The 57,671-nt window shown below is 70.8% G+C and carries 46 protein-coding genes (2 of these 46 only partly in view); 11 read left to right on the forward strand and 35 right to left on the reverse strand.

Annotation, left to right across the window (positions count from 1 at the left end):
* The 11 genes from AC07OH_RS10855 to AC07OH_RS10905 all read right to left on the reverse strand — a co-directional run.
* A protein-coding gene (locus tag AC07OH_RS10855; protein ID WP_495300611.1) for a filamentous hemagglutinin family protein crosses the window boundary here: on the reverse strand, window positions 1–6,805 show its 5' portion. It extends 5,807 nt beyond the left edge of the window; the window shows 6,805 of its 12,612 coding nt (coding positions 1–6,805); the start codon lies at window positions 6,803–6,805; the stop codon falls past the left edge of the window.
* Window positions 6,806–6,944: 139 nt separating this feature from the next.
* Window positions 6,945–7,910, reverse strand: coding sequence for a FecR family protein (locus AC07OH_RS10860; protein ID WP_495300612.1), 966 nt, complete (start codon window positions 7,908–7,910; stop codon window positions 6,945–6,947).
* A 73-nt stretch (window positions 7,911–7,983) separates the two neighbouring features.
* Window positions 7,984–8,529 (reverse strand): RNA polymerase sigma factor, encoded by a 546-nt coding sequence (locus tag AC07OH_RS10865; RefSeq protein ID WP_307693236.1) that lies wholly within the window; start codon window positions 8,527–8,529, stop codon window positions 7,984–7,986.
* A gap of 10 nt (window positions 8,530–8,539) precedes the next feature.
* The gene (locus AC07OH_RS10870; RefSeq protein ID WP_495300613.1) at window positions 8,540–9,262 is read right to left on the reverse strand and encodes a TonB C-terminal domain-containing protein; all 723 of its coding nucleotides are present in this window, start codon (window positions 9,260–9,262) and stop codon (window positions 8,540–8,542) included.
* A 107-nt stretch (window positions 9,263–9,369) separates the two neighbouring features.
* Window positions 9,370–10,656 carry a trypsin-like peptidase domain-containing protein gene (locus AC07OH_RS10875; RefSeq protein ID WP_495300614.1) on the reverse strand — a complete coding sequence of 429 codons (1,287 nt, stop codon included), beginning with the start codon at window positions 10,654–10,656 and terminating at the stop codon, window positions 9,370–9,372.
* A gap of 64 nt (window positions 10,657–10,720) precedes the next feature.
* Window positions 10,721–11,191, reverse strand: coding sequence for a YbaB/EbfC family DNA-binding protein (locus AC07OH_RS10880; RefSeq protein ID WP_489058537.1), 471 nt, complete (start codon window positions 11,189–11,191; stop codon window positions 10,721–10,723).
* Window positions 11,192–11,224: 33 nt separating this feature from the next.
* The gene (locus tag AC07OH_RS10885) at window positions 11,225–11,968 is read right to left on the reverse strand and encodes a S1 family peptidase (RefSeq protein WP_495300615.1); all 744 of its coding nucleotides are present in this window, start codon (window positions 11,966–11,968) and stop codon (window positions 11,225–11,227) included.
* 103 nt (window positions 11,969–12,071) lie between these two features.
* Window positions 12,072–24,581 (reverse strand): filamentous hemagglutinin family protein, encoded by a 12,510-nt coding sequence (locus tag AC07OH_RS10890; protein ID WP_495300616.1) that lies wholly within the window; start codon window positions 24,579–24,581, stop codon window positions 12,072–12,074.
* A 140-nt stretch (window positions 24,582–24,721) separates the two neighbouring features.
* Window positions 24,722–25,735 (reverse strand): FecR family protein, encoded by a 1,014-nt coding sequence (locus AC07OH_RS10895; RefSeq protein ID WP_495300617.1) that lies wholly within the window; start codon window positions 25,733–25,735, stop codon window positions 24,722–24,724.
* On the reverse strand, window positions 25,735–26,289 hold the full coding sequence (locus AC07OH_RS10900) for an RNA polymerase sigma factor (RefSeq protein WP_070061142.1): 555 nt from the start codon (window positions 26,287–26,289) through the stop codon (window positions 25,735–25,737). The genes AC07OH_RS10895 and AC07OH_RS10900 overlap by 1 nt, the downstream gene beginning before the upstream one ends.
* 7 nt (window positions 26,290–26,296) lie before the next feature.
* Entirely contained in the window at window positions 26,297–26,965 is a 669-nt protein-coding gene (locus tag AC07OH_RS10905; RefSeq protein ID WP_495300618.1) for an STN domain-containing protein, read from the reverse strand.
* 192 nt (window positions 26,966–27,157) lie between these two features.
* Between AC07OH_RS10905 and alkB the strand changes: the two genes are divergently transcribed.
* The 5 genes from alkB to AC07OH_RS10930 all read left to right on the forward strand — a co-directional run bounded on the left by alkB (window position 27,158) and on the right by AC07OH_RS10930 (window position 32,266).
* Entirely contained in the window at window positions 27,158–27,814 is a 657-nt protein-coding gene (gene alkB, locus AC07OH_RS10910; RefSeq protein ID WP_495300619.1) for a DNA oxidative demethylase AlkB, read from the forward strand.
* Between the two features lie 7 nt (window positions 27,815–27,821).
* Window positions 27,822–29,639: an ABC transporter ATP-binding protein gene (locus AC07OH_RS10915; protein ID WP_495300620.1), complete on the forward strand. Its 1,818-nt coding sequence runs from the start codon at window positions 27,822–27,824 to the stop codon at window positions 29,637–29,639.
* Window positions 29,640–29,804: 165 nt separating this feature from the next.
* Window positions 29,805–31,487 (forward strand): alpha/beta hydrolase, encoded by a 1,683-nt coding sequence (locus AC07OH_RS10920; protein WP_495300621.1) that lies wholly within the window; start codon window positions 29,805–29,807, stop codon window positions 31,485–31,487.
* Between the two features lie 28 nt (window positions 31,488–31,515).
* Entirely contained in the window at window positions 31,516–31,851 is a 336-nt protein-coding gene (locus AC07OH_RS10925; RefSeq protein WP_489058545.1) for a YnfA family protein, read from the forward strand.
* Between the two features lie 19 nt (window positions 31,852–31,870).
* The gene (locus AC07OH_RS10930; protein ID WP_307585192.1) at window positions 31,871–32,266 is read left to right on the forward strand and encodes a VOC family protein; all 396 of its coding nucleotides are present in this window, start codon (window positions 31,871–31,873) and stop codon (window positions 32,264–32,266) included.
* Window positions 32,267–32,270: 4 nt separating this feature from the next.
* Here the strand turns inward: AC07OH_RS10930 and AC07OH_RS10935 are convergent, their stop codons facing one another.
* From AC07OH_RS10935 to AC07OH_RS10970, 8 genes are all read right to left on the reverse strand, one after another.
* The gene (locus tag AC07OH_RS10935) at window positions 32,271–32,927 is read right to left on the reverse strand and encodes a DUF2894 domain-containing protein (RefSeq protein WP_495300622.1); all 657 of its coding nucleotides are present in this window, start codon (window positions 32,925–32,927) and stop codon (window positions 32,271–32,273) included.
* On the reverse strand, window positions 32,920–33,582 hold the full coding sequence (locus tag AC07OH_RS10940; protein ID WP_495300623.1) for an OmpA family protein: 663 nt from the start codon (window positions 33,580–33,582) through the stop codon (window positions 32,920–32,922). Before AC07OH_RS10940 ends, AC07OH_RS10935 begins: the two co-directional genes overlap by 8 nt.
* Window position 33,583: 1 nt before the next feature.
* A complete protein-coding gene (locus AC07OH_RS10945; RefSeq protein ID WP_495300624.1) occupies window positions 33,584–36,406 on the reverse strand; it encodes a DUF802 domain-containing protein in 2,823 nt (940 codons plus the stop codon).
* A gap of 24 nt (window positions 36,407–36,430) precedes the next feature.
* Window positions 36,431–37,135 carry a DUF3348 domain-containing protein gene (locus AC07OH_RS10950; protein WP_492677175.1) on the reverse strand — a complete coding sequence of 235 codons (705 nt, stop codon included), beginning with the start codon at window positions 37,133–37,135 and terminating at the stop codon, window positions 36,431–36,433.
* A gap of 154 nt (window positions 37,136–37,289) precedes the next feature.
* Window positions 37,290–38,147: an EamA family transporter gene (locus AC07OH_RS10955; RefSeq protein ID WP_495300625.1), complete on the reverse strand. Its 858-nt coding sequence runs from the start codon at window positions 38,145–38,147 to the stop codon at window positions 37,290–37,292.
* Entirely contained in the window at window positions 38,144–38,761 is a 618-nt protein-coding gene (locus AC07OH_RS10960) for a nitroreductase family protein (RefSeq protein ID WP_495300626.1), read from the reverse strand. The genes AC07OH_RS10955 and AC07OH_RS10960 overlap by 4 nt, the downstream gene beginning before the upstream one ends.
* 38 nt (window positions 38,762–38,799) lie before the next feature.
* A complete protein-coding gene (locus AC07OH_RS10965; protein ID WP_495300627.1) occupies window positions 38,800–39,288 on the reverse strand; it encodes an SgcJ/EcaC family oxidoreductase in 489 nt (162 codons plus the stop codon).
* A complete protein-coding gene (locus tag AC07OH_RS10970) occupies window positions 39,285–39,866 on the reverse strand; it encodes a DUF6506 family protein (protein ID WP_495300628.1) in 582 nt (193 codons plus the stop codon). Before AC07OH_RS10970 ends, AC07OH_RS10965 begins: the two co-directional genes overlap by 4 nt.
* A gap of 98 nt (window positions 39,867–39,964) precedes the next feature.
* Here AC07OH_RS10970 and AC07OH_RS10975 point away from each other — a divergent pair, with 98 nt between their 5' ends.
* From AC07OH_RS10975 to AC07OH_RS11000, 6 genes are all read left to right on the forward strand, one after another.
* Entirely contained in the window at window positions 39,965–40,897 is a 933-nt protein-coding gene (locus AC07OH_RS10975; protein ID WP_495300629.1) for a LysR family transcriptional regulator, read from the forward strand.
* 157 nt (window positions 40,898–41,054) lie between these two features.
* Window positions 41,055–41,210 carry a hypothetical protein gene (locus AC07OH_RS10980; protein WP_495300630.1) on the forward strand — a complete coding sequence of 52 codons (156 nt, stop codon included), beginning with the start codon at window positions 41,055–41,057 and terminating at the stop codon, window positions 41,208–41,210.
* A gap of 330 nt (window positions 41,211–41,540) precedes the next feature.
* Window positions 41,541–41,723, forward strand: a complete 183-nt coding sequence (locus tag AC07OH_RS10985; RefSeq protein ID WP_159276280.1) for a hypothetical protein — start codon at window positions 41,541–41,543, stop codon at window positions 41,721–41,723.
* Window positions 41,724–41,731: 8 nt separating this feature from the next.
* Window positions 41,732–42,883, forward strand: a complete 1,152-nt coding sequence (locus AC07OH_RS10990; protein WP_495300631.1) for a calcium:cation antiporter — start codon at window positions 41,732–41,734, stop codon at window positions 42,881–42,883.
* A gap of 347 nt (window positions 42,884–43,230) precedes the next feature.
* Window positions 43,231–44,916 carry a sensor histidine kinase gene (locus AC07OH_RS10995; RefSeq protein WP_495300632.1) on the forward strand — a complete coding sequence of 562 codons (1,686 nt, stop codon included), beginning with the start codon at window positions 43,231–43,233 and terminating at the stop codon, window positions 44,914–44,916.
* Between the two features lie 32 nt (window positions 44,917–44,948).
* Complete coding sequence (locus AC07OH_RS11000; RefSeq protein ID WP_495300633.1) at window positions 44,949–45,644, forward strand: response regulator; 696 nt, start codon at window positions 44,949–44,951, stop codon at window positions 45,642–45,644.
* A 45-nt stretch (window positions 45,645–45,689) separates the two neighbouring features.
* Here the strand turns inward: AC07OH_RS11000 and AC07OH_RS11005 are convergent, their stop codons facing one another.
* The 16 genes from AC07OH_RS11005 to AC07OH_RS11080 form a co-directional block, all read right to left on the reverse strand.
* A complete protein-coding gene (locus tag AC07OH_RS11005; protein ID WP_495300634.1) occupies window positions 45,690–46,607 on the reverse strand; it encodes a type II secretion system F family protein in 918 nt (305 codons plus the stop codon).
* A gap of 12 nt (window positions 46,608–46,619) precedes the next feature.
* Window positions 46,620–47,609, reverse strand: a complete 990-nt coding sequence (locus AC07OH_RS11010; RefSeq protein WP_495300635.1) for a type II secretion system F family protein — start codon at window positions 47,607–47,609, stop codon at window positions 46,620–46,622.
* Window positions 47,610–47,618: 9 nt separating this feature from the next.
* Window positions 47,619–48,989 (reverse strand): TadA family conjugal transfer-associated ATPase, encoded by a 1,371-nt coding sequence (locus AC07OH_RS11015; RefSeq protein WP_495300636.1) that lies wholly within the window; start codon window positions 48,987–48,989, stop codon window positions 47,619–47,621.
* A gap of 43 nt (window positions 48,990–49,032) precedes the next feature.
* Window positions 49,033–50,184, reverse strand: coding sequence for a CpaE/TadZ family protein (locus tag AC07OH_RS11020; protein WP_495300637.1), 1,152 nt, complete (start codon window positions 50,182–50,184; stop codon window positions 49,033–49,035).
* Window positions 50,185–50,203: 19 nt separating this feature from the next.
* Entirely contained in the window at window positions 50,204–50,632 is a 429-nt protein-coding gene (locus AC07OH_RS11025; protein ID WP_495300638.1) for a TadE/TadG family type IV pilus assembly protein, read from the reverse strand.
* Complete coding sequence (locus AC07OH_RS11030; protein ID WP_495300639.1) at window positions 50,629–51,087, reverse strand: TadE/TadG family type IV pilus assembly protein; 459 nt, start codon at window positions 51,085–51,087, stop codon at window positions 50,629–50,631. Before AC07OH_RS11030 ends, AC07OH_RS11025 begins: the two co-directional genes overlap by 4 nt.
* Before the next feature lie 5 nt (window positions 51,088–51,092).
* Window positions 51,093–52,364: a pilus assembly protein TadG-related protein gene (locus tag AC07OH_RS11035; RefSeq protein WP_495300640.1), complete on the reverse strand. Its 1,272-nt coding sequence runs from the start codon at window positions 52,362–52,364 to the stop codon at window positions 51,093–51,095.
* 41 nt (window positions 52,365–52,405) lie between these two features.
* Window positions 52,406–52,582, reverse strand: a complete 177-nt coding sequence (locus tag AC07OH_RS11040; RefSeq protein ID WP_495300641.1) for a Flp family type IVb pilin — start codon at window positions 52,580–52,582, stop codon at window positions 52,406–52,408.
* 105 nt (window positions 52,583–52,687) lie between these two features.
* Window positions 52,688–52,867 carry a Flp family type IVb pilin gene (locus AC07OH_RS11045; RefSeq protein WP_495300974.1) on the reverse strand — a complete coding sequence of 60 codons (180 nt, stop codon included), beginning with the start codon at window positions 52,865–52,867 and terminating at the stop codon, window positions 52,688–52,690.
* A gap of 106 nt (window positions 52,868–52,973) precedes the next feature.
* Window positions 52,974–53,183 carry a Flp family type IVb pilin gene (locus tag AC07OH_RS11050; protein WP_495300642.1) on the reverse strand — a complete coding sequence of 70 codons (210 nt, stop codon included), beginning with the start codon at window positions 53,181–53,183 and terminating at the stop codon, window positions 52,974–52,976.
* 138 nt (window positions 53,184–53,321) lie between these two features.
* Complete coding sequence (locus tag AC07OH_RS11055) at window positions 53,322–53,615, reverse strand: hypothetical protein (RefSeq protein WP_495300643.1); 294 nt, start codon at window positions 53,613–53,615, stop codon at window positions 53,322–53,324.
* Between the two features lie 12 nt (window positions 53,616–53,627).
* A complete protein-coding gene (locus AC07OH_RS11060; RefSeq protein ID WP_495300975.1) occupies window positions 53,628–55,082 on the reverse strand; it encodes a type II and III secretion system protein family protein in 1,455 nt (484 codons plus the stop codon).
* Window positions 55,083–55,217: 135 nt separating this feature from the next.
* Window positions 55,218–56,054 carry a Flp pilus assembly protein CpaB gene (gene cpaB, locus AC07OH_RS11065; RefSeq protein ID WP_495300644.1) on the reverse strand — a complete coding sequence of 279 codons (837 nt, stop codon included), beginning with the start codon at window positions 56,052–56,054 and terminating at the stop codon, window positions 55,218–55,220.
* Between the two features lie 33 nt (window positions 56,055–56,087).
* Window positions 56,088–56,672: an A24 family peptidase gene (locus tag AC07OH_RS11070; protein ID WP_495300645.1), complete on the reverse strand. Its 585-nt coding sequence runs from the start codon at window positions 56,670–56,672 to the stop codon at window positions 56,088–56,090.
* 16 nt (window positions 56,673–56,688) lie between these two features.
* On the reverse strand, window positions 56,689–56,835 hold the full coding sequence (locus tag AC07OH_RS11075) for a hypothetical protein (RefSeq protein ID WP_180288527.1): 147 nt from the start codon (window positions 56,833–56,835) through the stop codon (window positions 56,689–56,691).
* Window positions 56,836–57,057: 222 nt separating this feature from the next.
* Window positions 57,058–57,671 carry the 3' portion of a CaiB/BaiF CoA transferase family protein gene (locus tag AC07OH_RS11080; RefSeq protein ID WP_495300646.1) on the reverse strand. The gene runs 604 nt beyond the window's last position, so only the last 614 of its 1,218 coding nucleotides appear in the window; the start codon falls outside the window, past its right edge; its stop codon occupies window positions 57,058–57,060.

Below are 57,671 nucleotides of genomic sequence, written 5' to 3' on the forward strand. Positions count from 1 at the left end.
AGACCGAGAGGCTGCCCTTGTGGTTGGCGCTCACGCGCTCGGAGGCCTTGAGGTTCACGTCGGCAAAGCCCAACACCAGGCGACCCGCGTCTTCCAGGCCGCTCGGCTGGCTGTTGGGGCCGTAGCCGAACTCGATGTGCTCGGCCTCGATGTTCAGCGTGCCGCTGCCGGTGCCCGCGCCGTCGCGCACCACGGCAGCAGGCGCCGTGGTCGCGCCCTGCCACACCAGGCGACCGGTGCGGATGGTGGCCACGTCGTCCGCGCCGCCCTGGCCGTAGATGGCGGGCGTGGCCAGCACCAGCTGCGCCATCGTCGCCTTGCCGGTGGCGGGGTCGATGGTGTCCAGCGCCGCGGTGCCGAAGAAGTTGACGCCGCCGCTGGCGCTCAGTTCCAGCGTTTCGAGCGCGGGCGCGCCGTACTGCCGGTCGCCGCGCAGCAGGCGGTCGAGCAGGGCCTGGCTCATGGCCAGTCCCGGCGGCAGCGTGTGGTTCTGTGCGGCGGCGGCCAGCGCGGCGCTGTCGCCCACGTTGATGCCGCGCACCGCCAGCGTGAGGTGGCGCGTGCCGTAGCGCACCGCCTCGTTCATCTCGAAGCGGTCGGGCGTCACCATGGCGATGGTGCCTTCGGAATACAACTCGGTCTGCCCGCTGCACGACGCGCTGGCACACACGCCGATCTGCAGGCTGCGGTTGTCCGACGCGGCCTGGGTCTGGGGCACCGGCAGCGTGCTCACCCGGCCGTTGGAGACCATCAGCATCTGGCCGGTCGCGGCGTAGACGAAGCCGTCGCCGGCGTCGTAGGCGGCCTTGCCACGGCCGAGGGTGTTGATGCGCGCGCCCTGCTCGATTACCACGCTGAGCGGCGTGCCCTCGGTCACCGCGACTGCGGCCAGGAACACTTCGGGCGCGGACAGCACCGCCCCCTGGCGAAGCACCACGCTGTTCCCGCCGTCGCCGGTCTGGATGACGTTGCCGCTCTGCCCGTAGTCGGCGCCCTGCAAGCCGCCGATGACCAGGCGCGACGCGCCCATGCCGCTGAGTGCGCCGGCGTCGAGCGTGACGCCATGGAAGCCCGCCGTCGCCGACGCGCCGGCCGCGACGATCTCGAGGCCCCATTGCTCCTCGCTGCTCGTGGCCACCACGGAACCGCCCCGCCCGCCCGCGCCCACCTGGAAGCGTGCCGTGCCGTCGAAGCGGAAGGCCTCGGCGCCCGCGCCGGGCGCGAGCTTCAGGTGCAGGTTGCGCGCGTCCGTCGGCAGCATGGCGCGCGGCACGCCCACGCGCAACGCATCGGCGCGCACGAAGTCGGCGTAGCCCATCTCGTTGTATTGCGAGTAGCTGCGCAGCACCTCGCCCGACATCACGATCGCCTGACGGAACAGCGTGTCGCCGATGCCGGTGCGGCCCACGCGCAGCTGCGCGGCCGTGAGCCACGAGCCGTTGCGCATCGCCAGCGTGCCGGTGGGCGCGCCCAGGCCGGCCGCGCCGTTCAGCTCCACGCGGAAGGCGCCCTGCTGCAACGCATAGGTCGAGGGCATCAGCGTGTAGGTGCCCGCGGGCAGGCCCGGCACGCCGGCGCCGAGGGTGATCTGCTGGCCGAGCAGCGGATCGACCGCGCCCTTCTCCGCGCCGGTGGGCGCCACCGCCGGCTGCACGCCGGGCACGATGGCATACACCGGGTTGGTCGCGAGCCCCGGCAGCGTGAAGCCGCCGCGGGCGCCGACCTGCATCAGCGGGCTGTAGCGCGCGTCGGTCGAGCCGCCGCGCCCGCTCACGAAGCCCGCACCCGTGAGGTTGCCGCCGCCCGACAGGTCGAGCGTGGCGCCTTCCTGGCCCTGCACGCTGGCCCCCATGAACGTGAGGCCGATCGTCTGGTTGCGCTTGTAGCCGTCGCCTGCGCCCACGCCGGTGAGCTTGACCTGCTTGCCGTCGTACAGGTAGTTGATGCCGTCGACCGTGCCGCCGTAGGGCATGTTCAGCCCCTCGCCGCTCACCGAGGTGAGGCTGCCGGGCAGCAGTTCGACCTTCGTGGTGAGCGCGTCGCCGAGCGTCAGCTGGCCGAGCGGCACCCGCACCGTGCCACCCTGCTCGATGACGCCGGCGCGCAGCGACAGGTCGCCGAAGGCCGAGTACGGCACCTGCGGGGTCGCGCCCGTGCCCTCGATGCGCAGCACCGTGTCGGGCAGGTAGGTGCCGTCCGGCGTCAGGCCCGCGGACACGAGCGCCACCACGCCCGTGGCCGGGTAGATCTGCGCGGCGCGCAGGGTCAGGCTGCCGGGAACGACGAGGCTCGTGGAAACGCCGACGTCTTGCCTGCCCTGCAGGAAGCGCAGGTCGCCCGTGCTGGCCAACGTGACGTGGCCGAAGGCGGCCAGGTCGACCGTGGGCGCTTCGCTCGCGCCGTCGAGCGCCGGGACCTTGCCGTTGACGCCGAAACCCATGCCGTCGCGGATGTCGATCAGCTCACCGGCCACATCGAGGCGGGTGCCGGACGGTACGCGCACCACGCCGCCTTCGGCGACGGGCGCCCTCAGGACTTCACGCGTGAACGACGGCATCGCGCCGGCCAGCCGCACATGCGCGGCGGACAGCGCCACGTGCGCGTCGTCGGGCGCATCCTTGGCGAGCGCAAGGCCGCCGGCATGGATCTGCAGGCCCTGCCGCAGGCGCAGGTCGACGCCGTCTTCGAAGGCGAGCGTGGAGCCGGCGAACAGCGAGAGGGTGTCGAAGCCGCCGCGTCGGACCGTGTCGGTGCCCAGCCGGGCCTGGCCGTAGGCGAGCGCACCGTCGTCGACGCCGGCTTGCAGGGTGTCGGGCGCAAGCGGTGCGCCCTGTTCCACACCCAGCACCAGCACGCGGTGCCGGCGCACGCGGTCTTCCGCCTGCTGCAGCGGGTCCAGGTGCAGGCGCAGGCCCGGCGTGCCGAGCACCACGGCCAGCGTGCCGCCGGCCGCGCGCGCGCCGCCCGCGACGGCGCGCAGTGTGCCGTCCAGCTGCAACCCGTCGTACGACGCGAGCGAGATGCTGCCGCCATTGCTGCTTACATCGGTCGCGCCCATACCGTTCACATCGAGCACCGCGTGCGTGCCCGAGGCATCGAGCAGCGCGCCCGGGCGCACGACGACGAAGTTCTGCGACGCGGTGGCCTTGCTCCCCACCGCATCGATCTCGCCGCCGACCACGATGCTGCCGCCGTCGCGCACCAGGCCGTAGCGCTTGCCGGTGGTGTCGGTGGCGGTGACCGCATGTGCCGACGCATCGAGCACCGCCTGCCCGCCGATCCAGATCGAGCGGGCATGGGCCTTTGCATTGGCAATGTCCGATTCGAGGTCGGTGATGTCCACCGTCTTCAGCACGATGCGCCCGCCGTTCGCGCGCAGCGTGCCGTCCACCGTGAGCTGGCCGGCGCTGCGCACCTCGATGGCCTGGCCCGGGTCGACCTGGATCGCCGCGCCCTTGCCCACCACGGCCTGCACCGTCGGCAGCTCCTTGGCGAGCGTGGTCGTCGTGCCGGCCTGCAGCGACAGGCTCGCGCCCTTGCGCTGCGTGAGCACGGCCTGGGTCGCGTCTTCCTGGTAGAGCGGCGGCGTCCACACCTCGAGCGCGTCGGCCGGACGGCTGCCGGTGGCGATGTCCTGCGCGTGGGCGCCGAAGCGGTACACCGGCATCGTCACGTCGATCTGCGCACCGTCGGCCACCGTGAGGCCGTGGTTGCCGATAAGCGCATAGCGGCTGAAGCCCTTGTCGAAGAAGCCGGCGTCGAGCATCAGCGTGTCGGCCCGCGCCGCGCCCGAGGTGTCGCCGATGGCGACGCGCATCGTCTGCACGGTCAGCGTGCCGCCGCCGTCCACGCCGTGGCCGCGCAGCACCGCCCCGTCGAGCGCGACATGGCCGCTGCCCGTGTTGAAGCCGTCTGCCTCGAGCGTGACGCTGCCACCCTTGCCGCCTTGCGGTTTGGCCTTCGACAACAGCGCCGCGCCGGACGACACGTCGATGACGCTGCCGGTGCGCAGCACCACGTCGCCGGTGCTGCGCACGGACACGCTGCCGCCGTTGCGGTACGCCACGCCGCCCGCGTCGGCCGGGTTCGTCAGCAGGTGGGTCCACAGGCCGCGGGTGTCGAGCGTCGCACCGCCCGCGAGCACCACCGAGGTCGTGCCGCCGTCGGGCGCAGTGAGCGTGCTCGTGTCCTTCAGGTAGTTGAGGCTGATCTGTTCGAGCACGTTGCCCAGCTGGATGCCGCCGCCGCGCGCGACGAGGTCGGCGTTGACCTTCACGTTAGGGCTGTACAGCACGAGGTGGCCGCCATCGCCGACCTGCAGCGCCTTGTCGACCGCGATGCTGTCGCTGGCCGCGATGCGCACCGCGCCCAGTCGGAAGCCGCTGAGCTGCGCCGCATCGAGCACCAGCGTGTCGCGGCGTTCGGCCGGCAACGCAGTCGCGAGGTCGAGACCGGCCGCAATGCTGTCGGCCGTATCGCCCAGCACCACGTTTTTGATGCCGGCGCTGTCGAGCCGCCGGTGGATCACACCGGCCGTCTTGTCGTAGTAGGCGTCGTAGCGGCCCACGACGAGCTGCCCGCGCTGCGCCACCGCGCCGGTCGACTGCTGGTAGCCATCGAGCCCGGCCTGCCGCGCCTGTGTCTGCCGGTCGCCCTGGAAGGTCTCGCCGACGATCTCTCCTTCGAGCACCGCGGCCTGCGTGCCGACGATCAGCAGGCCGGCATCGCGGCCCACGGTGTAGCCGCTTTCCAGCCGCGTCTGCGGGCCGATCAGCGGGTTGTAGAAGAAGCCCGTGGTCTTCTTGCCCCAGCGCGCGTGTTCGTCTTCGAAGCCCTTGTAGACGCCCGTGTAGCGCAGGTCGCCCGGCGCCTTCGACACTTCGTAGAGCCGCCCGTCCGCGCCCTTGAGCCAGCTCTGGTTGAGCTTGCCCGTGAGCACGTCGAGCGTGCCGCCCGAGATGTTGATGCTCGCGCCGCGCTGCGTGACCAGCTCGCCGCCGCTGAAGCCCACCACGCCGCCCTGCGCCATCCACTCGCCCACGCCGTGCGCCTGCGTGCCCAGGTAGCCGCCCACCTCGAGCAGGCCGCCGCCGGTGTACCAGCGCTCGCCCTGGTAGCCGCCGGTGCCGCCGGGCACGAAGACCAGCGAGCGCCGGTCGATCCACAGGTCGTTGTTGTTGAGGTTCTTGCTGTCGCGGTTGAGCGGCGCATCGCGCTGCTCGTTGCCCTGCACGTTGATCTTGATGTTGTTGGACTCCATCGCGAGCTTCACGCCCACCGCGCCCGACACGTCGATGCGCGCACCCTCGCGCACGAGGCTGCGCTGCTTCGCGTCGACCACCACCTGGCCGCCAGTGGCCAGCGTGAGCGAGCCGGCCTGGAACTCGACCGTGCCGCCGCTCGCAACTTCGACGCGCGACAGGTCGCGGCGGTCGTTGCCCGCCAGCACGATGGTGCCGGTGCCCAGCTGGACCGCCGGCGCCATGAGCCCGGCGCGCTGGCTGTCGAGCGCGGTCGCGCCGCTGGTGTCGAGCACGATGGCCGTGGTGCTGCCCTCGCCGAGCGCGACCTTGCCCGTGGCGCCGATCGCGTTCAGATGCACCGTGCCCCGTGCGTTGACCGACGTGCTGGACAGGACGACGCCGCCTTGCACCACCTCGCGGCCCGCCAGCGTGACGTCGCCGGTGGGCGCCTGGATCAGGCCCGAGTTGCGGACAAGGCCGGCCTTGCTGTCCGCGGCCAGCGTGACCGCGACTTCATTGCCGCGCGTGGTCGAGGTCTGGTTGCCGTCGGTGCCCACGCCCTTGCGGATGGTGAAGTGGTCGCCCGCCGCGAGCAGCGTCTGCCCGCCGGGCGTGGCGATCTCGCCGGCGTTGTGCACCTCGGCGCCCAGCAGCAGCACATAGCCGCCGCCCTGCGTGGCCGAAGCGGGTGCGGGCGTGGAAAGCCTGGCACCGGCCTGCACCTCGACGCGGCCTTGCGCGTTCCTGACGTTGGGCGCACTGCCGTTGGCGTACACGCCGTGGGCCTGGAACTGCGCGTCGTCGATCTGCGCCGCCGCGGCCACGAGGTTGCGCGTGTCGACCTGGCTGCTGCCGCTGAACACGATGCCGTTGCGGTTGGCGACCATCACCGTGCCGTCGGCCTTGATCTGCCCCTGGATCTGCGAAGGCCGCGCCTGCGGGTCGTTCACCTTGTTGAGCACCGCCCAGTCCTTGCGCTGCGCGAAGGCCACGGTGGTGTTGCGCCCGACGTTGAAGGTCTCCCAGTTCAGGATCGCCTTGTCGGCTGTCTGCTCGACGGTGACGACCGTGCGACCGTCCACCTGCCGCTGCGAATCACCGGTCAGCGCGCGTGCATTCGACCAGCCGGCGGTCAACGAATTCGTGTCGACCTTCAGACCGCCTTCGGCCAGGCCGTCGGGCACCGAGGGGTCGTTCTGCGCGGCACGCCGCGCGGCCGCCTGTGCCGCCTGCTGCGCCGCGATGCCGCGCGCCGCCAGGTTCAGGTTGCCGATGGACTGCTGCAGCTGCTCGCTGGCGCGCTGCTGCTGCGCGAGCGGACTCGTGAGCTGCGCCGCCGGCGACCCGTTGGGCATCAAACCGGTGGCCGTGGCCGTGGCCTGCGCCGCGCCCTTGGCGTTGAACCAGGTCGGGCTGAAGGCGCGCTGCGCATGGGCCGGCGCGGCGGCCACACCGGCGGCCAGCGCCAGCGCCATGGCCTGTGCCAGCGGCGAAATCCGGAAGCTCCTCGCCTGCACGGCAGCGGCCTGACGGCGGCTGCGGTGTCCCTCGTGTGTGTTCATCTGACGCCCAGTAAAGAATGAAATGCACCGGCACGGAATCCGTGCCCCTTACTGGACAGACCGACAGACGCAAACAAAACCGCTAAGTTTCTGGACCAATCCTGAGTGCACGCGAGGGCCAATCAGGCTGTCACATTCATCAGCTAAGCAGCAGCACGCCGCCCGGCAGCGCACGCGCCTCGAGGTCGTACGAGCGCTGGATCTGCACCAGCACCGTGTCGAGCGAGGCGATGGCGAAACGCCCGCTGACTTCGCGCCCGGCCAGGCGCTGCGCCAGCAGCACCACGCGGCCTGGCCGGTAGCGGTTGATCTCCTCGATCACGTGCGCCAGCGGCGTCTGCCTGAACACCAGCACGCCGCTGCGCCAGGCCGAGGCCTCGCGGGTTGCCACAGCCGCCACCGGCCCGAGCGAACCCGCGTCGTACAGCACCTGCTCGCCGGCCTGCAGATCGCGCGTGCCCCTCGCGTGCGTGACGCGCACGCGCCCTTCGAGGCAGGTCACGCAGCCCCGGCCCGCGAGGTAGCGCACCTCGAAGCGGCCGGCCTGCGCCTCGCTGCGGGCCGCGCCCGCCACCACACCGAAGGGCTGCGGCCCGGCCACCAAGTCGACCGCCGCCTCGCCCGCGATCAGGTCGATGCCGACGAGGCGGCCCTCGACGCTGCGGCGCTGCACGCTGGTCTGCGTGTTGAGCATCAGGTCGACGCCCTCGGCCACCTGCACCGCGCGCTGCTCGCCGGTGGCCGTGCGGTAGTCGGCGTTCCATTCGCCGAACGACGGCCACAGGCCCAGCGGCGGAGAGACCACCGCCACGCCCGCGGCGCCGGCTGCGCCCACCGCCGCACCGAGGAACGCGCGGCGTGCAGCCACCGGCCGCACCGACAACACGGGAGCTCGCTGGACCTCGGCCGGCATGCCGCCGATGGCCGGGTCGAGCGCCTGCCACAGGCGCCGGGCCTGCGCCAGCGCGGGCTGGTGCAGCGGGTTGCCGTCGCGCCAGCGGCGAAAGCCCTCGACGTCGTGCTGCGTGGCCGCGCCGGACGACAGCCGGCGCAGCCAGGCCTGCGCTTCGCGCAAGGCCTGTGCGTGGGCGTCGGACGGGGTCATCGGGGCTTCAACCCGTGCACGCTGAAAGATGTCGCATACCCATGAGACGGCTCTCGACGCGGTGAACCGCACTTTATTTTTCATGCGGCTCCTTCGCGTCGGGTGCGCGGTCCGCGCGGCCCATGCGGGCGGCGATGTGGTCATGCGCCTCCTTGAGTTCCTTCTCCACCGTGCGCAGCGAGATGCCCAGCCGCGCCGCCACCTCGCGCTGCGGCAGGTGCTGCCAGCGCACCATCACCAGCACCTGCCGGCGCCGTGGCGGCAGGCGCTCGATGAGTGCGCGCAGCGCGGCCAGCTCCGCGCGGTCCTGCGCGATCTGCGCGGGCCCCGGCGCGGGGTCGGGCGTTTCGTCGAGCAGCGCCTCGATCTCGTCGGACGTGGCCAGGCGCCCCTGCTTCGCGACCTGGTCGTAGGCCAGGTTGACGGCCACGCGCAGCAGGTAGGCGGCGGGGTCGTGCACGCCGTCGATGTCGTCGCGGCTTTCCAGGCGCAGCCAGGTGTCCTGCAGCGCGTCGCCGGCACGCTCGGCGTTGCCAAGCCGCCGCGCAAGCCGCTGCTTGAGCTCGTCGTAGCGCGCGACCAGGAAGTCGCGCAACGCGGGCAGCGCGTTCTCGGGCATGGCGGTGGCGTCAGTGGCGCACCGGGCACTCGAGCCCGGGCGTCTGCGAGCGCGGCAGGATCAGCATCGTGAGCGGCTGCGCCATGTCCGGCGGCGGCGCGCGGTCGATGCGCAGCTGCCGCAGCGTGTCGAGGATGGCGTCGTCGCGCGCGCGCTCGCCGCTGGTGTGCAGCAGGAAGGCATGGGCGATGCGGCCGGTGCCGTCGATCACGAAGCGCATCGCCGCGCGGTAGCCGCCCGGTGCCGCGCGCGGGTGGGCGCACAAGGCTTCCCAGACGCGGGTCTGCACCAGCCCGTCGTAGCCGCGGTGCGCGGTGGCGGGCGCGGCCTGCACCGAATCAGCCGGTCGTGCCGGCGCCGGCATGGCCGGCGCGAGCCGGAGCACGAAGGCGGTCGTGGCCCCCGCGCCGGCGTCGTCGGCGACCAGGCCCGTGCCCGCGAGCAGCGCATCGAGGGCGGCCTGCGCATCGAACAGGCCGTGCACGGGCGCGGCGTGGCGTCCGGCCACGCGTTCGGCATCGAAGAACACCGGCAGGCCGGTGGCGCGACCGTACTGCTCCAGCGCCGCGGCCAGCGGCTGGGCCGCGATGTCGAAGGCGATGCGCGCGGCCTGCGGCCGAAGCGGCGCCGCGTCGGACTGCGCGCGAGCGCTCATCCACGGCCCGGTCATGCAGGCGACCAGCGCGATGCCGGCCAGGGAGACGAGAGGAAAGGAAAGAGGTGCATGCCGCATGAGTTCGATACGCCCGGCGAAAGCCGCCGCCCGGGGGGCATGTCGAAGCGGATGCTAGGTTCGCTCCATGACGCTCGAATGACGCGGCCGGTCAGCGCGACGCCTTCTCAGCACTTCGGCGACCCGGCCTGCGCGCAGATCGGCACGAAGATCCGCGCCCCCGCGCGCTGCACCAGCAACGCCGCCGTGCCGTCGGCCCCCTCCAGCGCCTGGGCCAGGGCTTCGGCGCTGTCGATCGGCTGGCCGTTGAGCGCCAGGATGACGTCGCCCGGCTGCACGCCCGCGCGCGACGCCGCCACGTTCACGCGCTGTACCAGCAGCCCGCCCTCCACGCGCAGGAACTGCCGCTCGGCCGGCGCCAGCGGGCGCACCGCGAATCCCAGGCGCGAAGGCACCGAGGCCGCCGTCGCCGCCTCGCCCTGCAGGCGCGGCGTGTCGTAGCCCTCCACCTTCACCTCGACCACGTGCTCGGCGCGGTCGCGCCACACCATGAGGCGTGCGCGCTGCCCCGGCACCTGCTCGGCGATGAAGCCCAGCGCGTCGGCCGCCTGCACCACCTCGCGGCCCTGCACCGACAGGATCACGTCGCCGGTCTTCAGCCCGCCCCGCGCCGCCGCACCGCGCGGCTCCACGTCGGTCACCAGTGCGCCGGCCGGGCGCGGCAGGCGGAAGGTGTCGGCCAGCGCCTGCCCCACTTCCTGCACGGACACGCCGATGCGCCCGCGCGTGACGGTGCCGGTGGCCAGCAGCTGGTCCTTGATGCGCATGGCGGCGTCGATGGGAATGGCGAACGACAGCCCCTGGTAACCGCCGCTGCGGCTGTAGATGCGCGAGTTGATGCCGATCACCTCGCCGCGCAGGTTGAACAGCGGCCCGCCCGAGTTGCCCGGGTTGATCGGCACGTCGGTCTGCAGGAACTGCATCGACTCGGCGCCCGGCAGCAGCCGCCCCTTGGCGCTGACGATGCCGGCCGTCACCGAGTTGCCGAAGCCGTAGGGCGAGCCGATGGCCGCCACGCCGTCGCCGGGCTCCACGTCCGCCGGATCGCCGATGCGCACCGTGGGCAAGCCGGTCGCGTCGATCTTCAGCAAGGCCACGTCGGCCAGTGCGTCCAGACCGATGAGCCGCGCCCGGAACTCGCGCCGGTCGGGCAGCTTCACGCGGATCTGCGTGCCGTGCGCGACCACGTGCGCGTTGGTCAGGATGAGCCCGTCGGCGCTCACGAGGAAGCCGCTGCCCAGGCTGCTCTCGTCGGCCTCGGCAGGCGGTGCGCGCAGCAGCCAGCGATCGCTGAAGCGGCGCGCCGGCACCGACGGCCGCTCCACGCCGATGTGGACCACGGCCGGCCCGAAGGCCTTCACCAGCGCCGCGAGCCCCGGCACGGGCCAGGGCATGGCGGCGTGCAGCGGTATTGCAGCCGCAAGGCCCAGCAGCGCCACGCAAAGGCGCCGTGATCGGTCAGGTGCGCGCGACAAAGCTCAGCGTGAGTTGCAGCACCATCGGCTGGCGCATGTCGCGCGGCGGCGGCTCGGCCAGCGGCTGCGCGGTGAGCAGCGCGCGCAGGTCGGTGTCGGCCTGCGCATCGCCCAGCGAATCGAAGGCCACGCGCTCGACCTTGCCGCTGCCCGCGACCCACACGCGCACCACCACCGGCGCGGGCGGCACAGGCTGGCCTTCTTTCAGCATGCGTTCCTGCATCCACGTGTGCAGGCGCACCACGGTGTCGCTGGCCGGGTCGCTGAGCGACGACTGCAGCTGGTTGCTCGCGAGGTTGGCGTAGCTGATCCAGTGCTGCGGCACCTGCGGTTGCGGCTGTGTTTGCGCCGATGCGGCCAGGGGCGCGGCGACGGCGGACAGCCCGAGGCCGAGCCCGCCGAGCGCCAGGCGCAGGCGGCGCCAGCCGCGGGTCTTGCCGAAAGAAAAGGTCATGCGAGTTCCAATGAAAAAGTCGAAGAAGGACGCTCACCCGCACAGCACGCCGACCGCCAGGGTCGAGGCCCGTGCGGCGGGCGACTGTTGGGGGCCGAGCTGCGGTTCGCGGCTGTGCGTGTAGGCGATGCCGTGGGCGTCCAGGAAGTCGCGCAGGCGCGCCGCCGGCACCGCGCGCACCCGCGTCACGCCGCCCGCCACGCCCGCGGCCGAGGCCGCGCGGCTGAGCACCATGCCCGACGCATGCGGCGCGGCGGCGACACGCTCGACCACCACGCCGAGCAGCAGGCCGTCGGCGCCCAGCACCGCGCTGCCGCTGGCGCCGGGTTGCACGCCCGACAGCAGCTGCAGGCCTTCCACGCCGGGCACGGTCATGGCGTTGCTGAGCAACGCCCCGCGATCGGGCATGCGCTGCAGCACCGCGTAGGCCTCGGTGAACACGCCCACGCTGCCCGGGGCCGGCGTGCGCGCGTCCGCCGCGAGCGTGGCGTGCAGGTACGGCGTGAGGGTGGTGCGCAGCACCGCGACGTCGAGCTCGGCGCTCTCGGCGATCACCCGGGCCTGCGCCACCTGCGCGTCCTTGAGGGCGAACAGCGAACGGCAGTCCGCCACCGCATGGCGCGCGGTCAGCACGTCGCCGGCGGCATTGAGGAACACGCCACTGGCATTGGCCTCGGGCGACGCGCCATGCGCCGCACCGGCCAGGGCGGTAAACGCCGTGGCGAGCAGGAACGACGCCCACGGGCGCAGGCGGGCGGAAGACGACAGGAGGGGCATCGGGCGGGCAGTCACAGGGCTCTCAGTCCAAGACGAAATGGCGCGCCCTCGACTGTCGTTTGTCACAAAAATTTCATGAACCGCCGTGCGCCGCCCTGCCCCGTCACTGCCCCAGCAAACGCCGCTCCTGCGCCGTGAGCTTGGTCTTCTGCGCATCGCCCAGCGGCCCGCGCCCCAGCACCTGCACCGGGCTGTGCTCGTCGTAGCCCACCGGGCGCGCCGTGGCGCGGCCCGCATCGGACGGCGCCGCGGCACCGTCGGCAGGCTCGTTGCCGAAGCCCAGCACGCGCACCGAGAACACCGACGGCAGCGCCTGGCGCGCCGCAGCGCGTTCGCGCTGCATCGCCTCCTGCGCCGCGCCCACGGCCTGCGAGGCCGCCGCGCTGGCGTTGGTCAGCGCACCCACGTTCACCGAGGCCACCACCGGCAGCCCGGCCGACTCGCCCTTGACCTGGATGTTGGCCGCGTTCACCACCTGCAGGGCCGCGAGGTTCACGTTGCCCGACACGCGGATGCCCGCCTCGCCCGCGTCGATGGTGCCCAGCGGCGCGATCAGGTCCATGTCGCCCGCCGGCACTTCGGCGATGGGCGCCAAGGTGGCCAGGCCGGCGCCCGAGCTGGGCACCTGCGACGACAGCTTCACGTTGCCGATGTTGTCGTACACGCGCTTGGGCGGCGTGTAGACCAGCGTGGTCTTGGAGCCCCGGCCGGCGTTGATGTCGCCCTGCTCCGACCAGGCCAGCACGTCGCCGCCGAAGGTGGTCATCACGCGCGACAGGCCCAGCAGCAGGCTGCCTTCGCTGAACAGCTGGATGTGGCCCATGCCCTGCGTGATCACGCCCGCGCTGCCCGGCGGCACCGCGCCCTGCACGCCCACCACGATCTGCCCGCCCGGCGCGAGCATCTGGATGTCGCCGCCGAAATCGGTGTGCACGCCCGAGGGGCCGTACAGGATGATGTCGCCGGTGCGCACGATCTCCTGCCCTGCCGCATCGAGGTCGGGGAACAGCGTGGCGATCATGCCGCGCCCGCGCAGGTAGCTGCCGTAGCGCGGACCGTCCACGTCGTTGTACTCACGCCCGCCCGCACGCAGCTCGGCGAAATACACGCCGCGCAGGAACACGCGCTGCTGCTCGGGCGCCAGCGCCTTGAAGTACGCGAGCGCGCTGCCCGGGTCCTTCGCGTCGGCGCTGGTGGCGACGAAGCCGTAGCGTTCCTTGAGCCATGCGGCCAGCTCGGCGTCGTAGGTCTTCACCACGCGGCCCGGCTGGCTGGCCAGCGACTGGCCGGGGCCCGACTCGGCGCGCTTCGCGGGGTCGAGGTAGCGATCGGCGATGGCCGAGAAGTCCGGCCCGCCCACGCCCATCGGGCCCATGCCGGCCATCATCGCGATGCTCGCGCCGGGGCGCGTGTCGCCCTCGGCCAGTGCACCGCGGCTGACCACGCTGGCGCGGTCGTCCTGCGTGATGTGGCGGCCGGCCGAGACCTCCAGCGTGCCGGGGCCCGCCACCTGCAGGTTCGCGTACAGGATGTCGCGCCCGGCCTGCACCAGCGACACGTCGCGCGGGTCGTTGTTCACGATCAGCGCCTCGGTGCCGACGATGTCGCGCCCCGCGCGGATGCGCGCCGGCGCGGCCGAGCGGTACCAGGTCTCGCGCGCGGGTTCGCCGCTGGCATCCACCTTGCGCGCCGTGCCGCTGGCCAGGCCCAGGATGTCGCCGCGCACGGCGTAGAACAGCGAGGGCGGCGCATCGGCCGGGTGCAGCGCGCGGGGGCCCAGCGTGTCCGGCCCGAAGGCGAACAGCGGATGGCGGTCGACCTCCCCGTAGTTCGGCACGCTGGGCGATCCGACCATCGAGCCCTCCGGGCTGGTGTTGTAGACCACCGGCCGCTGGAAGCGGTCATAGCCCACGAAGGCGGGTGCCCAGGGCGTGGGCAGCGGCGTGACCGCGCCCGACATCCCCACCGGATAGCCGCCGCCGAACAGCGAGTTGCCCGCCAGGAACTCGAGCGCGCCCGACGGCGACGGCGCGAGCACCAGTGCGCGGCCGGGCGCCTGCGTGGCGGGCGTGGCCGAGAAGCCGTAGTACAGGCTGCCCGAGGCCGCCGTCGCGCGCAGGATCGACGGGTAGACCGTGACGTTGTCGCTCATGTTGATGTTGCCCAGGTACTGGCCGCTGGGCTGCCGGTTCGCCAGGTCGGTGCCGGGCGTGAGGTTGCCGCCCGCGCTGAACAGGTTGATCGCGGTGCGCTCGGTCCACAGCGTGAACCAGCCCTGGCCGATGCCGTACTCGGTGCCGCCCAGCCTGAACGCCGAACTGTTCGGCACCCGCGCGCGGCCCGCGTCGGCCACGCTCGTGAGCACCAGGTCGCCCGGCGTGTCCAGGTACATCGCCGAATCGCCCGGCACGAGCACGATGCCGGCATTGCCGATGCCGATGGTCGGGGCGAAGGGGTCGATGGGGCGCGTGTCCTTCGCATCGCCCTCCTGGCCCGGCTGCGAGAACGGGGACTTGCGGTAGCGCACCTCGACGCCGCCGATGGCGGAGGCCGACACGGTGGCCGCGCCGCGCAGGTTGACCAGGGCGCCGTTGAGGTCCTGGTACTGCGCATTGGTGCCATAGCTGGCGTACTGCGCCGCGGCCAGGTTCGGATTGACCACGCCGCCGATGCGCAGCTGCAGGTCGCCGCCACCGGTGAGCGTCAGTTGCCCGTTCGCGTCGACGCGGCCCGTGCTGCCGACCGCCGCCACGATGGCCTCGCTGCGCTGCCAGACCTGGCCGTTGCCCAGCCGCGTGGTGAGGCCCGCGTCGCCGCCCGCGCGCAGCGTGAGGTTGCCGCCGCCCAGCGTGCCCATGCCGGTGAAGCCCACCAGGAAGGGCTCGGGGCTGCTGTCGGTGCTGAACTGCGCACCGGCCGGCAGCGCGTAGGTGCCGAAGTTGATCCACCACGACGTCGCGATGCGGTCGCTGCCGGCCAGGGCCGTGCCCGATCCCTGGCGCCACAGCCAGCTGCCCACCGCGGCGCTCGGCGCCTGTCCGCGCTCGCCCCCGAAATGACCCCAGACGTCGCCGACGACGTTGCCGCCCACCGTGATGTCGAGGTTGCCGCCCTGCTCGGGGTACCAGGCCTGGTAGGCCGCGAGCGCAGCGCTGTAGTCCGCCGTCTGCGGGCCGATCACCGAGCCGCCGACGGCCTTGCCGCGTGCGAGGTTGAAGGGGTCGAGACCGTTGGCGTCGAGCAGCGGCGCCGAGCGCGTGCCGGCCGTGTAGACGCCGAACGGCGACTCCATGACGAAGTTGCCGGCCGCCGCCAGGCCCAGGTCGCCGGTGCCGGTGCGCAGCACGCTGAACATCGGCGACAGCGGCGTGTACTTGGTGACGTCCTTGACGGGGTTGATGACCGTCGTGCAGACGCCCGGCCCCCACTCGCAGATCGTGACGTATTCCGGGGACACCGGCGTGCCCTCGACGAAGCTCGGGTCCCAGTCGCGGCCGTTGGGCCCCCAGAAGTAGGAAAGGCGCGCCGGGTCGACCTTGCAGGTGCCCTCGCCGCCCCAGTCGCAGTAGCCTGCCTCGAAATCCAGCGGGTCCATCGGCGTTCCCTCGTCGTGGCCCCACATGGGCCCGTTCGGACCCCACACGAAGCCGCTGCCGCCCGGCGTGAGCCTGACGTTGTACATCGCGTGGCTGTCGGCCAGGATGAGCGCGCCGTGCTTGGCCGGATCGACCGCGCGGCGGTCGGCCGAGTCCAGGTCGGCGCCGGCCGTGAGCTGCAGGCTCCAGCTCGTCGCGCCCTGCCCCAGCATCGGTGCCACGGCCCAGTTGCGGCCCTGCACGCCGTCGACTTCGGGCCGCAGGTTGACGGCCGCGTCGTTCGGCAGCTGCACATCGGTCAGCGACGGAATCACCGCGCCGCGCGCCAGCGCGATGGTGCCGTCGGCCTTCATCGCGACCGGCAGGCGCACGCCCTTGGGCCACACCATCGCCTGCACGCTGGCCTCGGCGCGCAGCGCGGTGCCCGCGCCCAGCTTCATGCCGCTGTCCAGCACCATGGCCTCGCCCAGCACCGTGCCGGCCTTCAGGCGCACGCTGCCGTCGGCGTTGTAGACGTTGGCGCGCAGCACCGTGCCGGCGGGCAGCGTGTAGGCCGCGCCCAGCGTCACGGTCACGGGCAGCACCGTGCCGGCCGGCAGCACCATGGCTTCGGCGGGCACGTCGTAGTTGAGCAGCGCGTCCTTCGGGAACACGGTGCCCTTGTCGAGCACCACGCCGTCGATCGGCACGACGATGTCGCCGCCGTCGGGCGTGAACGGCGTGCCGAACTTCGTGCGCTGCTCGGTGAGGTACCAGCCCTTGTCGTCGGGCGTGGCCGGCGGCGGCGCGAAGCCGTCGTTGATGCTGCCGTACACGTTGAGGTTGCCGCCCGCGCGGATCACCAGCACGCCGGGCTCGCCGAAGCCGCGCCGCGCCGGGTCGGTGCGGTTCGCGCCCGGGCCGTAGCGGTAGCCCGAGAGGTCGATGTCGCCGACCACGCTCAGGTCGCCCTCGCCGGTGCTGCTGACGATCTCCACGCCCGGGCGCAGGTGGTAGCTGCCCAGGCCCGCCAGGCGCGCCGACAGCGAGGTGTTGGCCAGCGCCTTGTCGATGAAGGCGACGCTGTGGCCGTCGATCTCGTCGAGGTACTTCTGCGTGATGAGCTGCGGCACGTGGCCGGTCACGTCGGGCGCGTCCGCCAGCGGTGCGTCGCTGTAGGTGCGGAAGGCGTTGACGGCGATGGTCTTCGCGCCCTGGATGGCGGGCGTGCCGGCGACGTTCACCGCCACGTCGTTGTCGCCGCGCCGCGGCGCGTTCAGCGCGAGCGTGCCGCGCGATGCGCCGTCGTTGCCTTGCGCCGCGCCCACGGCCGTGCCCGCGCGCAGGTCGATGGCCGCGCCGCCGCCCAGCGTCAGCGTGCCGTGCGTGCTCGTGAGGTCGACGATGGCGCGGTTCGGGCTGTCGATGATCTTGCCGTAGCTGTCCACGCGCAGGCCGGTGGCGTGCGCGTCGAGCGTGCCGTTCACCGTGAGGTCGCCCTTGGCCGCGAGGCGGATCGCGCCCACCTGGAAGCCGCTGGCGTCGATGCGGCCGTTCACCGTGAGGCTGCCGCCGTCGAGCGTGACCTCGACCACGCGCGCCTTCACTTCGTCGCCGATGGCGAGGTCGCCCTGCTTGATCTGGAAGCGGCGCGCGCCCGTCACGCCGCCTTCGTTGAGGCGCGTATTCAGGCCCGCGAAGTCGGCCACGGTCTGGCCGCGCACGCTGATCTCGGCCGCGTCGTAGGGCACCACCGTGCCGCCCGCGTCGTACGTGCCGCTCGCGGTGCCGAGGAGGCGTCCGCCCAGGTCGATGCGCCCCGCGCCGGCGCCCAGCGCCGTCGCCTGCAGCGAGCCGCCGCGGTTGTGCGTGGCCGACAGGTCGATCACCGAACCCGCCGCCTGCGCGATGTTGCCGGCCGTGCTCGTCACCTCCAGGTCCCCGCCGCGGCTGTAGCGCGTCTGCTCGAAGAACTTCACGGCGCGACCCCCGAGGTCGATGCGCGACGCGGCGCCCAGCGTCACGTCACCGCTGGCCGTTAGCTGCAGCTTGCCCGAGGGCAGGCCCACCGTGCCGTCGATGGTGATGTTGCGGCCGGTGAGCGCCAGCTGCGCGCCCAGCGCCGCATCGCCGGCCGGCTGCGCGCCCGCCGGAGCGCTCACCACGATGTCGCCGCCCGCCGTGATGCGGTTGTTCGAGCCGGCCTCGCCGGTGAGCAGCGGGGTGCGCAGGTTCAGCTGGCCGCCCGTGAAGTCGTAGCCCTTGCCCGTCACGTACTCGCCCTGCTGGTGGTACACGGCCAGCGTGCCCTTGCCGTTGGCGGTGATGCGCTCGCTCGCGTTCAGGTTGACCGTGCCGAAGCCCAGCGCCAGGCGGTCTGCCGAGAAGCCCGCGTCGGGTTGCGTGCTGGGCGCGTGGCCCAGCACGATGCGCGCGGCCGACACGTCGAGCGTGCCGTGGCCCAGCAGGCTGCCGATGGCGCCACCCGGCGCGTTCTCACCGGGAAAGATCTGATCGCTGCCGGGCGGGCGCGGCGTGAGGCCGGTCCAGATGAACTCGCCGGTCGTGATCTTCGCGGTGTCGCCCGCGCCGCCGTAGCCGTAGATCGCAGGCGTGCCCAGCACCAGCCGTTCGATCGACGACACGCCGGTGACGGGGTCGAGCGTGTCCAGTGACACCGCGCCGTAGATGTTCACCGACTCGCGCGCGTTCAGCACCAGCGTCTCGACCGCGGGCACGCCCTCGCCCTTGTTGCCGGCCAGGAGGCTCGCCAGGATGCCCTGGTTCATCGACAGGCCCGACGGCAGCTGGCCGTTGGCCGCGGCCTGCTGCAGCGCCGCGTCGCTGCCCAGGTTGACCGAGGACACGGCCAGCATCAGGTTCTTCGCGCCGTAGCGCACGTTGTCGGCCATCGTGAACGAGCGGTTCGTGGCCACGGCCAGCGTGCCCTCGCCGTACAGGGTGGTCTGGCCGGTGCAGGCGCCGCTCGCGCACTCGCCGATCTGGACCGTGGCGGGCACGCCCTCGCTCACGGGAGGCATCAGGTTGATCCAGCCGTTCGACAAGCCCAGCACCGCAGTGCGGCCCGCCGAGAACACCACGCCGTCGGTGGAGTCGTAGGCCGGCGCGCCGGCGCCCAACGTGTTGAGCGAAGCGCCCTGCTCCACCTGGATGCCGTCGCCGTAGCCGCCGGCCACGAGGAAGATTTCCGCGCCGCGCAAGGTCGCGCCGCTGCGCACGACGACATGGCCGGTGTTCGAATTGAAGGTCGCGAAGTTGTCCGCGTAGCGCAGGTCGACCCTGCCGCCCAGGATCATCCGGGGGGCGCCGAAGGCGTTGAGCTGGTCGGCCTGCAGCGAGGCGCCCGTGAACCCGGCCGTGCGCTGCGCGCCCGGCGCCGTCACCTCGATGCCGATGCCATTCACCGACAGCGTGCCGCCGAAGCCCGTGCTGCCGGCCGCCGGGTTGAACAGCGCCTGGCCGTCGAACTGCAGCATCGACACGCCGTCCTTCGGCTTGGAATAGAAGTAGTCCAGCAGCAGGTTGCGGGCATCGGCCGCGATCTCGCCGCGCACGCCGCCGCGGCGTGCCGCATCGGCCGCCACGAAGGCGTCGTAGCCCATCTCGTTGTAGCTGGCGTGCTGCTTCACCAGCGCCGCCGGCGTGAGGACCAGCTGGTTGGCCAGCGACGACTTCACCGCCGTGTTCGCCACGCCCAACGTGCCGCTCGCCGCGTACGAGCCGTAGCCCACCGGCAGCGGCGCCGCGGGCTGCGCGGTCGGCGCGCCCACTTCCACGCGGAAGGCGCCGGGCAGCAGCGCGTAGGTCGAAGGCAGCAGCGTGTAGGTGCCGGCCTTGAGCCCGCCCACGTCGTGCTCGAGCGTGACCTGCCGGCCGACGGCCGGCTCGCCCGCGCCCGCGTCGGGAGACACCGGCGCGTAGCCGCCCTGGAAGCCCGGCACGATGGCGTACACGCCGTTGCCTGCCTTGCTGAAGGTGTTGGCCGGGTTGGCGTTGGCCAGCGGCGTGCGCAGCACGTCCACCGAACCGCCGCGACCGCTCACGAAGCCCGCGCCCGTGAGCTCGCCGCCGCCCGACAGGTCGAGCAGCGCGCCCTGGTGCCCGACCACGCTGTCGGCGGTGAGCAGGATGCCGCTGCTGCCGACGCCGCGCTTGTCGATGGGCGTGCCCGCCACGCTGTAGCCGATGCCGTCGGTCGTTCCGCCGTAGGGCATCAACAGCCCTGCGCCGCTGACCGAGGTGATGCTGCCCGGCAGCAGCTCGAGCAGGCTGGCGCGCGCCTCGAAGGTGCTGCGCCCGTCCTGCCCCACGATCAGGTTGCCCAGCGGCGCGCGCACGATGCCGCCCTGGCGCACCGTGCCGCCGCCGAGCGCGAGCGTGCCGAACGCCGACTGCGGCATGGCCACGTCGCCCTCGACCTGGCGGCGGATGTCCAGCACGCGGCCCTCGTCGTAGCCCGCGCGGATCTGCGCGTTGGCGCCGGTGGCGGGGTAGATCTGCGCGGCGGTGAGCGTGAGGTCGCCCAGCGTCGCCAGCTCGGTCGTGGTCGCGCCCAGCAGGCCGAGCGACGGGCTGCCGCCCAGCAGGCGCAGGTCGCCGCGGCTGGTCATGTGCACGGCGTCGAAGCCGCGGCGGTCCACCACCTGCGCGGGGCCGGTCTTCCGGGCGATCTCGCCGTGCGCGCCGAAGCCCACGCGGTCGCGGATGTCGATCAGGTCGGCCTCGGCCGTGAAGGTGGCCTCGCTCGTGCGCGTCGATGCGCCGTGGCGCCAGGTGGTGGTGTAGATCACCTCGCTGTCCTGCTTGGGCACACCGGTCACGCCGGCCAGCCGCAGGTAGGACGAGGCGAGCCGCACGTTCGAATCGGTCGCCGCGCTGTCGGCCAGCGCGAAGCTGCCGGCGTACAGGCGCAGGCTCTGCGCGGTCGTGAGGTCGACGTGGCCGTCGAAGCTCAGCAGGCCGTTGACCAGCAGCGAGAGGTTGCCGAAGCCGCCGTCCCGCACCTGGTCCGCGCTCAGGCGCCCCTTGCCGTAGGCCAGTGCCGCATCGGCCTGGCCCGGCTTGAGGGTGGCCGGCAATCCGCTGGACCGATGCGCCTGCGAGATCACCAGCTCGCGCGCCTGCCGCACGGCGTCGTCGACGGTGTAGATCTTCGAGAACACCGGCGCTTCGAGCGCCACCGCGAGCGTGCCGCCCGCCGCATTCGCGCCGCCCGCGTGGGCGCGCAGCGTGCCGTCCAGGTACAGGCTGTGCGCCGACTTGAGCACGATGCTGCCGCCGTCGCTGGCCACGTCGAGTTCGCGCCACAGGCCGCCGGCCGCCGGCACGTCGATGCGCGCATGGCTGCCCGAGGCATCGAGCAGCGCGCCGGGGCGAATCACGACCGCCACGTCGGGTGCGTTGGCTGCGCCCTTGGCCTCCCAGTCGAGCGCGCCGCCGATGGAGATGGTGCCGCCGTTGCGCACGCTGCCGTAGCGGCGGCCGTCGTCGTCGATGCCGGTCTGCGCGCGCGCCGCCACGTCGAGCACCGCGCCCTCGCCGATCCACACCGAGCGGTTGTGCGGCTGCAGCGAGGTGCTCACCGGTGAGTTGAAAGCCGGCGCCTCGATGCCGATGGCGATGCGCCCGCCCCAGGCGTTGAGCCGGCCGTCCACCACGACGCTGCTCTTGCCGCCGCCGAGCAACTGGATCGAGCGGCCCGGATCGACCGTCACCACCGCGCCCGCGCCGATGGCGATGTCTGCGCCTTCGGTGACACGGCGTTGCGCGCGCAGCACGAGGTCGGCGCCCTGGCGCTGCACGACCTGGCGGTTCACCGAGTCCTGTTGCAGCAGCGGCGGCGTCCAGAGTTGCAGCGCGATGCCGCCTTCATGGTCCGCACCGGCCCCGGGCGCGATGCGGTAGACCGGCATGGCCACGTCGAGCTGCGCGCCCGGCGCGACCGTGAGGCCCGCGTGGCCGTTGAGGTCATAGGTGGAAAAGCCCGACTGCAGGCGCGACGCATCGAGCACGAGCTGCGTCGCATCCGACAGCGCCGGGTCGAGGCCGAGCACCAGCGCATGGCCCGTTTCGATCTTCAGCGTGCCGCCGCCGTTCACGCCATGGCCGCGGATCTCGCCATCCAGCGACAGGCGCCCCTGCGCGTCGATGGGCGAAGCGGCCGAGTCGGCCACCAGCGTCACGTTGCCGCCCTTGCCGCCCCTTGGCTTGCCCTTGGCCAGCAGCGCGGCGCCCGACGACACGTCGATCAGGCTGCCCTGCCCGATCGTCACGCCGTGCGTCGATTCGAGGCGCACCGTGCCGCCGTCGATGGCGGCGAGCAGGGCCGTGTCTTCGGGGGCCGTGCCGACGTCGACGCGGCGCCCGCGCAGGTCGAGCACGACGCCGTCGCGCACCCGCACCCGCGAGCCGCCCTCGTCCATGAGCGCCTGCGTCACCGCGCCGGACACCGGCGAGGTGAAGACGTTGCCGGCCTCCAGCGTGCCGCTGCGCACCGTGACGTTCGCGCCGATGTCGATGAACGCGCCCAGCAGGTTCATGCGCCCGCCGTCGGCGAGCGTGAGCGCCTTCTCGACGTTGACGCTGCCGCGCGTGCCGATGTCGAGCACCGACAGGTGCTGCGCATTCAGGTGCGCCGCGTCGAGCCACAGCGTGCCGATGCGCTCGGCGGCCAGTGCGTCGGCCGCGGCCATCTGCTGCGTGACCGGCGCCACGTCGCCGAAGCGCACGTCGGTGTCGAACAGGTCGACGCGGCCCAGCGCGCCGTAGCGCCCCACCGCCAGCACGCCGCCGCGCGCCACCGCGCTCTGCGACTGGCGGTAGCCGTCGTCCAGCGCGGCGTCGCGGGCGCGCGTCTGCTGCGCACCGTTGAACACCTCGGCCACGATGTCGCCTTCGAGCACCGCCGTGGGCGCGCTCACCACCAGCCGGCCGGCGTCGCGCCCGACCGTGTAGCCGTTCTCCAGCGAGCGTTGCGGCGCGATCAGCGGGTTGTAGAAGTAGTCGGTGTTCTTCTTGCCCCAGCGCACGTGCTCGGCCTCGAAGCCCTTGTAGACACCGTCGAAGAGCATGTCCGACGGGGCCTTGTCCAGGCTGTACAGGCGCCCGTCGCTGCCCTTGAGCCAGGTCTGGTTCAGGAAGCCGGTCTGCACGTTCAGCGAGCCGCCCGACAGGTTGACGTTCGAACCCGCCTGCGTGACGACCTCCGCGCCGCCCAGCACCACGGTGCCGCCCTGCGCAGCCCATTCGCCGATGCCGTGGCCCTGGTTGCCCAGGTAGCCTCCCACCTCCAGCAGGCCGCCCGCCGCGTACCAGCGCTCGCCCTCGTAGCCGCCCACACCGGGCGCCACGCGCACCAGCTTGCGCCGGTCGATCCACACGTCGCTGTTGAACAGCTTGCCGCTCTCGCGGTTGCGCGGGGCGTCGCGCGTCTCGTTGCCCTGCACGCTGACCTTGACGTTGTTCGACTCCATCGTCACGTTCACGCCCACCGCGCCCGACACATCGAGGCGCGCCTTGTCGGCCACGAAGCTGCGGCGCGCGGCGCTGGCCGCGATCTGCCCGCCGGTGGCCAGCGTGAGCGACTCGCCCTCGAAGCGGATGTCACCGCCCGAGACGATCTCGATGCGCGACTGGTCGCGCCGGTCCGACAGCCGCGAGAGGTTCTCGAAGAGCGCGGGCGGCACGAGCGCGCGCGCGGCGTCCTGCGCGGCCGATTCCTTGATGAGCGCATCGCGCTGGCTGTCGAGCGCGCTGGCCTTGCCGTCGTCCTCGACCAGCACGGCCGTGACCGCGCCGTTGCCGACGGCCACGTTGCCGCGCGTGTCGGCGGCCGAGTTCAGCAGGTGCACCGTGCCGCGCACGGCGACGGTGGAGGTGGCCAGCGCCACGCCGTCCTGGCGCACGTCGCGGCCGGCCAGCGTGAGGTCGCCTTCGCGCGCCACGATGAGGCCGGTGTTGCGCACCGTGCCCGCCGTGCTGTCGGCCACGAACTGCGGCGCGATCTCGTTGCCGCGCGTGGTCGAGAAGGCGTTGGCCTCGGTGCCCATGCCCTTGCGGATCACGAAGCTGTCGCCCGCCGCGAGCTGCGCCTGACCCTTGCGCGCGGCGATCTCGCCGGCGTTGGCCACTTCCTTGCCCAGCAGCAGCACGTAGCCGCCGCCCTGCGTGACGGAGGCGGGCTCCTTGGTGGTCAGCCGTGCGCCGGCCTGCACCTCGACCTTGCCCTGGTCTTCCTTGCGCGTGGTGAAGCTCGGTGCGGTGTCGTTCGAGTAGATGCCGCGCGCCTTGAACTGGTCGTCGCCGATGTGGGCGGCGGCGGCCACGAGGTTGCGCGTGTCGGTCTGGCTGGTGCCGCTGAACACGATGCCGTTGCGGTTGGCGATGAGCACCGTGCCGTCGGCCTTGATCTGCCCCTGGATCTGCGAGGGCCGCGCCTTCGGGTCGTTCACGCGGTTGAGCACGGCCCAGTCGGCCTGCTGCTTGAAATCGACCGTGGTGTTGCGCCCGACGTTGAAGGTCTCCCAGTTGAGGATGGCCTTGTCGCCGGTCTGCTCCACGGTGACGACGGTGCGGCCGTCGACCTGCTTCTGCGAATCGCGGTTGAGCGCGCGGGCGTTGAGCCAGCCGGCGCTGAGCGAGTTCGTGTCGACCTTCAGGCCGCCGTCGGCCAGGCCGTCGGGCACCGAGGGTTCGTTCAGCGCGGCGGCGCGTGCGGCGGCCTGTGCGGCCTGCTGCGCGGCAATCGCCTGCGCCGCGAGGCCCAGGTTGCCGAGCGACTGGCGCAGCTGCTCGTTGGCCTTCTGCTGCTGCGCCAGCGGGTTCGTCAGCATCGAGGCCGGCGTGCCGTTGGGCAGGTAGCCCGTCGCGGCGGCCGTGCCCTGCGTCACGTTCTTCTGCGCCATCCACGCGGCGCTGAAGGCGCGCTGCGCCTGTGCATTGCCCGCCAGGCCCGCCATGGCCAGCGCGAGGGCGGCGGCGTGCGCGACCGGCGCGCGGCGGAATGTCTTGTTGCTCATGTCATACCCCAGAGAAAAACCGTTCTGGAGAAGAGACCGGGCTCACCGGATGCGACCGACACGCGCAGCACGAAAGTTCGGGAGAATTTGCGAACGCGGACGACGCGCCGTTTTTTTCACAGCCGCGTCACACAGCGCGGCTATCCGAGCAGCACGATGCCTGCAGGCAGCGACGTGAGCTTCGCACCGTAACTCACGGCGATCAGCGTCTCGACATGCGGCAGCTCGTCCAGCCGCAGCCGCGCCTGCACCTTGCGGCGGCCAAGCTCGGCGCGCGTGACGATGAGGCGGCCCGGGCGGTAGCGATTGATCTCGTCGACCACGGCCGCCAGCGGCGTGTCGTCGAACACCAGCACGCGCTCGCGCCAGGCGGCCACCGCCGCGAGGTCGGGCGCGCGCGCCACCTCGGCCTCGCGCCGGCCGCCGTAGCGGATCTGCTGTGCCTCGCCCGCCACCAGCACACGCTCGCCGTCGCGCAGCTCGACCGAGCCCGCGAAGCAGGTCACGCACACCTCGCCGCCGGTGGCGCGCACATTGAAGCGGCTGGCCGACGCGGCCACGAGGCGCGCGCCGCCCACGGTCATGGTGAAGGGCGCGCGGCGCGCCGCGTCGAGCTGCACCTGCGCCTCGCCGCCGAGCATGTCGAGCACGGGCGGCTCACCCTCGGCGCCGCGCGCGAGGTTGAGGCTGGTCTGCGTGTTCATCTCAACCACCGCCGCCGCATCGGCCAGCACCACGCGGCGCTGCTCGCCGGTGCCGGTGCGGTAGTCGGCCGTCATGTCGGACAGCGCGGGCCACAGGCCGGCGGGCGGGCGCACCACCACGAAGGCGGCGGCACCGGCCGCGAGCGCGGCGCCGAGGAACTGGCGGCGGCCGAACATCGGCGGGCGCGACATGGCGATGGCCGCGCGCGGCGGTGTGTCCATCGCGGGCATGCGCCGCGCCACCGCTTCGGCGGCGGGCCGGGTCAGGTCCCACAGCCGCGTCGCCTCGGCCATCGCCTGCGCGTGCTGCGGGCTGCGGGCGCACCAGCGGCGGAAATCCTGCGCGTCGCCGGTGGTGGCGCGGCCGGAGGTCAGACGCACGAGCCAGTCGTGCGCCTGGGCGTCCAGGGCGGCGCGGTCGGCGTCTGGGATCGGGGTGGGTGCGGCCATCATGTCTTCTCAGACTGTTTTCCCGCCCCGGGACCGAACCGCTGGATCACATCGCGCCCCAAACGGCCGGCGCAATGCACCAGCGCGGCCTTCACTTCACGCTCGACGATGCGCACCGACACGCCGTAGCGCCGGGCCAGGTCGGCATGCGGCGTCTCGTCCACGCGCGAGGCGATGAAGATGTCGCGGCGGCGGCGCGGCAGTTCCTCGAGCGCGCGCTCCAGCGCCTGCACCTCGCTGCGCGCCTCCGAGACGCGGGCCGGGTCGTGGCTGTCGTCCGAGAAATGCAGCAGCTCCTCGACCTCCACGAAGTCGAGCAGCCGCCCGTGGGAGATGCGCCGGTCTTCCGCCACGTTCGACGCGATGCGCAGCAGGTAGGCCATGGGACTTTGCACCGGGCCGGGGTCGCTCATGCGCTGCACGCGCAGCCAGGTCTCGTGCAGCACGTCGTCGGCCTGCTCTTCCGAGCCCAGGCGACGGCGCAGCCGGTTGCGGAAGTCGATGTAGCGGCTGGTCAGCAGGCTGCGCAGGAAGCCGGGGGTGTCCTGTTCCACGGCGTGCTCAGGGAGAAACCGCTGCGTCGCAGACGTCGGGGCGGTCGCCGGTGCGCGGCAGCAGCAGCACCGTGAGCGGCTGGTCGGCCTCGCCTTCGGGCGGGCGCTCGAGCACCAGCGTGTTCATCGCGGCTTCGAGCGCGGCGTCGCGCTGCGTCAGGCCGGTGGAACTGAGCAGCCGCGTGCGCCGCACATGGCCGCCGGGCCCGACCCACAGCTGCACGAGCGCGCGGTAGGTGCCCGGTCGCGCGTGCGGCCAGCGGCACAGCGTGCGCTCCAGCGCCTGCTGCACCACGCGCGCGTCGCGCGAAGACATGGCGGGGACGGCGGGTGCGGCCGGTGTCGTCGCAACCGCGGGCGGCGCCGCCTCGGCCTCGACCAGCGTGAAGGTGCGCGCGTCGGTGTGGCGCGCGGCCAGCCGCGTGCCGGCGAGCAGGCGCTGCAGCGCTTCGCGCGGGGTGAACAGGCCGTACAACGCGGCGGATTCGAGGCCGGCGGTGAGCTGCCCGTCGAAGAACACGGACTGCCCCGTCGCCTGCGCGTAGACCTGCACGGCGGTGGCCAGCGGCTGGGCCGGCAGGTCGAAGGCGATGCGCCCCGCCGCATCGGGCGAAGGCGCGGGTTCGCCGGCATGCGACACGGCCGCGAGGGACAGAATTCCGAGGATCAGGGTCAAGACACACACCCACCGTGACCGAGCAACGCGAGACATGCCGGGTCCTGTGACGAAGGAGGAATCGCAGGCGCCGGGTCGGTGCCGGGTACTGCTTTGGTGCTCGGAATGCTAGTGACGCTTTGTGACAGCTTGAATGCATGGCACGCGCGCACACCGGTCCGAGCCGCCCCTGTCGATGGCGACAATGCCCCCATGACGTTCGACCTCTTCGACGCCCCGCCGCGCGCCGCGCGCGAACCGATCGGCCCGGCCGCCTTCGTGCTGCCAGGCTTTGCATTGCCGCGCGCCGAGGCGCTGCTCGAGGCCATCGCCGACGTGTCCGCGCGCGCGCCGTTCCGTCACCTGGTCACGCCGGGCGGCTTCACCATGTCGGTCGCGCTCACCAACTGCGGCGCGCTCGGCTGGACCAGCGACCGGCGCGGCTACCGCTACAGCGCGGTCGACCCCGACAGCGGCGCGCCCTGGCCCGCGATGCCCGAGGCCTTTGCGCAGCTCGCGCGCGACGCGGCGGCGCTGGCCGGCTTCGACGGCTTTGCGCCCGACGCCTGCCTGGTCAACCGCTACCAGCCGGGCAGCCGGCTCTCGCTGCACCAGGACCGCGACGAGTGCGACCACGGCGCGCCGATCGTGTCGGTGTCGCTGGGCATGCCGGCGGTGTTCCAGTTCGGCGGGCTCGCGCGCGCCGACAAGACCACCCGCATTCCGCTGGTGCACGGCGACGTGGTGGTGTGGGGCGGCGTGGACCGGCTGCGCTTTCATGGCGTGCTGCCGCTCAAGGACGCACCGCATCCGCTGCAGGCACGGCTCGGCGCGCAACGCATCAACCTCACCTTCCGCAAGGCGGGGTGAAGCGCGCATGACGGGTTCGACGACCTCCTCCACCGAATCCCCCGGCCGCGCGATCCGTGCGCTCTACGCCGCGCTGTGGCACTTCGCGGCCGGTGCGCGTGCACAGCTGCTGGCCGCCACCGTGCTGCTCGCGAGCTCGCAGCTGATCCGCCTCTCGCTGCCCTATCTCGCGGGCCAGGCCATCAACGCGCTGCAGCGCGGCGACCTGCCCGCGGCGGGCCGCTGGATCGCCACGCTCGCGGGGGTGTACGTCGGCGCGTGGGCGCTGCACGGGCCGGGGCGCATCCTCGAGCGCAACGTGGGCCTGAAGGTGCGCGAGACGCTGGCCGACCAGCTCTATGCACGCATCGCCGCCGCGCCGCTCGCCTGGCACGACAGTCACCACTCGGGCGAGCTGCAGCACCGCGTGCACCAGGCCAGCCGCGCGCTCGCCGACTTCGCGCAGAACCAGTTCATCTGGCTCACCAACGCCGTCAACTTCGTCGGGCCGCTGGTGGCGCTGGCGCTCCTGTCGCGCACCAGCGGCGTGACGGCGCTCGCGGGCTATGTGCTGATCGGCGTGGTGATCGTGCGCATCGACCGCGCGCTCATGAAGCTCGCGCGCGCCGAGAACGACGCCGACCGGCGCTACGTGGCCGCGCTGCTCGACTTCCTGGGCAACGCCTCCACCGTGATCGGCCTGCGGCTGCAGGGCGCGTCGCGCCTGTTGCTGCGCCGTCGCATGGCGGCCGTGTCGCTGCCGCTGAAGCGCACCGTGGTGCTCAACGAGGGCAAGTGGTTCGCGGTCGACCTGATGGGGCTGGCGCTGACCTGGGGCCTGGTCGTCATCTATGTGTGGCAGGCGCGCACGCCGGGCCAGGCCGTGATGCTGGGCGCGGTGTTCATGATCTACCAGTACGCGCAGCAGGCGGCGGGGGTGGTCACCTCGGTGGCGGCCAACTTCAGTTTCTTTGCGCGCATGCACACCGACTACAGCAGCGCCGAGCCGATCTGGCACGCACCGACGAGCCCCACGCTCGAGGCGCCGCCCGAAGCAGTGCCGGCGCACGAACGCATCGACGCGCAGGCGCCGTGGACGCAGCTGCAGGTCGCGCAGCTGCAATGGCGCTACGCCCCGCGCGGCGCCGTCGCCAACGACCCGGCGGCGCCCGCGCGCAGCGGCCTGCACGACGTGGCGCTCTCGCTGCGCCGGGGCCAGCGCGTGGCGCTCGTGGGCCCCAGCGGCGGCGGCAAGAGCACGCTGCTGCGCGTGCTGGCCGGCCTGTATGCACCGCACGGCGGCACGCTCTCGCTCGACGGCGAGCGGACCGACTGGGCCCGGCTGCGCCAGCTCGCCACGCTGATCCCGCAGGAGACCGAGCTGTTCGAGGCCAGCGTGCGCGAGAACCTGGCCTTCGGGCGTCCCTGCGACGACGAGCGCCTGCGCGCCGCGTTGCACACCAGCACCTTCGACGAGGTGCTGAAGGCCACGCACGGCGACCTGGACAGCGCGATCTCGGAACGTGGTTTCAACCTGTCGGGCGGCCAGCGCCAGCGGCTGTGCCTGGCGCGCGGCGTGCTCGCCGCCGAAGGCAGTTCGCTGCTGCTGCTCGACGAGCCGACCAGCGCGCTCGACGCCGCCACCGAGGCGCGCGTGCTCGGGCGCATCGCGGCGGCGTTTCCGCAGGCCTGCGTGATCGCCTCGGTGCACCGGCTGAGCCTGCTCGAGCGCTTCGACACCGTGATCCTCATGGAAGCCGGCCATGTGCGCGACCACGGCCCGCGCGACGAGGTGATGGCGCGCCAGCCGATGCTTCGGGAGGCCGTGTCCGGTCACAGGCAGTAGGAACCCTCCTGCGCCAGGACGCGGCGTTCACACCCGTCGCGCTGGCATGCCTTCTGCAACAGTATCGGCATCCATTTGTTCACGCTTGGCCTGCGCGGTCCCTTTTTTGCGCCCCGGCTGCGTTCCAATCACATGGTTCTTCATTCCGCGAGCGTTTCCCGCCCCATGCGTTCTTCCCGCGCCACCCTTCCGCTCGCCCTGCTCGGTGCCCTGCTGGGCCTGTCCGCCTGCACCACCGGCACCACCGCCGAACAGCGCCAGGCCGCCGCCAGCAAGCCGCCGCCCACCGACTGCACGGCCTGGGTCGGCGCCGACCGCAACGCGCGGGTGGGCGGCTACCTGCTGCCGCAGGCCGGCACCGCGGTGAACGCCGGCGGGCCGCGCGTGTGCGTGCCCGTGCTCATGAGCGCCTACCCCGTGCCCACCAACTACGCGGGCGGCGACTACCACGTGGGCGCGTTCACCGACGACCAGCTCAAGGCGCGCTGGCGCACCTGCAAGGCCGAGCCGGACTGCTTCGAGCGCGTGAACGCGCAGATGCAGCGCTGGCTGCCGCCCAACAAGGCCCGCGCCACGCGCGTGACGGGCGCGGTCGATCCGGTCGGGCGCATCGATGCCGACAGCCCGAACGTCGACCTGAAACAGATCCGCCGCCCCGCCTTCTTCGCGAAGGCGCCCTACCGCGAAGGCATTGCCGAGGCCGACGCGCGCACCCACATCGTCGAGTTCACCGTGCCGCGCGACACCTTCGAGCGGCTCGACCTGAAGCTCACCGACCCGATCAGGCTGCGCGGCTGGTACCTCGAAGGCGCGGGCGTGGACGACGGGCGTGGCCGCAAGGTGCGCGCCCTGGCCGTCATGGCGGCGGGTGGCGGCGGGCAGCTCACGGCCCTCCAGCACCCGGACGAGGTGGCCTACCGCATCGAGGGCGCCAGCGGCAAGGCCGAGCCGGTGACTTTCCCCAACGGCACCACCGAGGCCATGGGCCAGCGCTGGTGGCGCGAGAACCTGCACGCGCTGAACCAGGCCGGCTTCGACGTGCTGGCCTACGACCGGCGCGGCGAAGGCCTGTCGGGCGGCGTGAGCGACACCAACACGCTGGAGCAAGGCGAGGACGTGTTCCGCGTGCTCGCGCAGCTCGAACACGGCCAGGGCCTGCGGCTGCTCACGCCGGCGGGCCAGCTGCTCGAAGGCAACGCCGCGCGCGGCCGGCTGCTGGCGGGCCAGAAGGCCAGCGAGATTCCGCTGGTGCTGGGCGGCTACTCGCGCGGCTCGATGTCGACCGCCTGGGCCCTGACGCGCAACTACGTGGCCGCCTGCAGCTTCGACATGCCCGTGCCCAACTGCACGCCGGCGCGCGGCTGGCGCAACATCCGCGGGGCCATCCTGCTGTCGTCGTTCGCCAGCGGCGCGGGCTACCTGCCCGACGCGCCCGACCTGGCCGACCGCAACCTGTTTTTGGGCGGCATGGCGGCGGACCACCACATCCTTTTCTATCCGAACTCCGCCACGCTCGCGGGCATGGACCGCTGGCCCGCCGCCTTCTTCGGCAAGGGCCTGTGGGACCGCGCCGAATCGCTCGAAGGCACCGTGGCCGCCTACAACCGCATCCGCGGCGTGAAGGAGATCGTGCTGTCGCGCGGCCCGCACGCCATCGAGACCTGGCCCGAGTCCGAGCGCCGCTACCTGCGCGAGCGCATGGTGGCCTACGCCAAGGTGGTGATCGTCGGCGGGCGCACCGTGCCGGGCGCGCGGCCGTGGAAAGACTTCAAGTCGCTGGTCGCCACCACGCCCGATGTGTGGGAGCCTTCGTCGCGCCCGGGCACCGGGCCCGGACGACAGCCTTAGTCGCCAGGTGGCCGCCACAATGGCGGCCATGGACCTGCTCAAGACCCTCGGCCTCTTCGTCGCGACCGCGCTCGCGGAAATCGTCGGCTGCTACCTGCCCTATCTGTGGCTCAAGCAGGGCCAGTCGGCCTGGCTGCTGCTGCCCGCGGCGCTGAGCCTGGCGCTCTTCGCGTGGCTGCTCTCGCTGCACCCGACCGCCGCGGGCCGCGTGTATGCGGCCTACGGCGGGGTCTACATCGGCGTGGCCATCCTGTGGCTCTGGGCCGTGGACAAGGTGACGCCCTCGGCCAGCGACTGGGTCGGCGTGGCCGTGTGCTTCGTCGGCATGGGCATCATCATGTTCGGGCCGCGCAGCGCGGGCTGACGTTTCACAAGGAGCCGAAATGTTCTCTCATGTCTTCTTCAGCGTCTCCGATTTCGACCGCGCGCTGGCCTTCTACGACGCGGTGATGGACGGCCTCGGCCTGGAGCGCCGCTTCTGCGAGCCGGAGAAGCCCTGGGCGGGCTGGCACAGCGCGGGGCGCGCGCGGCCCTTCTTCGTGATCTGCCAGCCCCACGACGGCCGGCCGCACGATGCGGGCAACGGCCAGATGGCGGCGTTCACCGCCGGCACGCGGGCGATGGTCGATGCGGTTCACCGCATCGCGCTCGCGCACGGCGGCAGCTGCGAAGGCCCGCCGGGGCTGCGCACGCACTACCACCCGGACTACTACGGCGCGTACTTCCGCGACCCGGACGGCAACAAGCTGTGCGTCGTGTGCCACGACGCGGCGGGCTGAGCTTCTAGCTCGCGCGGCTGCGCGAACTCTTGCGCGGGCTCTCGGTGCGCGCCACGCGCGCGGCCTCGGCGGCGGCGTTCACCTGCTCGATCCACAGCAGCGCATCGACGTGCGCCATGAAGCGCTGCAAGTACTGCGGCGACAGGTCGCGCATCAGCGTGAGCGCGCGCTGCACCAGGTGGTGCGTGTTGAGCGGGCCGGCGTTCTTCGGCACCTTGGCGAGCGACTGCGTCACGCGCTGGTCGGCGGCGAGCTTGGACCAGGTGCCGCGGAAGTAGCTCAGCGTCTTGAGCTCGGGTGCCGTGGACAGGCTGGGCACGGTGTCACCGTCGGTCGCCTCCGCGTCGGGCGGCGCCGGCAGCGGTGCGAGCTGGGCGATGTGGTTCATCAGCTCGGCGAGCGCGGTGTGCAGCGGCGCCTCGGCCGGCGCCTCGGCCTCGGGTGCGACCTTCTCCAGATCGGCGCGGTAGGTCGCCATGAGGCTGGCCAGCCGCGCGTCGAGCAGGTGCCGTGCCTCGCCCTCGTGCGCCGCCGCGCGCTGCGCCATCGCCTCGATGAAGCGGAAGCGCACCGGGTCGAAGCGGTCGTCGCCGCGCGCGCGCCAGGCGTCGAGCGCCGCGATCGCGTCGAGCTGGTCGTCCGGTGCGCTGTCGTTACTCACGGGGCTTCGCAGCGTCGGGGGCGTTCTTGGGCCGGGGCGTCGGCGCCATCTCCACGCGCCGGTTCTTTGCGCGCCCTTCGGCGTCGCTGTTCGAGGCCACGGCCTGCTCGGCGCCGAAGGCGGCGGCGAACACCGACGACGAGGGCACGCCCTCTTCGATCAGCGCACGCGTCACGGTGAGCGCGCGCTGGGCCGACAGCTCCCAGTTGTCGGCGAACAGGCGCGCGCCCTCGCGCATCTGCCGGTCGTCGGTGAAGCCGCTCACCATCAGGATCTCGTCGCGCGCCTTCAGGTAGGCGCCCAGCGGGCCCGCCAGGCTTTTCAGCAGTTGCCGGCCGCCGGGTTGCAGGTCGGCGGAGTTGAAGGCGAACAGCACGCTGCCGCTGATGCCGATGCGGCCGTTGTTGAGCGTCACGCGGCCCGCGGCGAGCGGACCGGCCAGCGCCTGTTCGAGCGCCTCGCGGCGCTGCGATTCGGCACGGCGCTGCTGCACCTCGGTTTCGAGGCGGCTCGCCAGGTCCAGCTGCATGCCGAGCACGCACACCAGGATCAGCACGAACGCACCCAGCATGCCCGCCATCAGGTCGCCGAACACCGCCCACACGGGGACGGTCGGCTCCAGGCCGGCGTCGAGGTCGATCTCGTCGCGCACCATCTCAGGCCTCGCTGGTCACGGCGGTCTGGCGGCTGGCGAACTGCTGCAGGTCTTCGACGATCTGCTTCTGCGACATGATGCTCAGGTCGATCACCTCGCGCGCCTGCGCCACGTAGTAGGCCAGCTGCTCGTCGCTGCGCGCCAGCGACTTGCCCAGCGCGCCTTCGATACGCTGCAGGTGCGCCACCAGCTTGTCGTTCGATTCGCCGAAGCGCTGCACGGCAAAGCCGAAGGCCTCGCCCAGGCTCGCCACCTCGACCGCGCCGCCGGTGATCTGCGCGGCGATGCCGGCCATCTTCTCGGTCTCGCTCTCGACCTTCTCGGTGAAGCGGCTGCCCACGCGCCCCATCATGTCGGCCGAGGCCGTGACGAGCGCGTCGATGGCGCTGCGCTGTTCGGTCGAGGCATGGTTCACCGCGCCCAGCAAGGTTTCGAGCGTGCCGAGGATGCGGCTGCGCTCTTCGAGCATGTCGTTGTCGCGCGCCATGCCGTCGGACAGTTTCTGGCGCAGCTCGGCGATCACGTCGGCCGCGGCCTTCGGTGCCTCGGCCGCCACCTGCAGCAACTGCGCGACTTCGGCCACGGTCTGCTTGGCGTTGGCCTCGGCCTGCGCCGACATGTCGCGCACGGTCTGCGCGAGCGTCTCGCTCATCTGCTGCTGCTGGCTCAGGCTGTGCGCGCCGGCCTGCTGCCATTCCTTCTGCAGCGAGGCGGCCATGGTCTCGAGCGAGCCGCTCCAGGCCGCGAGGCGCTGCGCGTCGCGCGTGGCGAGTTCGGTCTGCAGGTTGGCGTGCGCCTCGCGCACGGTGTCGAGCAGCGAGGCGGCGGCGCGGGGTGCGTCCGACGCGGCCTGCAGCAGCTGCGCGACTTCGGCGACGGTCTGCTTGGCATGCGCCTCGGCCTGCGCCGACACGTCGCGCGCGGCCTGCGCCAGCGTGTCGCTCAGTTGCTGTTGCTGGCTCAGCGTGTGCGCGCCGGCCTGCTGCCATTCCTTCTGCAACGATGCGGCCATGGCTTCGAGCGACTGGCTCCAGGCCGACAGGCGCTGCGCATCGCGCGCCGCCAGTTCGGTCTGCAGGCTGGTGTGGGCCTCGCCCACGGTGCGCAGCAGCGACACCGAATGCTGTTCGAAGGTGGCGGCAGCGGCGGCGAGCGCCTGGTGCGAATCGCCTGACAGTTTTTCGCTCACGCGCTGGTGCTGCGCGAGCGCGCTGCCCCAGGTGTCGGACACGCTGCCCACGGTGCTTTCGAGGCGGGCCGACACGCCCTCGACCAGCGCGGCCGAGCGCTGCTCGAAGGTCTCGGCAAAGCGTTCGAGCGTGCCGCGCAGGTCGCTCGACAGCGCCCCGCTCGCGCGCTCGTGTTCGGCCAGCGCGGCCTTCCAAGTGTCGGCCACGCCGGCGGTCGAGGCCTCGAAACGGCCCGTGAGGCCTTCGAGCTGCCGTTCGACGGCCTGCGCCATGCCGCCCTGCAGCGACGCGGCTTCGCGCGCGATGCCGAGCATGGCCGCCTCGACCACGGGCTGGATCGTCGCGCCGGCGATGCGGGCGGTGTCGGTGAGGCTGTCCTTCAGCGAGCGATCGACCGAGGCGGCCAGGCCGCTGTACGCGGCTTCCGCCTTCTGGTGGAAGCTGTCCTGGCTGGCGACGAGGCGCTCGTTCTGTGCCTGGCCCTGGCGTTCCAGCGCAGCCATCATCGTCTGCAGCTGGCCGACCAGCTCGGGCATGACCTTCGCCACGGGCTGGATGGTCTCGCCGGCGATGCGGGCGCTGTCGGCCAGGCTGTCCTTCAGCGAGCGATCGACCGAGGCGGCCAGCCCCGTGTACGCGGCTTCGGCCTTCTGGTGGAAGCTGTCCTGGCTGGCGACGAGGCGGTCGTTCTGCGTCTGGGTCTGGCGTTCCATCGCGGCCATCATGGTCTGCAGCTGGCCGACCAGTTCGGGCATGACCTTCGCAACGGGCTGGATGGTTTCGCCAGCGATGCGGGCGCTGTCGGCCAGGCTGTCTTTGAGCGAGCGGTCGACCGAGGCGGCGAGCCCCGTGTAGGCGGCTTCGGTCTTCTGGTGGAAGGTGTCCTGGCTGGCGACGAGGCGTTCGTTGATCGACTGGCTCTGGCGGTCCATCGCGGCCACCATCGCCTGCAGCTGGTCGACCAGCGCGGGCATCGCATGCGCCTGCTGCTGCATCAGCTTGAACGACTCTTCGCGGCGGTGCGCCATCGAGTGGCCGCGCAGCGACGTGGCGATGAGCGTGTCGAGCGACTGCCCGGCCAGCAGGCGTTCGCGCCGGCACAGCGCCGAGGCCAGGCCCAGCATGGCCGATGCGGCCACGCCCGCCACCGAGGTGCCGAAGGCCAGGCCCAGACCGCGCACGGGTGCCGACAGCGAGTTGCGGATGGCCTGCACGTCGGTCGCGCTTTCGAGCGCCAACCCGGTGCCGTTGAGCGTGACCACCATGCCCAGGAAGGTGCCCAGCATGCCCAGCAGCACCAGCAGGCCCGCGAGGTACGGCGTGAGCGCCGGGCCCGGCAGGCCGACGCGCTCGCCTTCGATGCGCAGGCGCACCGCGTTGCGCAGCGAAGGATGCAGGCCGGCGAGCCAATCGCCGAGGCTGGCCGGCGGCGCCGACAGGTCGTTCACCGCATGCGACAGCGTGCCGGTGGCCTGGTGGAAGCGGTGCAGCTCCAGCGCACCCATCAGGTAGAACGCGCCGATCAGCGCCGTGATCACCAGGGCCAGCGGGTTGTGGCCCACGTAGCTGGCACCGACCCAGCACACGACGGCCAGGCCCACGAGGAAGACGGCGTAATGGAAAAATCTGTTCATGGAAGCTTGTTGTCTCTTATGGGGCTAGCGATCGCGAAGGGCTTCTAGCAGGCCTTCGACCGGTTGCATGCGAATGTCCAGCTCGGCCCGCAGCACGCTTTGCATGTCGCGGCCGAACACGTTCAGCCAGCCGCCGGCGGAATTCGGTGGCGGCTGGGGGGTGTCGGGGTGTGCGTCCTGCGCGGCCTGGTCGGCCTCGCGCAGGCGCTTGAAGTGTTTCTCCAGCAGCGACGGCACGCTCGCCAGCAGGCTGCGTTCGCGGGCGCCCACCACCTGCTCCAGGATGGCGTCCACCGCAGCCAGCCGGGCCAGCTCGGGCGATCGGGTGGCGAGCCGGGCCCGCAGGCGCGCGCGCAGCGGTTCGATGGCTGTTTCCATGGCCTGCTGCCGCGCGAAGTAGCGGCGGCGGTACGGCGGAAAGTCATCGTTCGCGCCGGGCAGCACAGAGGCCACGCCGCCGTCGGCATTGCCCTTGGCCAGTGCGGCCTTCAGGCGCGCGCACTCCTGCGCCTCCTCGGCGCCCTCGGACGCCCGGACGCCGGACACGGCGACGCCCAGATCGGAATCCAAAGCTGCAGACAAGGAGATGGCGTCGGTCCAACTGAACCACTGACTCAAACGATCCGCGAGGGCTTGCCTGGATTCGGGAACGTCGATGTCGCTCAATTGAGCGAGCAAGCGAGTGAGCGCCGAGCCGGTGAAGCCTGTGCGCCGTGACACTTGCACCATACCGCGAGAGAGGGAGAAAACCGGGCAGTTTACACCGGTCAACTGGCGGCTTTCCCTCTGTGAACTGGTGCACACGAAGCGCGGGAGAAGTGAAACGGGGTGTGACAGGAGTCGAGGAAATCGGGGCCCTCCCAGCCCGCCCGTGCAGCCTTTTTCAGGCAGCCCTGGCCTGCGCGCGCTGCGCCACCCCGATGCTGCAGATCACCAGCACGAGCCCCGCGACCTGCGCCGGCGTGAGCGTCTGCTGCAGGAACACGCCGCCAAGCACCACCGCCGTCAGCGGGCTCAGGAAACCCAGCGACGACACGACCGACGACTCCAGCCGCGCGATGCCGCGAAACCACAGGATGTAGGTCAGCGCCGCACCCACCAGCCCGAGCCACGCGAGCCCCAGCAGGCTGGGCGTCGTGAACACGGGCAGCGCCGGGTGGAGCGCGAGCGACACGGGAACCAGCAACAGCCCGCCCGCCGTGAGCTGCCACGCGGTGAAGGTGAGCGGCGACACCGGCGGCTGCCAGCGTCGGCTCAGCACCGTGCCGCAGGCCATCGAGGCTGCGCCCGCCAGGCCCGCGGCGATGCCGACCGGATCGAGCGCCGCGCGCGGCGTGAGCACCAGCAGCGCGACGCCGCCCAACCCCGCCAGCGCCGCGACGATCGACCAGGGCCGGATCGGGCTGCGCAAGAGGACGTACGCCAGCACGATCACCAGCAGCGGCTGCACCGCACCCACGGTCGCCGCCACGCCGCCCGGCAGCCGGTAGGCCGACACGAACAGCATCGCCCAGAAGAGCGAGAAGTTGAGCGCGCCGAGCACGAACACCCGCCCCCACCACAAGCCGCGCGGCAGCTGCCGCACGATCAGCAACAGCAGCAACCCGGCGGGCAGCGCCCGCAGCATCGCGACGGTCATCGGTGGCCAGCCGGCGAGGAACTCGGTCGTGACGATGTAGGTGCTGCCCCAGATGGCCGGCGCGATCGCCGTCAGCCACAGGTCGGTGGCGCGCGCCTTCACAGGATGTCGAGCACTTCGGCCAGCGGGCGGCGCGGCTTCTGCGGCCAGTTGCCTGGCGCGGCGCGGCCCACGGCCACCAGCACCACGGGCACCTCGTGCGGCCGCAGGCCGAACTCGCGGGTCACGCCCTCGGGGTCGAAGCCGACCATCGGCCCCGACACGAGCCCCTGCGCCTCGGCCGCGTGGATGAGCGTGGCGGCGCCGAAGGCGGCGCTGCGCACGGCCTCGTCGCGCGCGGTGCGCGGGTCGTCGGCGTACTGCAGGCGCGCGCCTTCGCGCCAGCCGGCCGCCGTGTCGGGCGACATGAAGCCGGCCTCCATGAACGGGCGCAGCCGGTCGGCGAGCGCCTCGTGGTCGGGCAGCAGGCCGCAGACGATGAAGATGACGGCCGCCTCGCTCACCTTGGGCTGGTCCTGCGCCACCCGCCGCAGCCGCGCCTTGGCCTGCGGCGTGCGTGCGGCAATGAAGCGCCAGTTCTGCAGGTTGTAGGCCGTGGGTGCCCGCGTGGCGAAGCGGATCAGCGATTCGATCTCTTCGCTTTGCAGCACGTGGGACGGGTCGAAGCGGTTGGCCGAGACACGTTGTTCGATGAGGGTCAGCGCAGGATGGGTCATGGCGATGGAGAAGGAGGAGGCAAAGAAGAAGGGCGCGGTCATTGGCGATCGGGCAGCGCCTGTGCCTGCGCGGCGATGGCGGCTTCCTGGCGCGGGGTGTTCTGGCCGGCGGCGATCATCCAGCCGTCGCCGTGCTTGCTCATCACGTACAGCGGGCGTCCTTCGGCCCGCCCCGCCAGCGGCGCGCCGGCCGCATCGACCGGGCGCTGGCGCACGTTGACGACCGCGATGGTGTCGCTCAGGAAGGTGACGTGCTCCACGTCGTAGAACGCGTGCTCGTCGCCGATGGCGGGCGTGAGCACGCTGGCGGTGAACTCGCGGATCTTCGGCCAGTCGTTGAGCCGGCGACCGAAGGCGGTCACCCACACGGCCTCGGGCGTGAGCAGGCGGGTGAAGCCGTCGACATCGCGCGCCCGCTGCGTCGATTCGACACGGGCGACGACGCCTTCGATCAGTTCGATGTCATGCGTGCGCTGCCGCGGCGACGAGGCGGCATAGCTCACGGTCGGGCGTGGGCGATGTCTCATGCGTGGTCCCCCGGATGCGTCGCATCGAGCGTGAAGCTGCCGATGCCGACCGGCGCCCTTCCCTGCACCGCGTCGATGACGGCGGCGGCGCCTGCGCTCGTGAAGCCGCCGTAGAGCTCGATGAGCCCGACGCCGTCGGCCACCAGCCCGCGCGCCGCGGCGACGGCCGCCGCCTCGTCGGGCACCGGCACGAAGGTCGTGTGCTCGCGCATGAAGGTCTGCACGAAGCGGTCGCGGCGCGCGTCGGCGCCGGGCTCCAGAAAGATGAAGGCGGCCGGCAACGGCGCGCCGTCGGCGTGGGCCTGGCTGAAGCGCGCGGCCGGTGCCAGCGACTCCATGCCGAAGGTGACCGAGCTGACCTGCACGCCCGGGCCGGCCGCGGCGCTGACCAGCGGGCGCCACCGGGGCGAGACGCCGCCGCACAGCTCGATGAGTTCCACGCCGTCACGCGCCAGGTCGATCGCCACGTCGGCCAGTTCGCCCGGGTGGCCGACCGCCACGATGGTCAGGTCCTTGCGCTCGAGATGGTCGCGCCGGGGGTCGGCGCCGGTGGCTTCGTAGACGATGGCTTTCTTCATGGCTTGCTTCCAGGAAAGGAGAAGAAGCCAATGCTCCCGCAGACCATCGATCTGCACAATTGATAAAATTTAGATCGAATTGATCACAAAATCAGATCATGCTGGACGCCCTCACCCTCGACCAATTGCGCGTCTTCGTCTCGATTGCCGACCGGGGCTCCTTCCGCGCGGCGGCCGGCTCGCTCGGGCGGGCGCAGTCCGGCCTCAGCGCCGCGATTGCCAACCTCGAATCCGAGCTGCGCCTGTCGCTGTTCGACCGCTCGCAGCACCGCCCGGTGCTCACCGAGGCCGGCGCCACGCTGCTGGCGGAAGCGCGCACGCTGCTGATCAAGGCCGACGCGTTCCGCGCGCGGGCCAACAGCTTCAGCGAGGGCGTCGAGGCCGAACTGCGCATGGCGCAAGACCCGCTGCTGCCGCTGCCGCTCGTGGCCGACGCCATCTGCCGCTTCCAGGCGGAGTTCCCCAGCGTGCGGCTGGAACTGGAAGCCGCGCCCATGACGTCGGCGCTGACCGCCGTGCTGGAAGGCCGCTGCGACCTCGGCCTCACGGCCGCGGAAGAACACGATCCGCATGTGGCGTCGGAGGGGGTCGGCGAGATCGCGGGCATGGTCGCGGTGTGCCATCCGGCTCACCCGCTCGCGCAGGCCACCGCCACGCGATGGACGACGGTCGACCTGGCGGACCACGTCCAGGTCGTCGTGGCCGACCCGTCGGCGCGCTCGCAGGGACGCAACTTCGGCGTGCTGTCGCAGAAGACCTGCCGCGTCAGCGAGATCGCGACCAAGCACGCACTCATCCTCGGCGGCGTCGGCTGGGGCCACCTGCCGCTGTGGATGGTGCAGGCCGACCTGAAAGCGAAGCGGCTGGCGCACGTGCCGCTGGCCATGCAGCGCACGACGGCGCCGCGGCCGTTGCCGGTCTACCTGATCCGCCGCATCGACCGACCGTTCGGCCCTGCGGCATCGGGACTCAGCCGCATTCTCTCCACCGTTTTCCGTGGCCCGAAGCAGCCAAATACCCAGAACAGGTGAGTGTGCTTGTTTACATTTGTCGTAAGAATGAATACTTTCAATTCCCAGTAGCCGAAGAGCCACAGAGCTTGGTCAGGGTGGGATCTGGACAGCATGGTCATTCGGACAAATGTCGTCGTCTCATTCGGTTTCTGCCTGCCCCTGCCATCCTCAGGACATGGATCGCCAGCCGCGCGCCGCGTGGATGCGCCTGCTGCCCTGGCTGCGCCTGTACCGCTGTTCGAGCTGCAGCAAGATGCATCTTCTTTCCAAGCAAAAGGTAGACAACGCCCGCCTCCTGCACGCGGCCCAGGTGCGCGCGCGCGGAGGCTGAGCGCGCCCGCCGGCAGTTTCCCTGCTATCATTTTTTCGTTCGCGCGCCCTGCGCGAACCGGGCCGAGGACGACCTCGGCCTTGCACCTCCACCTTGCAAGGGACGGCCCTTTCCTGACTTCTCGCGAAGTTTCGACATGGCCGAACTGCTCCCTTCCTGGCGCCTCGCTGCGCGACGCCTCTTTTCCCTTTTCCGTCTTCCTCGGGCCCTTGGGTCGGATGCCTTCTGGCTGACGCTCGGTGCCGTGCGCCTGCACGTGCGCCCCGGCGCCACGCGGCTGTCGTACCGCGCCGAATGTCGGCGCGGGTTCGCCGCATCGGGAGCGAGACGATGAACGGTCTTGATCTGCACTGGCCCGCGTTGACCATGGCGGTGGCCCTGGCGTACGCCGCATGGCATGCGCGCCGCGAAGGCTGCGAGCCGCGCGACGTGAAGGCCCTGTGGACCGCCAGCGGGCTCAGCCTCGCAGGCAGCGGCCTGCTGGCCCTGGCTTCCCTCTTGATGTCGGAGTGACAACGCACATGACCACAACCCACACCCCTGCCCGCCTCGTGCCGCTCGCCACCTGGGCCCTGATCGCCGCCGCCTGGCTCGTGGTCGGGCTCTTCGTCGCGTTCGGCGACCGCTGGCTGGCCGCGCCGATCAGCCCCGTGATGGCCGGCTGCGTTTTTCTTGCGCTGTTCGTCACCATCCTGGCCGCGTCCTTCGGCGTGGTGCGCGAAGCCGATCACCTGGCGCACCAGCTGGGCGAGCCCTACGGCACGCTGATCCTGACGCTGTCGATCGTGTCGATCGAGGTGATCCTCATCGCCTCGGTGCTGCTCGGCCCGGGCGAGTTTCCGACCATCGGGCGCGACTCGATCTTCGCCGTGATGATGATCATCCTGAACCTCGTCATCGGCATCTGCCTCATCGCCGGTGCGGCGCGCCACGGCGACCAGGAATACAACGCGCAGGGCGCCGGCGCCTATGTGTCGATGATCGTGCTGCTGACCGGCACGGCGCTGGTGCTGCCCAACCACAGCTCGGGTGCGGGCGAGTTCACGCCGGTGCAGGCGATCGGCATGTCGGTGCTCACCGCCGTGCTGTACGGCGCGTTTCTCTGGATGCAGATGCGCAGCCACCAGCGCTTCTTCGTCCAGCCGGCGCCGGGGCACATGTCGGTACGTGCGACCGCGCCCTCCCCCGCGACACAGTCAGCGCACGGCGGCCTGGACAAGCGCGCCGTGGTCGTGCGCTCGCTGCTGTTGCTCGCGATGATCCTGCCCATCGTGCTGCTCGCGCACTACCTCGCGGTGGTCACCGACTACGGCATCGCCGCGGCCGGCGCGCCCGCGGCCGTGGGCGGCGTGCTCATCGCCATCATCGTGTTCACGCCCGAGTCGATCACCGCCGTGCGCGCCGCGATGAACAACGAGATGCAGCGCGCCATCAACCTGTGCCTGGGCGCCTTCGTCTCCACCGTGGGGCTCACGGTGCCGGCCGTGCTGATCATCGGGCTGGTCACGGGCAAGCAGGTGCTCATGGGCATCTCGGGCGCGGAAACCCTGCTGTTCGCGGTGACGGCGGTGCTGACGATGCTGAGCTTCAACGGGCAGCGCACGTCGCCGATCCAGGGCCTCATGCACCTGATGCTGTTCGCGGTGTACGCGATGCTGCTGTTCCTGCCCTGAGGGCGCGCAGCCGGGTTACCCCACCGCCTGCGCCTTCGCCAAGGCAGGCGGGCGCCCCGTTGAGGTACCTCGCCCTCTGCGGGGCCTCCCCCACCGCCACCAGGCCCTCTCTCCGCCCTCGTGCAGTGGCCTATTTATCCGCATGAAATTTAATGCAAATATAGTTACCAAACGTTAATGGAATGAGATTTCAATTGCATCTGAACACCAAAGTAGTAATGTGAACTCGTCACACGTTGTGGTCTTTGGCAATAAAAATGTATTCCAAACTGTCACTGCCGAGCGCCCCCGCCTGTACCGCGATCACTCGCGGTGCCTGACATGGCCCATGCACAGGATGCATCCCCATGCGAGTTCGCGGCTCCGCCCCCAGCATCGACGCCAGCCTGGCGGCGGATGCGCTCATGGTGGGACGCATGCGGCTCGTGCTGTCGATTTCGGCCCTGCTGGCGATCACGGTCGACGCCGCCGATAGCCACAACCAGGTTCCCGCAGCGGTCTGGCTGGCCTTCTTCGGCTACATCCTTCACAGCCTGCTGATCCACGTCTGCACGGCGGTGGGACGGCCCTACTTCCAGGGCCGGGCGATCCACTGGTCCGACGTGCTGTGGTTCACGCTGATCATGGCGGTGACCGACGGCACCCACAGCCTGTTCTTCCTTTTCTACTTCTTCGCCATCCTCACTTCCTCGTTCCGCTGGGGCTTCGAGGAAGGTGCCCGCGTGACGGTGGCGTCGGTCGCCTCGTTCGTTGCCTGCGGGCTGGTCACGTGCTCGGACGACACGCCGCAGCTGCTGATGCGCACCGCCTTCCTGCTGGCGCTGGGGCACATGATCGTGTATTGGGGCGGCTCCAAGCTGGCGCTCCAACGGCGCCTGGCGCTGCTGGGCGACGTGAGCCAGCTGTCGAACCCGCGCTTCGGCGCCGGGCGCACCATCGCCCGCACGATGGAGCGCACCCTGGCCTTCTTCAAGGCCAGCCATTGCATCCTGCTCACGCGCGACCGCGCCACCGGCACTTGGACTTTGCGCACGCTGCGCGAGGACGACACCTGCGAGCAGGTGAGCATCGAGAGCATCGGCCGCCTCGCGGGATCGCCGCTCATGGCCCTGGCGCCCGACAGCATCGTGATGAGCAACCGCCTGCCCTGGCCGCTGAGCCACCTTCGCGCGCAGCACCACGTCTTCGCAGCGGGCGCGACCGCCTGGCGCCGCGCCGACGAAGAGGCCGCGCAGCGCTGCGCCACCGTCGCCGCCATGCTGGAGGCCCGCGCTTTCATCAGCGCGCCGCTGCCGATGCGCCTGGGCGAAGGCCGGGTGTTCATCTCGTCGCGCGACGGGCGGCTGGGCAAGTCCGACGCGCTGTTCCTCGCGCACCTCATGGAGCAGATCTTCCCGGTGATCGAAACCATCGAGGTGCTCGACCGGATGGCCTCGGAAGCCGCGTCGACGGAGCGCCTGAAGATCGCGCTGGACCTGCACGACACCGCCATCCAGCCCTACATCGGCCTGCGCATGGGCCTGTGCGCACTGCGCAAGCGCGCCGGCGTCGACAACCCGCTGCGCGAAGACCTCGACAAGCTCTCGGAGGTGGCCGACGGCGTGATCGCCGACCTGCGCCGCTACGCCGGCGAAGTCAGGCACGGCGCGAACGACCCGGGCGGACTCGTGCGGCCCCACATCGAGCGCCAGGCCGCGCGGATCAAGGGCCTGTACGGCATCGACATCGACATCGTGATGGCCATCGACGCCCCGCTGCACCTGGACGACCGCGTGACCGCGGAGCTGCTGCAGATGGTGAGCGAGGGGCTGAACAACATCTGCAAGCACACCCATGCGCGCCACGGCAGCGTGCGCATCGACTGCAAGAACGGCCAGCTGGCCTTGTGCATCGAGAACGACGCCTGCCAGGAAAGCTTCACCGCCTTCCACCCACGCTCCCTCACCGAGCGCGCCGCGGCCCTGGGCGGCCAGGCGCATGTCGACCGATGCGCGAACGGCGGCACGGCGGTGCGGATCGAAATCCCGATCTGACCGCTCGCCGCAGACACAGGAAGGAGTCCGTCATGCAAACCCTCGACCATCCCGACCATCCCATTGCCGTGCTGCTCGTGGACGACCACAAGACCATGCTGTGGGGCCTGTCGAAGCTGATCGACGGCGAGCAGCCGCGCATGAAGGTGGTCGGCACGGCCAGCTGTTGCGACGAAGCGGTGGCCACGGCGCAAAGCCTCGCACCCGACGTCATCGTGCTCGACCTCGACCTGGACGGCCACAGCGCGCTGGACATCCTGCCCCGGCTGCTGGCCAACGAGGTGTCGCGCGTGATGGTGCTGACGGCCGAGAAGGAGCAGCGCACGCTCGACCAGGCTGTGCTGCGCGGTGCGCGCGGCGTGGTGGGCAAGGACGCCTCGGCGCAGCAGCTGCTCGACGCCATTTCACGCGTCCACCAGGGCGAGCTGTGCGTCGACGCGCAGACCATGGGCCGCGTCTTCTCCGAACTCACGTCGGCCAAGAAGCCCGCGAAGGCCGACCCCGACACGGCGCGGCAGGCCACGCTGACGCACAAGGAGCGCGAGATCATCCACATCGTCGTGACGGGCTGCGGCGCCTCCAACAAGGTGCTTGCCGAGCGCGCCTTCGTCACAGAGCACACGCTGCGCAACCACCTGTGCGCCATCTACCAGAAGCTGGGCGTCACGAACCGGCTCGAGCTGTACATCTACGCGATCAAGCACCAGCTCGACACGCTGGCATCCTGAAACGCTGCGGGGCGGCGCCTGCTGCGCGCCGCCTGCGCGCCCCCCTTACAGCTGCCCGCCGCTCAACATCGGCCCGATCATCCGGATCACGCGGATCGCCGCCGGCGTGAGGATCACCAGCGAGATGCACGGGAAGATGCACAGCACCAGCGGCAGCAGCATCTTGGTCGGCACCTTCGCGGCCAGCTCCTCGGCGCGCACCTGGCGCTTGTGGCGCAGGTCGTCCGAAAACACACGCAGCGACTCTCCGATGCTGGTACCGAAGCGGTCCGCCTGGGTCAGCATGGTGGCGAAGGTGCTTATTTCTTCCACGCCCGTGCGCAGCGCCAGGTTGCGCAGCGACTTCTCGCGCGTGCCGCCGGCGCGCATTTCCAGGTTGGTCCAGTGCAGTTCCTGCGCGAGCGCCTGGCTCTTGATCTTGATTTCCTCGGTGACCTTGGCCAGCCCCGCGTCCAGCCCGAGCCCCGCCTCCACGCACACCAGCATGAGGTCGGCGGCGTCGGGGAAGTTCTCGAAGATCTCGCGGCGCCGCGCGCGGATGCGCAGGCGCAGCACCAGGTTGGGCAGGTAGCAGCCGGCCAGCGCAGCCAGCGCAAGCCACAGCAGCATCGTCATGCCGCCCTCCGACCCCGTCGCTTGCAACATGAGGAACGCGACGGCCGCGAAGCCCAGCGGCAGCAGCGTCTTCAGGCCGAAGTACACGAGGTACGCATCCGGATGACGGATGCCGGCGTTCAGGAAGCGCACGCGCAGCGGCGACAGGTCGGCGTCGCCGGTCGGCGACGACAGCTGCGCGAACGGCCCGACCAGCTTGACGGCCGTCTCGGTCCAGGCCGACTTGCCTGACGACGGCGCCACCGCCTGCAGCCGCTGCGCGGTGCGCGTCGGGGACAGCCACGCCGCCAGGCCGATGACCGCCAGCGACACGGACAGAAAAACCAGGATGGGGAACAGCATGGCCATGGCGCTTCTCCTTCAGACGTGGATCTTCACGATCTTGCGCAGGAGCACGATGCCCACCAGCATCAGCACCAGCATGTAGCGCAGCACCGTCTGGCCGATCGGGTCGGTCCACAGCGGCGCCATGAATTCGGGATTGAAGATGTTCATGAGCGCCGCCAGGGCGAACGGCATGACGCCCAGGATCCAGGCCGACAGCCGCCCTTCGGACGACAGCACCCGCACCCGCGCGAGCAGCTTGAAGCGCTCGCGGATGAGCCGGCTCAGGTTGCCCAGCACCTCCGTCAGGTTGCCGCCCGAGTCGCGCTGGATCAGCACCGACACCACGAAGTAGCGCAGGTCGGTGAGCGGCACGCGCTCGCTGAGGTTGGTCAACGCCTGCTGCAACGAAACGCCGAAATTCACCTCGTCGGCCACCAGGCGGAACTCGCTGGCGATCGGCTCGGGCATTTCCTCGCCGATCATCTGCACACCGCTGGCAAAGGAGTGGCCCGCGCGCAGGGCGCGCGTCACGAGGTCCAGCGCGTCCGGCAGCTGCTTTTCGAGGCGCTCCAGCCGGTGGCTGCGCTGATGCTGCAGGTACAGCACAGGAAGCGCCGCCGCCAGGGCCCCGGCCAGCAGCGCCAGCACCGCGGGCTGGTGTGCCAGCCACACGGCGAAGAACGCGAACACGCCGAGCGCACCGCAGGCCAGCAGGAAGCTGGACACCGTCCAGTCCAGCCCCGCCTGCAGGATGAAGCGGTCCAGCCGGTGCGCCCGCGGCAGCGCCAGCAACTGGCGCTGCATCCACGGCACGTCGCTGAGCATGCGTTCCTTGGCGAGATGCGCCTGCGGCGTGCGGTCGATCGCGGCGGACATCGCCTGCAGACGCTTCTCGATCTTGCGTGCGTCGGGCCCCTTGTAGGACCGCCACAGCAGGTAGAGCCCCTCGATCATGAGCAGCGCGGTCACGAAGACCAGCACCGTGACCGTGATCAGCGTGTCACCTCCCAGGTTGTCGAACATGGCGCGCTCCTATTCGTAGTGCTTCTCGGGATCGAAGATGCTGTCGGGCAGGTCCACGCCGTACGCGTGCAGCCGCTCCATGAACTTCGGCCGCACGCCGGTCGCGTGGAAATGGCCGCGCACCTGGCCGTCGGGCCCCATGCCCGTCTGGTGGAAGGTGAAGACCTCCTGCATGGTGACGATCTCGCCCTCCATGCCGGTGATCTCCTGGATGCTGGTGACCTTGCGCCGCCCGTCGACCAGCCGCAGCACCTGGACCACCACCGTGATCGCCGAGGCGATCTGCTGGCGCACGGTGCGGTGCGGCAGGTTCAGGTTGGCCATGCCGATCATGTTTTCCAGCCGCGCCAGCGCATCGCGCGGCGAGTTGGCGTGGATGGTGGTGAGCGAGCCTTCGTGGCCGGTGTTCATGGCCTGCAGCATGTCGACCGCCTCGGCGCCGCGCACCTCGCCGATCACGATGCGGTCGGGCCGCATGCGCAGCGCGTTGCGCACCAGCGCGCGCTGCGTGATCTCGCCCTTGCCTTCGATGTTCATCGGCCGCGTCTCCATGCGCGCGACGTGCGGCTGCTGCAGCTGGAGCTCGGCCGCGTCCTCGATGGTGATGATGCGCTCGGTCTCCGGGATGAAGCCCGAGAGAATGTTCAGCAGCGTGGTCTTCCCTGCCCCGGTGCCGCCCGAGATCAGCATGTTGACCTTGGCCTGGGCCAGGCCCTCGAGCATCTGCGCCATCGGCGGCGTGAGCGACTTGAGATCGCCCACCAGGTTGCTCATGCGCAGCGGAATCTTCGCGAAACGGCGGATCGACATCATCGGCCCGTCCAGCGCCACCGGCGCGATGACGGCGTTGACCCGCGAACCGTCGGGCAGCCGCGCATCGACCATGGGGCTGGACTCGTCGATGCGCCGCCCCACCAGCGAGACGATCTTGTCGATGATGCGCAGCAGGTGCTTCTCGTCGGTGAAGCTCACGTTGGTCAGCTCCAGCCGGCCCCGGCGCTCCACGTAGATCTGGTCCGGCGAGTTGACCAGGATGTCCGACACGGTCGGGTCGGCCATCAGCAGCTCGATGGGCCCGAAGCCCAGCATCTCGTGCTGGATGTCGCGGATCAGCGTGCGCCGCTCGATGTCGTTGAGCGCCTCGGGCTCTTCCTGCAGCAGCCGCCCGACCATGGTCGAGATTTCCTGCCGCAGCGCGTCGGGCTGCAGGGTTTCGAGCGCCGCCAGGTCGAAGCGTTCCAGCAGCTTCAGGTGCATGCGCTCCTTCAGCAGCTTGTAGGTGTCCGAGGCGAAAGGCGACGCCGTCAGCTCGACGACCGGCCCCGCCGGGCGCGCGCCGGCATCGCCGTCGATCGCATTGAGTTGGTCCCTGAATGACATGGTTGGCACCTCCGCCTGGGTATGGATGGAAATCCGCGTGGTCTCAGGCACGGCGGAACAGCCGCCCCATGAAGCCGGGCGTTGCTTCCGGCCGCGGGCTGAGCGTGTGGGCGATCTCGTCGAGGCGCTTGGCGAGCGCGCTGCCGCGCGACATCTCCGACAGCGGCACGCCGCGGTTGATGGACGCATCGACGTCCTTGCCGCCGTCCGGCACCGTCGTGAACGTCGCGCCGGGCAGCGACCGGCGCATGTCCGACAGCCCGATCTCGCCGCCGCCGGTGCTGCGGTTCACCAGCAGCTCGACCTTGCCGGGGGCGTAGCCGAGCGACTTGAACACCTGCATCAGGCGCGTCACGTTGCGGATGTGCGGCAGGCTGGTCTGCAGCACGGGAAAGATGCGTTCCGCGCGGTCGAGCACGCGCAGCGTGAGCGTGTCGATGCGCGGGCCGAGGTCGAAGATCACGAAGTCGTACTGCGCCAGCGCCACCTGCAGAATGGCATCGATGTGCTCGGCCTTGACGTCCATCGCGCGCGCCAAGTCTTCGGGCGCGGGCAGGATGCTGTAGCTGGGCGACACGCGCACCACGCTCGCCGCGAGCAGCGAAGCATCGAGGCGTCCGATGTCGCGCGCCACGTCGGCCATCGTCGAGGTCGGGCGCAGGTCGCTCACATACGACAGCGCGTCGCCGAACTGCAGGTTCAGGTCGATCAGCAGCACCGAGCGCTCCCGCGACAGCTGGTGCGCGATGTTGGTCGCGAGAAAGGTCGCGCCGCTGCCGCCCTTGCACGGCATGAACGCCACCACGCGCCCGGGGGTGTGCGCCTGCGAACCGGCCATCTTGAGCGCGATGCGGCCGACGGCCGCTTCGAGCGCGGCGGTGTCGGCGGGCGACGGCAGCACCTCGCGCACGCCCGCGCGCATCGCGTGGATCAGGAACTCGGGCGTCTGCATCGCGCACAGCAGCACCACCGCCACCGCCGGGTGCCGCAAGGTCAAGGCCTCCACCAGCGAAAGCTCCTGCGGGTCGCAGCACATGCCGTCGACCAGCAGCAGGTCGGGCGTGACCTTCTCGACGACCGCCTGCATGCGGCTCTTGCCGCCTTCGAAGAGCGAGACGGCATGGCCGCGCGGCTCCAGCACCTTGCGCATGTCCTGCAGGTGGTTCGGATTGGGGGAAACGATAGCGATCTTCATGGTCGTGTCCTGTGTGCTGCTAGGAACAGATGGCCGCGCTGTTCGGGTCCCTGCGCATGACCTCGCGCGGCAGGTACGTGGAGAACCCAGGCATGGGGATCAATGGCCCGGCGGCGCCCACGATGGGAGAAATCCACTGGTAGTTCAGGCCGGTGATGCTGACGGTGACACCCTGGCACGTGGCGGCCGTGCAGCCCGAAGGCGCCCACGTCACCGACACCGTGTTGATCTGCGGCAGCAGCGCCCGCATCCGGGCGAGCACCTGGGCCTGGTAGGCGGTGTCGTCGCACACCACCGCATACCGGGCCCCCGCGCGCGTGGCCTCCTGGGCCGCGCTCCACATGAACAGCATGCGCGAGAAGTCGACGATGCCCAGAACGAGCATCAGGAAGATGAGCAGGCCCAAGGCGAATTCGACGGTGGTCGCGCCGTTGACGTGGTGTCTCATGACGGAGCCCTCATGGTGGCGGTGATGTCGCTGAAGACGATGTTGCCGTTCGCACCGGTGAAAACGACACCCATCACCGAAGGGAACATCGAATGAAAGGAATAGCTGCTGACACGCACCGTGACCGTGGTGATGATCGGGTTGGCCCCGGCCGCCTGCCAGGTGCAGCAGCTGCCGGCGGGCACGTTCGAAAGGCTCAACCCGCGTGCCAGCGGTGTTCCGGTACCGGCGGTGTTGCCGTACACGATCAGGTTGCGCGCCTCGGCGACGTGCGTGTTGGGTGTCTGCACCGACAGGTAGCGCACCGCATCGCGGGTTGATTTGACGACCGTGTTGTACTCGTACACCGCACGGCCGAACTCGGTGGTGATGAAGGTCAGCACCAGCAGCAACGGCGTGATGAGCGCCAGCTCGATCAGTGCGGTGCCATGCTGGGTGCGATGGGACTTTTTCATGATGCTCACCTCACCAGGACCGGAACCAGCGGGCCTGCGGATCCACCGGCCAGCCCGCTCGTGGTGCAAGGGCTGGCGGCGGCTCCCGCGTTGCCGAGGAATTCGAGTTGCGTGTCGGTCATCGGAATGCTCAGCGGCTGCAGCATCAGCATGCAGAGGTAGTCGATCACGTGGTTGCCGCCATCGATGACCGGCACCGTGACGAAGCGGCGGTCCATGCCGTACTGCATGTGGCCTCCGGCCACGTTGCCGGGCGTGGCCAGCTTCTGGAAGCTGTTGAGCGACAGCCCGGTGATCGACTCGCAGCTGTTCGCGCCCTTCACCTTGGTGCCGGTGTCGGCGCAGGACGCGAAGGCGGCCCGCTTGGTCACGAAGTTCTGCGCGGTGGGGTCTGCGCCAGCGCCTGGCACGCCGGTATAGGCGTTGAACTTCGCGGGCCAGTTGAGCTGGGTGTAGGCATAGCCGGTGTAGTCGGGCCGATCCACGCTCGGATCGCCGCTGTTCTTGTAGATGCCGAAGCGATAGTTCCAGGTGTCGGCCACCGAGGTCTGCACGCCGGGGGTGCCGATCGTGTCGCCCACCCTGGCGCCACAGCGGCCGTTGAGTTCGTTTTCGGTTTCCGAGGCGCTGTTGCTGCCGTCGAGGTTGGCCCAGCCGATCTGGCCGCCCGTGGCCGCGTTCTGCGCCATGATGAGCGTCACCCATTCGCCGACGGCAAAGCCGTAGTTCGGCGCCGTGCCACCCGGCTTCGGCTTCGCCGCGACCGGAATGGGGCATGCGGTCTGTGCGCTTGCGCGGGTGGCGACTGCACTTGCCGCCACGCTGCGTGTCGCGGGGTTGCCGGCGGTATCACCCGAGAAGGCGCCGATGGCCTGCATCAGCCACATCCTGATGTTGGGCTGGCTGTGCGCGCATTGCGCGTAGACGGCCGCAGTGGGAACGCTCGTGGGCGCATAAGAAGCGTCGCGGAACGTGACTTCGGTGGCCACGATCTGGCCCTGCCCGCCCCAGGTGGCCGACTGCATGTTCACCCGATTCGCGTTGCCGGCCGTTTGGCCGGCGCTCTTGGCCCGCGAGATCGCCGAGCTCGTTTTGTCGAGCTCGCGCGCCGCGGCCAGCGCGCAACTGTCCACCGCTGTCTGCAGCTCGGTCCTGACGATGAACAAATGGCCGAGATCGAGCGCAATGCCCATGAAGCCGAGCAGGAACAACAGGAGCAGCGCAGCCGTGACGATCATTGCACCGCGCTGGCGGCGGGGGGAGCGGCGGGCTTTCATGATCGGTCCTCTTGTTGGACGATGGAGAAGGCGTTTCTGCCCTACGCGCAGCCGGAGCCGCTCAGGCAGACGACGATCCGGGCGGTGAGAGTTCCGAAATCCGCTGCGGTCACCAACGGTTGCAGCGCGAGCACCAGTGCAATGGAAACGATCGCGATGATCAGCGCGTACTCCACGACATGGGCACCGCTTTCGTCCTTCAGGGGTTTCTTGAGCATGGTGATGACCTCGGCTCTTGTGGAGAAACAGTCACATGGAAACGGGTGGAAAGGTGAAGCGAAGCGAGCCGGAGGGCCCGACCCGCTCCCCTCTCTGAACACCGCTCAGACGCAGGGACCCGGCCCGTTCAGGCACACGTTCAGGCGACCGATGAAGTTCGTGAATGGCGCCCCGCTGGCGAGCAGCTGCAGCGCAACAACCAGCGCAATGGAAACGACGGCGATGATCAGCGCGTACTCCACGACCTGAGCACCGCTTTCGTCTTTCAGGAATCTCTTGAACATGGTGATGACCTCGATTTGTGGTGAAAAAAGAGTCAGGTGGAAGCGCATGAACGCGTGGAACGAAGCGGGCCGGAGGACCGAACCCGCTCCCCTCCCTGAACGCCGCTTAGACGCAGGGCCCCGGCCCGTTCAGGCACGTGTTGACGCGACCGATGAAGTTCGTGAAGGTGGCCCCGGTGGTGAGCGCCCTCAAGGCGATGACCAGTGCGATCGAGACGACCGCGATGATCAGCGCGTACTCGACGACCTGTGCGCCTTCTTCCTCGAGCATGAAGCCGCGTGTCGATTGGCCGATGGCCTTCAGAAAGTTTTTCATGGTTCTTTCCTTTCAAGGTTTGAACAGTTGGAAATCGGGTTCGAAAAAGAGTGGTGGTGGAAAAATTTCATTGCAATTCGTCGCGTTCTCCTTTCCATGTGAAGACTCGAATGGAATGAATCCGCCTCACGCGGCCTGTCATTTCCCCGAGCCGCCGCTCTGGCTACCAATGCCGCCGCCGATGTTGATGACGTTGACCGCCGGCGGCGGCGTCTTGTAGGAGTCCTGGTACTGCACCATCGACTCGCGCGCCGCGCGGCCGTCCATGCCCATGACCGGGTCGCCGTTCTTGCCGGCGTTCGGGTTCAGCGTCATCTTCTTCTTGGCGTCCCGCACCGCTTCGCCGAAGCGCGCGTCGTAGTGGGGCGTCACGCTGGAGCAGCCGGTCGCCAGAAGGCATGCAAGCGCAAGGGTGGTGGATCTGATGAACATGGCGTGTGCTCCTCACGGGGTTTCGCTGGCCGGGGCGGCCGGGGCCGGGGTGCTGCTTTCGAGGGCCCCGTTGAGGTAGACCTCGGCGCGGCTGGGCGGGACGTGGTTGTCGGTCGGCACGCGCGGCGACTGGGCCAGCGGACGCACCAGGCGTGGCGTGATGACGAACATCAGCTCTGTCTGTTCGTTCTGGAACTCGGTGCTGCGGAACAGCGCGCCCATCACCGGCACCTCGCCAAGGCCTGGGAAACGCTTGATGGACTCTGTCGCGTTGCTCTTGATGAGCCCGGCGATGACGAAGCTCTGGCCGTCGTTGAGCTGCACCGTGGTGTCGGCGCGCCGCACGGTGAGCGACGGCAGCACGGCGGTGACGCCTCCGACCGTGGTGAACGGCGAACCGGTCTGCGACAGGTCCGACACCTCGGACACCATCTTGAGGTTGATGCGGTCGCCGTTGAGCACCGTCGGGGTGAACTTGACCCCGATGCCGAACTCCTTCTCTTCCAGCGTGATGTTCGTCCCGCTGCCGGTAGCGGCGCTCTGCGCCACGGGGATGAAGATCTTGCCGCCCGACAGGAAGCTGGCCTGCTGGCCGCTGATGGCCATGATGTTGGGCTCGGCAAGAATGCGCACCAGCCCGTCGTCCTTCTGACCGTCGATGCTCACGGCGGTGCGGCCGATGCGCAGCGCCTGGACCAGCCCTCCGCCCGCGCTCAGGAAGTTGGAGACCAGCGAGTAGTTGTTCAGCCCTCCGTTGCCCGTGCGCGCCAGGCCGACGCGCGCGCCCAGCCGGTCGAGCAGGGTCTTGCTGACCTCGGCGATCTTCACTTCGAGCATCACCTGCTGGGACGTCCCGACGCGCAGCAGGTTCACCACCTTCTTGCCTTCGGCGCCGTAGGCCGAGGCCAGGTTCATCACGTCGTCGAGCTTCAACGCGTCGCTGACTTCGCCGGTGAGCACGATGGAACGCTCGGCGCTGCGCACGCGGATGCCGCGCTCTTCGGGCATCAGCTCCGCCAGCTTGGACTGCAGCGCCCCGGGGTCGATGGTGACGATCACGTCCTTGATGTGGCAGGTGCCGTCGGCACTCTGGAGCACGACATTCATCGAGCCGGCCTGGCGGCCACGGAAGAACAGGTCGGTCGGGCTCAGCAGCGTGACCTCGATGTCGCCGACGCCGTCGCTGCGGGCCGCAGGGGGCGCCGCCGCGGGCGCCGCGCCCTGCGGGGCGGCCACCGGCGCGGGCGCCGGGCTCTGGGGCTGCGGCTGGCCGCTGACCACGATGCGCACCGCGCGCGCCTTCAACGGAATGACCACCGACTTGCCGAGCACGGCGTAGGTCGGCTCGTCGTCCGGAATGATGGCGGTGCACCGCCGGCTGCCGGATGCATTGCCGCTGGCCGCGGTGGCCGCGGGCCGTGCCGCGGCGGGCGTGGCGGCTGCAGCGGCTGCAGTGGCGGCGGGCATGGCGGCCGTGACCGGGGCGGTTGCCACGACCTCCGCAGCCAGGGCGGGTGTCGCCACGGTCGCGAGGGTCGCCAGCAAACGGGCGATGGTGGTGGTGGTGAATGGACGCACTTGGTGTTCCTCCTGACGGACGGATCAGAAACAGGTGACCGAACGCGAGGCGCTCTGGATCACCTCCACGCATTCGGAAGACCGCGGGGCGGCGGGCGCTGCCCGTTGCACACGCGGGCGGGCCGGTGCCGCGGTGGAGACCGGCACGATGTCCTTCTTCTCGCCGAACAGCTGCCCCTTGGTGATGCCCAGGGTGGCGACCGTGGTCTTGTCCATCTGGTTGCGCAGCACGAGCGACAGGGTGCCCACGCTGCGTGCCAGGTCGAGCTTCTCGGAGTCTTCGAGCGAGAGTTCGAGCGTCACCGCGCTCACGACCTTCGGCTTGGTGTCGTCGCGGTTGGCCTCCTGGGCCACGGCCAGCACCAGCACCTGCTCGAGCACGGTCTTGCTGATCTGCAGCGCGTCTTCGCCGCGCCCCTTTTCCTGCTGGGCATTGACCATCACGTCGACGTAGTTGCCTGGCAGCGCGAAGCCCGCCACGCCGACCACGTCATTGACGCGCACCGTCATGGCCCGCTTGCCGCTGGCGATCACCGCCGACAGCCCGCCCTGCGTGCCCACCGGCGCCAGCTTGCCCTCCATGAGCGCTTCACCGCGCAGCACGCCGACCTTCACCACGCGGTCGTTCAGCGCCTTGATGTCGCTGAATGCGCCGTTCGGTATCGAGCCGCTGGGCCAGTCGACCGTGGACAGCATCTGCGCATTGACGCGGCTGCCCAGGTCGATGTCGACGGCGGCCACGACCACCTTGTTGGACGCGATGCCGCTTTGCCGCGAGATCCAGCCGGTCGCGTAGACCGCGGCCGCCAGCCCGAACAGCAGGGCCAGAAAGATCAGCCCGATCGCCTTGATGTTCTTCATACGAACCTCCGCCAGGGGTGAAACATGTAGGAGCTAGACAAAGCCCAGCTGGTGCGCCAGCACTTGGACCACCGTGCCCGCCGCGATGCACAGGCCGTAGGGCAACTTGCCCACGGACTGGCTCGCCTGCAGGCGCCCGTCGGGCCGCACGCCCGCCATACCGGAAATGAGCATCCCCTGCGCCGCGGTCTTGACGTTGCCCAGCATGTGGACCAGGCGGCGGCGATGGATCGCGAAGGCCAGCGCTGCAACGCCGCCCGCAATGAAAGTGAAGAGCACGGCCATCAGCGTCTGCTGGGGCCCGAGGAAGGCCCCGGTCATGGCCATCAGCTTGACGTCGCCCGCGCCCATGATCCCGAGCGCATAGAAGGGCAGCATCGCGGCGAAGCCCACGCCCAGGCCACCGAATGCACTCGCCGCGCCCGACGACGGCGTGCGTGCCGCCATCGTGACGTAGATGAGGGCGAAGCACGCGCCGCCGAAAGTCAGCCAGTTGGGAATGCGGTAGGAGCGCCAGTCGCTGACCGCCGCCACGCCGAGCAGCGCGAAGAGCGCCAGCATGCGGATGTCGGTCGCCAGCATCGCGAGCAGTTCGAGGACAGCGTTGAATTCCTGCATGGCGCGCTCCCCGTGTTCAGGCGCTGCGCCGCAGGGCGAGCAGCAGCAGAAGCACCACGACCATCACCAGCGCACCGATCAGCGCGAACTCCATGAACGACATGCCGGCGTCTTCGCGCAGCAGGCTCAGGGCGGTTCTCGGCAGGACTTCGAGCGGTTCCATGCGGCGTCCCCGGTGGTGGTGACCGGCCGAAACCGCTGGCCTTCCCGACGTGGGAAGAAGCGTTCGGCATGGGGATGACTGTAGGAATCGCACCGCTTTCGCACATGAGCGGAGCGCCCTTTTCTGAGGGGGTCAGGTGCCCCGCGGCGGCGCGGGGGCGTGCATGACAAAACGACTACCCGACAGGGCGGGCGAAAGGGCGGGCGAAAGCGCAGGCGCGCCTCAGATCACCTGTGCGTCGCGCAGTGCCGCGAGCTGCGCCTCGCCCAGGCCCAGTTCGCCATACACCTCGCCGTTGTGCTGCCCCGTGCGCGGTCCCGTGGCGGCCGGCCGCACGCCTTCGCGCCCCACGAAGCGCGGCACGGCCGCCGGTGCCGGCACGGTGCCGAACTGTTCGTCGGGCACATCGATGAAGGCGCCGCGTGCCTGCATGTGCGGGTCGGCCCGCAGGTCGGCGATCGAATACACCTTGCTGTAGGGCACGTCCTCGCGGTCCAGCCGCACGGCCAGGTCCGCGAACGGCAGGCTCGCGCACCAGTCGGCCAGGATGCGGTCCAGCGCCTCGAGGTGGCGCAGGCGCGCGGCGTTGTCGGCAAAGCGCGCGTCGGTGAGCAGGTCGTCGCGGCCGATCGCACGGCAGATGCGCGCGAAGATCGGCCCGCCCGTGCCCACCAGCGTGAACCACACGCCGTCGGCCGCGCGAAACACGTTGGACGGCGCGGTGTAGGTGGCGCGCGAGCCGGTGCGCTCGCGCACCACGCCGCCGATGCGGTGTTCGGCCGCCAGCGGATCGAGCAGGCGCGACATCGCCTCGGTGGCCGACAGGTCGATCTCGG

The sequence above is a fragment of the Variovorax sp. GW821-FHT10C12 genome, assembly GCF_059415405.1.

Excerpts from the sequence above, each read along its gene's own strand:
- AC07OH_RS10860 (WP_495300612.1), bottom strand. The coding sequence starts at position 7,910 with ATGACCCCGTCCGACGCCCACGCACAGGCCTTGCGCGAAGCGCAGGCC.
- AC07OH_RS10865 (WP_307693236.1), bottom strand. The coding sequence starts at position 8,529 with ATGCCCGAGAACGCGCTGCCCGCGTTGCGCGACTTCCTGGTCGCGCGC.
- AC07OH_RS10870 (WP_495300613.1), bottom strand. The coding sequence starts at position 9,262 with ATGCGGCATGCACCTCTTTCCTTTCCTCTCGTCTCCCTGGCCGGCATC.
- AC07OH_RS10875 (WP_495300614.1), bottom strand. The coding sequence starts at position 10,656 with ATGCCCTGGCCCGTGCCGGGGCTCGCGGCGCTGGTGAAGGCCTTCGGG.
- AC07OH_RS10880 (WP_489058537.1), bottom strand. The coding sequence starts at position 11,191 with ATGACCTTTTCTTTCGGCAAGACCCGCGGCTGGCGCCGCCTGCGCCTG.
- AC07OH_RS10885 (WP_495300615.1), bottom strand. The coding sequence starts at position 11,968 with ATGCCCCTCCTGTCGTCTTCCGCCCGCCTGCGCCCGTGGGCGTCGTTC.
- AC07OH_RS10890 (WP_495300616.1), bottom strand. The coding sequence starts at position 24,581 with ATGAGCAACAAGACATTCCGCCGCGCGCCGGTCGCGCACGCCGCCGCC.
- AC07OH_RS10895 (WP_495300617.1), bottom strand. The coding sequence starts at position 25,735 with ATGGCCGCACCCACCCCGATCCCAGACGCCGACCGCGCCGCCCTGGAC.
- alkB (WP_495300619.1), top strand. The coding sequence starts at position 27,158 with ATGACGTTCGACCTCTTCGACGCCCCGCCGCGCGCCGCGCGCGAACCG.
- AC07OH_RS10915 (WP_495300620.1), top strand. The coding sequence starts at position 27,822 with ATGACGGGTTCGACGACCTCCTCCACCGAATCCCCCGGCCGCGCGATC.
- AC07OH_RS10920 (WP_495300621.1), top strand. The coding sequence starts at position 29,805 with ATGCGTTCTTCCCGCGCCACCCTTCCGCTCGCCCTGCTCGGTGCCCTG.
- AC07OH_RS10925 (WP_489058545.1), top strand. The coding sequence starts at position 31,516 with ATGGACCTGCTCAAGACCCTCGGCCTCTTCGTCGCGACCGCGCTCGCG.
- AC07OH_RS10930 (WP_307585192.1), top strand. The coding sequence starts at position 31,871 with ATGTTCTCTCATGTCTTCTTCAGCGTCTCCGATTTCGACCGCGCGCTG.
- AC07OH_RS10940 (WP_495300623.1), bottom strand. The coding sequence starts at position 33,582 with ATGGTGCGCGACGAGATCGACCTCGACGCCGGCCTGGAGCCGACCGTC.
- AC07OH_RS10945 (WP_495300624.1), bottom strand. The coding sequence starts at position 36,406 with ATGAACAGATTTTTCCATTACGCCGTCTTCCTCGTGGGCCTGGCCGTC.
- AC07OH_RS10950 (WP_492677175.1), bottom strand. The coding sequence starts at position 37,135 with ATGGTGCAAGTGTCACGGCGCACAGGCTTCACCGGCTCGGCGCTCACT.
- AC07OH_RS10960 (WP_495300626.1), bottom strand. The coding sequence starts at position 38,761 with ATGACCCATCCTGCGCTGACCCTCATCGAACAACGTGTCTCGGCCAAC.
- AC07OH_RS10965 (WP_495300627.1), bottom strand. The coding sequence starts at position 39,288 with ATGAGACATCGCCCACGCCCGACCGTGAGCTATGCCGCCTCGTCGCCG.
- AC07OH_RS10970 (WP_495300628.1), bottom strand. The coding sequence starts at position 39,866 with ATGAAGAAAGCCATCGTCTACGAAGCCACCGGCGCCGACCCCCGGCGC.
- AC07OH_RS10975 (WP_495300629.1), top strand. The coding sequence starts at position 39,965 with ATGCTGGACGCCCTCACCCTCGACCAATTGCGCGTCTTCGTCTCGATT.
- AC07OH_RS10980 (WP_495300630.1), top strand. The coding sequence starts at position 41,055 with ATGGATCGCCAGCCGCGCGCCGCGTGGATGCGCCTGCTGCCCTGGCTG.
- AC07OH_RS10985 (WP_159276280.1), top strand. The coding sequence starts at position 41,541 with ATGAACGGTCTTGATCTGCACTGGCCCGCGTTGACCATGGCGGTGGCC.
- AC07OH_RS10990 (WP_495300631.1), top strand. The coding sequence starts at position 41,732 with ATGACCACAACCCACACCCCTGCCCGCCTCGTGCCGCTCGCCACCTGG.
- AC07OH_RS10995 (WP_495300632.1), top strand. The coding sequence starts at position 43,231 with ATGCGAGTTCGCGGCTCCGCCCCCAGCATCGACGCCAGCCTGGCGGCG.
- AC07OH_RS11000 (WP_495300633.1), top strand. The coding sequence starts at position 44,949 with ATGCAAACCCTCGACCATCCCGACCATCCCATTGCCGTGCTGCTCGTG.
- AC07OH_RS11005 (WP_495300634.1), bottom strand. The coding sequence starts at position 46,607 with ATGGCCATGCTGTTCCCCATCCTGGTTTTTCTGTCCGTGTCGCTGGCG.
- AC07OH_RS11010 (WP_495300635.1), bottom strand. The coding sequence starts at position 47,609 with ATGTTCGACAACCTGGGAGGTGACACGCTGATCACGGTCACGGTGCTG.
- AC07OH_RS11015 (WP_495300636.1), bottom strand. The coding sequence starts at position 48,989 with ATGTCATTCAGGGACCAACTCAATGCGATCGACGGCGATGCCGGCGCG.
- AC07OH_RS11020 (WP_495300637.1), bottom strand. The coding sequence starts at position 50,184 with ATGAAGATCGCTATCGTTTCCCCCAATCCGAACCACCTGCAGGACATG.
- AC07OH_RS11025 (WP_495300638.1), bottom strand. The coding sequence starts at position 50,632 with ATGAGACACCACGTCAACGGCGCGACCACCGTCGAATTCGCCTTGGGC.
- AC07OH_RS11030 (WP_495300639.1), bottom strand. The coding sequence starts at position 51,087 with ATGAAAAAGTCCCATCGCACCCAGCATGGCACCGCACTGATCGAGCTG.
- AC07OH_RS11035 (WP_495300640.1), bottom strand. The coding sequence starts at position 52,364 with ATGAAAGCCCGCCGCTCCCCCCGCCGCCAGCGCGGTGCAATGATCGTC.
- AC07OH_RS11040 (WP_495300641.1), bottom strand. The coding sequence starts at position 52,582 with ATGCTCAAGAAACCCCTGAAGGACGAAAGCGGTGCCCATGTCGTGGAG.
- AC07OH_RS11045 (WP_495300974.1), bottom strand. The coding sequence starts at position 52,867 with ATGTTCAAGAGATTCCTGAAAGACGAAAGCGGTGCTCAGGTCGTGGAG.
- AC07OH_RS11050 (WP_495300642.1), bottom strand. The coding sequence starts at position 53,183 with ATGAAAAACTTTCTGAAGGCCATCGGCCAATCGACACGCGGCTTCATG.
- AC07OH_RS11055 (WP_495300643.1), bottom strand. The coding sequence starts at position 53,615 with ATGTTCATCAGATCCACCACCCTTGCGCTTGCATGCCTTCTGGCGACC.
- AC07OH_RS11060 (WP_495300975.1), bottom strand. The coding sequence starts at position 55,082 with ATGCCCGCCGCCACTGCAGCCGCTGCAGCCGCCACGCCCGCCGCGGCA.
- cpaB (WP_495300644.1), bottom strand. The coding sequence starts at position 56,054 with ATGAAGAACATCAAGGCGATCGGGCTGATCTTTCTGGCCCTGCTGTTC.
- AC07OH_RS11070 (WP_495300645.1), bottom strand. The coding sequence starts at position 56,672 with ATGCAGGAATTCAACGCTGTCCTCGAACTGCTCGCGATGCTGGCGACC.
- AC07OH_RS11075 (WP_180288527.1), bottom strand. The coding sequence starts at position 56,835 with ATGGAACCGCTCGAAGTCCTGCCGAGAACCGCCCTGAGCCTGCTGCGC.